Source organism: Ensifer sp. PDNC004 (genome assembly GCF_016919405.1).
GTDB lineage: Bacteria > Pseudomonadota > Alphaproteobacteria > Rhizobiales > Rhizobiaceae > Ensifer.
In genome coordinates this window covers 1,613,992-1,669,044 of sequence record NZ_CP070353.1, presented here as the reverse complement: position 1 = coordinate 1,669,044, position 55,053 = coordinate 1,613,992, and the positions used below count along the sequence as shown (strand labels likewise).

The 55,053-nt window shown below is 63.2% G+C and carries 55 protein-coding genes (2 of these 55 cut by a window edge); 26 read left to right on the top strand and 29 right to left on the bottom strand.

The window, feature by feature from the left end:
- Both JVX98_RS16360 and pssA read left to right on the top strand, forming a co-directional pair.
- Positions 1 to 606, top strand: partial view of a phosphatidylserine decarboxylase gene (locus JVX98_RS16360; RefSeq protein WP_192447378.1) — the 3' portion only. Its footprint begins 93 nt before the window's first position; only the last 606 of its 699 coding nucleotides appear in the window; its start codon lies off the left edge, out of view; it ends in the stop codon at positions 604 to 606.
- A gap of 9 nt (positions 607 to 615) precedes the next feature.
- Complete coding sequence (gene pssA / locus JVX98_RS16355; RefSeq protein WP_205239201.1) at positions 616 to 1,491, top strand: CDP-diacylglycerol--serine O-phosphatidyltransferase; 876 nt, start codon at positions 616 to 618, stop codon at positions 1,489 to 1,491.
- Positions 1,492 to 1,572: 81 nt separating this feature from the next.
- Here the strand turns inward: pssA and JVX98_RS16350 are convergent, their stop codons facing one another.
- From JVX98_RS16350 to alr, 5 genes are all read right to left on the bottom strand, one after another.
- Positions 1,573 to 2,313, bottom strand: a complete 741-nt coding sequence (locus tag JVX98_RS16350) for an SDR family NAD(P)-dependent oxidoreductase (RefSeq protein WP_192447377.1) — start codon at positions 2,311 to 2,313, stop codon at positions 1,573 to 1,575.
- Positions 2,314 to 2,325: 12 nt separating this feature from the next.
- Positions 2,326 to 3,813 (bottom strand): amidophosphoribosyltransferase, encoded by a 1,488-nt coding sequence (gene purF / locus JVX98_RS16345; protein WP_205239200.1) that lies wholly within the window; start codon positions 3,811 to 3,813, stop codon positions 2,326 to 2,328.
- 145 nt (positions 3,814 to 3,958) lie between these two features.
- On the bottom strand, positions 3,959 to 4,582 hold the full coding sequence (locus JVX98_RS16340) for a CvpA family protein (protein WP_034803987.1): 624 nt from the start codon (positions 4,580 to 4,582) through the stop codon (positions 3,959 to 3,961).
- Between the two features lie 118 nt (positions 4,583 to 4,700).
- Positions 4,701 to 6,104, bottom strand: a complete 1,404-nt coding sequence (gene radA / locus JVX98_RS16335) for a DNA repair protein RadA (protein WP_043611486.1) — start codon at positions 6,102 to 6,104, stop codon at positions 4,701 to 4,703.
- A 149-nt stretch (positions 6,105 to 6,253) separates the two neighbouring features.
- The gene (gene alr, locus JVX98_RS16330; RefSeq protein WP_205239199.1) at positions 6,254 to 7,393 is read right to left on the bottom strand and encodes an alanine racemase; all 1,140 of its coding nucleotides are present in this window, start codon (positions 7,391 to 7,393) and stop codon (positions 6,254 to 6,256) included.
- Positions 7,394 to 7,543: 150 nt separating this feature from the next.
- On the opposite strand from alr, the gene JVX98_RS16325 reads away from it, so the two are divergent.
- The 3 genes from JVX98_RS16325 (at position 7,544) to JVX98_RS16315 (ending at position 9,507) form a co-directional block, all read left to right on the top strand.
- Positions 7,544 to 8,401 (top strand): AraC family transcriptional regulator, encoded by an 858-nt coding sequence (locus JVX98_RS16325; protein ID WP_205239198.1) that lies wholly within the window; start codon positions 7,544 to 7,546, stop codon positions 8,399 to 8,401.
- A gap of 156 nt (positions 8,402 to 8,557) precedes the next feature.
- Positions 8,558 to 9,211, top strand: a complete 654-nt coding sequence (locus JVX98_RS16320; RefSeq protein WP_205239461.1) for an AzlC family ABC transporter permease — start codon at positions 8,558 to 8,560, stop codon at positions 9,209 to 9,211.
- Positions 9,208 to 9,507, top strand: a complete 300-nt coding sequence (locus JVX98_RS16315; protein ID WP_043611353.1) for an AzlD family protein — start codon at positions 9,208 to 9,210, stop codon at positions 9,505 to 9,507. Before JVX98_RS16320 ends, JVX98_RS16315 begins: the two co-directional genes overlap by 4 nt.
- A 223-nt stretch (positions 9,508 to 9,730) precedes the next feature.
- Here JVX98_RS16315 and JVX98_RS16310 read toward each other — a convergent pair whose 3' ends face one another.
- On the bottom strand, positions 9,731 to 11,233 hold the full coding sequence (locus JVX98_RS16310) for a replicative DNA helicase (protein ID WP_043611355.1): 1,503 nt from the start codon (positions 11,231 to 11,233) through the stop codon (positions 9,731 to 9,733).
- A gap of 332 nt (positions 11,234 to 11,565) precedes the next feature.
- On the opposite strand from JVX98_RS16310, the gene JVX98_RS16305 reads away from it, so the two are divergent.
- Genes JVX98_RS16305 through JVX98_RS16295 form a run of 3 tightly spaced genes read left to right on the top strand, consistent with a single transcriptional unit; the run spans position 11,566 to position 14,849 of the window.
- Positions 11,566 to 12,009 (top strand): MarR family winged helix-turn-helix transcriptional regulator, encoded by a 444-nt coding sequence (locus tag JVX98_RS16305; protein ID WP_205239197.1) that lies wholly within the window; start codon positions 11,566 to 11,568, stop codon positions 12,007 to 12,009.
- Between the two features lie 5 nt (positions 12,010 to 12,014).
- The gene (locus tag JVX98_RS16300) at positions 12,015 to 13,733 is read left to right on the top strand and encodes an MFS transporter (protein WP_205239196.1); all 1,719 of its coding nucleotides are present in this window, start codon (positions 12,015 to 12,017) and stop codon (positions 13,731 to 13,733) included.
- An 18-nt stretch (positions 13,734 to 13,751) separates the two neighbouring features.
- Positions 13,752 to 14,849 (top strand): HlyD family secretion protein, encoded by a 1,098-nt coding sequence (locus JVX98_RS16295; protein WP_205239195.1) that lies wholly within the window; start codon positions 13,752 to 13,754, stop codon positions 14,847 to 14,849.
- A gap of 107 nt (positions 14,850 to 14,956) precedes the next feature.
- Here the strand turns inward: JVX98_RS16295 and rplI are convergent, their stop codons facing one another.
- The 6 genes from rplI to JVX98_RS16265 form a co-directional block, all read right to left on the bottom strand.
- Positions 14,957 to 15,532, bottom strand: coding sequence for a 50S ribosomal protein L9 (gene rplI / locus JVX98_RS16290; RefSeq protein ID WP_034803982.1), 576 nt, complete (start codon positions 15,530 to 15,532; stop codon positions 14,957 to 14,959).
- Between the two features lie 32 nt (positions 15,533 to 15,564).
- Entirely contained in the window at positions 15,565 to 16,518 is a 954-nt protein-coding gene (locus JVX98_RS16285) for a membrane protein (protein ID WP_043611358.1), read from the bottom strand.
- 193 nt (positions 16,519 to 16,711) lie between these two features.
- Complete coding sequence (gene rpsR, locus JVX98_RS16280; RefSeq protein WP_025426448.1) at positions 16,712 to 16,960, bottom strand: 30S ribosomal protein S18; 249 nt, start codon at positions 16,958 to 16,960, stop codon at positions 16,712 to 16,714.
- A gap of 26 nt (positions 16,961 to 16,986) precedes the next feature.
- A complete protein-coding gene (gene rpsF, locus JVX98_RS16275; RefSeq protein ID WP_034803973.1) occupies positions 16,987 to 17,433 on the bottom strand; it encodes a 30S ribosomal protein S6 in 447 nt (148 codons plus the stop codon).
- A gap of 275 nt (positions 17,434 to 17,708) precedes the next feature.
- On the bottom strand, positions 17,709 to 18,221 hold the full coding sequence (locus JVX98_RS16270; RefSeq protein ID WP_205239194.1) for a ClbS/DfsB family four-helix bundle protein: 513 nt from the start codon (positions 18,219 to 18,221) through the stop codon (positions 17,709 to 17,711).
- 19 nt (positions 18,222 to 18,240) lie between these two features.
- On the bottom strand, positions 18,241 to 19,284 hold the full coding sequence (locus JVX98_RS16265) for an aldo/keto reductase (protein ID WP_205239193.1): 1,044 nt from the start codon (positions 19,282 to 19,284) through the stop codon (positions 18,241 to 18,243).
- A gap of 343 nt (positions 19,285 to 19,627) precedes the next feature.
- On the opposite strand from JVX98_RS16265, the gene fabD reads away from it, so the two are divergent.
- From fabD to gmk, 7 genes are all read left to right on the top strand, one after another.
- Complete coding sequence (gene fabD / locus JVX98_RS16260) at positions 19,628 to 20,572, top strand: ACP S-malonyltransferase (protein WP_205239192.1); 945 nt, start codon at positions 19,628 to 19,630, stop codon at positions 20,570 to 20,572.
- 48 nt (positions 20,573 to 20,620) lie between these two features.
- Positions 20,621 to 21,358, top strand: a complete 738-nt coding sequence (gene fabG, locus JVX98_RS16255) for a 3-oxoacyl-[acyl-carrier-protein] reductase (RefSeq protein WP_043611367.1) — start codon at positions 20,621 to 20,623, stop codon at positions 21,356 to 21,358.
- Positions 21,359 to 21,691: 333 nt separating this feature from the next.
- Entirely contained in the window at positions 21,692 to 21,928 is a 237-nt protein-coding gene (locus JVX98_RS16250) for an acyl carrier protein (protein ID WP_003531676.1), read from the top strand.
- A gap of 222 nt (positions 21,929 to 22,150) precedes the next feature.
- Entirely contained in the window at positions 22,151 to 23,416 is a 1,266-nt protein-coding gene (gene fabF / locus JVX98_RS16245; protein WP_205239191.1) for a beta-ketoacyl-ACP synthase II, read from the top strand.
- Between the two features lie 463 nt (positions 23,417 to 23,879).
- Positions 23,880 to 25,079: an endolytic transglycosylase MltG gene (mltG, locus tag JVX98_RS16240; protein WP_192447366.1), complete on the top strand. Its 1,200-nt coding sequence runs from the start codon at positions 23,880 to 23,882 to the stop codon at positions 25,077 to 25,079.
- Between the two features lie 133 nt (positions 25,080 to 25,212).
- The gene (locus JVX98_RS16235; RefSeq protein WP_205239190.1) at positions 25,213 to 26,100 is read left to right on the top strand and encodes a YicC/YloC family endoribonuclease; all 888 of its coding nucleotides are present in this window, start codon (positions 25,213 to 25,215) and stop codon (positions 26,098 to 26,100) included.
- Between the two features lie 3 nt (positions 26,101 to 26,103).
- The gene (gmk, locus tag JVX98_RS16230) at positions 26,104 to 26,763 is read left to right on the top strand and encodes a guanylate kinase (RefSeq protein ID WP_034803935.1); all 660 of its coding nucleotides are present in this window, start codon (positions 26,104 to 26,106) and stop codon (positions 26,761 to 26,763) included.
- Between the two features lie 85 nt (positions 26,764 to 26,848).
- Here the strand turns inward: gmk and rsmA are convergent, their stop codons facing one another.
- The 6 genes from rsmA to lptF all read right to left on the bottom strand — a co-directional run bounded on the left by rsmA (position 26,849) and on the right by lptF (position 34,437).
- Positions 26,849 to 27,676, bottom strand: coding sequence for a 16S rRNA (adenine(1518)-N(6)/adenine(1519)-N(6))-dimethyltransferase RsmA (gene rsmA, locus JVX98_RS16225; protein WP_192447365.1), 828 nt, complete (start codon positions 27,674 to 27,676; stop codon positions 26,849 to 26,851).
- Entirely contained in the window at positions 27,676 to 28,704 is a 1,029-nt protein-coding gene (gene pdxA / locus JVX98_RS16220) for a 4-hydroxythreonine-4-phosphate dehydrogenase PdxA (RefSeq protein WP_205239189.1), read from the bottom strand. The genes rsmA and pdxA overlap by 1 nt, the downstream gene beginning before the upstream one ends.
- A 13-nt stretch (positions 28,705 to 28,717) precedes the next feature.
- On the bottom strand, positions 28,718 to 29,659 hold the full coding sequence (locus JVX98_RS16215) for a peptidylprolyl isomerase (protein ID WP_043611377.1): 942 nt from the start codon (positions 29,657 to 29,659) through the stop codon (positions 28,718 to 28,720).
- 184 nt (positions 29,660 to 29,843) lie between these two features.
- Positions 29,844 to 32,192 (bottom strand): LPS-assembly protein LptD, encoded by a 2,349-nt coding sequence (locus tag JVX98_RS16210; protein ID WP_192447363.1) that lies wholly within the window; start codon positions 32,190 to 32,192, stop codon positions 29,844 to 29,846.
- A complete protein-coding gene (lptG, locus tag JVX98_RS16205; protein ID WP_192447362.1) occupies positions 32,192 to 33,271 on the bottom strand; it encodes an LPS export ABC transporter permease LptG in 1,080 nt (359 codons plus the stop codon). Before lptG ends, JVX98_RS16210 begins: the two co-directional genes overlap by 1 nt.
- Positions 33,268 to 34,437 (bottom strand): LPS export ABC transporter permease LptF, encoded by a 1,170-nt coding sequence (gene lptF / locus JVX98_RS16200; protein WP_205239188.1) that lies wholly within the window; start codon positions 34,435 to 34,437, stop codon positions 33,268 to 33,270. Before lptF ends, lptG begins: the two co-directional genes overlap by 4 nt.
- A gap of 421 nt (positions 34,438 to 34,858) precedes the next feature.
- Here lptF and JVX98_RS16195 point away from each other — a divergent pair, with 421 nt between their 5' ends.
- The gene (locus tag JVX98_RS16195) at positions 34,859 to 36,352 is read left to right on the top strand and encodes a leucyl aminopeptidase (protein ID WP_205239187.1); all 1,494 of its coding nucleotides are present in this window, start codon (positions 34,859 to 34,861) and stop codon (positions 36,350 to 36,352) included.
- Between the two features lie 41 nt (positions 36,353 to 36,393).
- Positions 36,394 to 36,843 carry a DNA polymerase III subunit chi gene (locus tag JVX98_RS16190; protein WP_205239186.1) on the top strand — a complete coding sequence of 150 codons (450 nt, stop codon included), beginning with the start codon at positions 36,394 to 36,396 and terminating at the stop codon, positions 36,841 to 36,843.
- A 69-nt stretch (positions 36,844 to 36,912) separates the two neighbouring features.
- Here JVX98_RS16190 and JVX98_RS16185 read toward each other — a convergent pair whose 3' ends face one another.
- Positions 36,913 to 37,839, bottom strand: coding sequence for a Gfo/Idh/MocA family protein (locus JVX98_RS16185; RefSeq protein WP_205239185.1), 927 nt, complete (start codon positions 37,837 to 37,839; stop codon positions 36,913 to 36,915).
- A 227-nt stretch (positions 37,840 to 38,066) separates the two neighbouring features.
- Here JVX98_RS16185 and JVX98_RS16180 point away from each other — a divergent pair, with 227 nt between their 5' ends.
- Positions 38,067 to 38,909: a GNAT family N-acetyltransferase gene (locus JVX98_RS16180; RefSeq protein WP_205239184.1), complete on the top strand. Its 843-nt coding sequence runs from the start codon at positions 38,067 to 38,069 to the stop codon at positions 38,907 to 38,909.
- Between the two features lie 30 nt (positions 38,910 to 38,939).
- Here the strand turns inward: JVX98_RS16180 and JVX98_RS16175 are convergent, their stop codons facing one another.
- Complete coding sequence (locus JVX98_RS16175; RefSeq protein ID WP_205239183.1) at positions 38,940 to 40,829, bottom strand: ABC-F family ATP-binding cassette domain-containing protein; 1,890 nt, start codon at positions 40,827 to 40,829, stop codon at positions 38,940 to 38,942.
- Between the two features lie 311 nt (positions 40,830 to 41,140).
- Here JVX98_RS16175 and JVX98_RS16170 point away from each other — a divergent pair, with 311 nt between their 5' ends.
- From JVX98_RS16170 to JVX98_RS16160, 3 genes are all read left to right on the top strand, one after another.
- Positions 41,141 to 41,428, top strand: coding sequence for a hypothetical protein (locus JVX98_RS16170; RefSeq protein ID WP_034803904.1), 288 nt, complete (start codon positions 41,141 to 41,143; stop codon positions 41,426 to 41,428).
- Between the two features lie 143 nt (positions 41,429 to 41,571).
- Positions 41,572 to 41,847 (top strand): hypothetical protein, encoded by a 276-nt coding sequence (locus tag JVX98_RS16165; protein ID WP_205239549.1) that lies wholly within the window; start codon positions 41,572 to 41,574, stop codon positions 41,845 to 41,847.
- An 89-nt stretch (positions 41,848 to 41,936) separates the two neighbouring features.
- Complete coding sequence (locus tag JVX98_RS16160) at positions 41,937 to 42,389, top strand: MarR family winged helix-turn-helix transcriptional regulator (RefSeq protein WP_205239182.1); 453 nt, start codon at positions 41,937 to 41,939, stop codon at positions 42,387 to 42,389.
- Between the two features lie 10 nt (positions 42,390 to 42,399).
- On the opposite strand, the gene JVX98_RS16155 is transcribed toward JVX98_RS16160, so the two are convergent.
- Entirely contained in the window at positions 42,400 to 43,473 is a 1,074-nt protein-coding gene (locus tag JVX98_RS16155; RefSeq protein WP_205239181.1) for a diguanylate cyclase domain-containing protein, read from the bottom strand.
- Between the two features lie 278 nt (positions 43,474 to 43,751).
- On the opposite strand from JVX98_RS16155, the gene JVX98_RS16150 reads away from it, so the two are divergent.
- A complete protein-coding gene (locus tag JVX98_RS16150) occupies positions 43,752 to 46,352 on the top strand; it encodes an AMP-binding protein (protein ID WP_205239180.1) in 2,601 nt (866 codons plus the stop codon).
- Here the strand turns inward: JVX98_RS16150 and JVX98_RS16145 are convergent.
- Entirely contained in the window at positions 46,338 to 46,847 is a 510-nt protein-coding gene (locus tag JVX98_RS16145; RefSeq protein WP_205239179.1) for a DinB family protein, read from the bottom strand. The two genes, JVX98_RS16150 and JVX98_RS16145, sit on opposite strands and share 15 nt — an antisense overlap.
- Positions 46,848 to 46,996: 149 nt before the next feature.
- On the opposite strand from JVX98_RS16145, the gene JVX98_RS16140 reads away from it, so the two are divergent.
- Both JVX98_RS16140 and ndk read left to right on the top strand, forming a co-directional pair.
- On the top strand, positions 46,997 to 47,686 hold the full coding sequence (locus JVX98_RS16140; protein ID WP_205239178.1) for a glutathione S-transferase family protein: 690 nt from the start codon (positions 46,997 to 46,999) through the stop codon (positions 47,684 to 47,686).
- A gap of 102 nt (positions 47,687 to 47,788) precedes the next feature.
- Positions 47,789 to 48,211 (top strand): nucleoside-diphosphate kinase, encoded by a 423-nt coding sequence (gene ndk / locus JVX98_RS16135; protein WP_034803877.1) that lies wholly within the window; start codon positions 47,789 to 47,791, stop codon positions 48,209 to 48,211.
- 91 nt (positions 48,212 to 48,302) lie between these two features.
- Here ndk and JVX98_RS16130 read toward each other — a convergent pair whose 3' ends face one another.
- Complete coding sequence (locus JVX98_RS16130; protein WP_205239177.1) at positions 48,303 to 48,812, bottom strand: hypothetical protein; 510 nt, start codon at positions 48,810 to 48,812, stop codon at positions 48,303 to 48,305.
- A complete protein-coding gene (locus tag JVX98_RS16125) occupies positions 48,809 to 49,369 on the bottom strand; it encodes a CGNR zinc finger domain-containing protein (protein ID WP_205239176.1) in 561 nt (186 codons plus the stop codon). Before JVX98_RS16125 ends, JVX98_RS16130 begins: the two co-directional genes overlap by 4 nt.
- Before the next feature lie 67 nt (positions 49,370 to 49,436).
- Here JVX98_RS16125 and JVX98_RS16120 point away from each other — a divergent pair, with 67 nt between their 5' ends.
- Positions 49,437 to 50,333, top strand: a complete 897-nt coding sequence (locus JVX98_RS16120) for a branched-chain amino acid ABC transporter permease (RefSeq protein ID WP_043611402.1) — start codon at positions 49,437 to 49,439, stop codon at positions 50,331 to 50,333.
- A 19-nt stretch (positions 50,334 to 50,352) separates the two neighbouring features.
- Here JVX98_RS16120 and JVX98_RS16115 read toward each other — a convergent pair whose 3' ends face one another.
- From JVX98_RS16115 to JVX98_RS16095, 5 genes are all read right to left on the bottom strand, one after another.
- Positions 50,353 to 50,817, bottom strand: coding sequence for a molybdenum cofactor biosynthesis protein MoaE (locus JVX98_RS16115; protein WP_192447348.1), 465 nt, complete (start codon positions 50,815 to 50,817; stop codon positions 50,353 to 50,355).
- A 4-nt stretch (positions 50,818 to 50,821) separates the two neighbouring features.
- Positions 50,822 to 51,082, bottom strand: coding sequence for a molybdopterin converting factor subunit 1 (moaD, locus tag JVX98_RS16110; RefSeq protein WP_034803865.1), 261 nt, complete (start codon positions 51,080 to 51,082; stop codon positions 50,822 to 50,824).
- A complete protein-coding gene (gene pgsA / locus JVX98_RS16105) occupies positions 51,079 to 51,666 on the bottom strand; it encodes a CDP-diacylglycerol--glycerol-3-phosphate 3-phosphatidyltransferase (protein ID WP_034803862.1) in 588 nt (195 codons plus the stop codon). The genes moaD and pgsA overlap by 4 nt, the downstream gene beginning before the upstream one ends.
- Positions 51,667 to 51,795: 129 nt before the next feature.
- Positions 51,796 to 53,820, bottom strand: coding sequence for an excinuclease ABC subunit UvrC (uvrC, locus tag JVX98_RS16100; protein WP_205239175.1), 2,025 nt, complete (start codon positions 53,818 to 53,820; stop codon positions 51,796 to 51,798).
- Positions 53,817 to 54,581, bottom strand: coding sequence for an SDR family oxidoreductase (locus JVX98_RS16095; RefSeq protein WP_205239174.1), 765 nt, complete (start codon positions 54,579 to 54,581; stop codon positions 53,817 to 53,819). Before JVX98_RS16095 ends, uvrC begins: the two co-directional genes overlap by 4 nt.
- Before the next feature lie 367 nt (positions 54,582 to 54,948).
- Here JVX98_RS16095 and JVX98_RS16090 point away from each other — a divergent pair, with 367 nt between their 5' ends.
- On the top strand, positions 54,949 to 55,053 hold the beginning of the coding sequence (locus JVX98_RS16090) for an outer membrane protein (protein ID WP_043611409.1). 534 nt of this gene lie beyond the right edge of the window; the window shows 105 of its 639 coding nt (coding positions 1-105); it begins with the start codon at positions 54,949 to 54,951; its stop codon lies off the right edge, out of view.

Below are 55,053 nucleotides of genomic sequence, written 5' to 3'. Positions count from 1 at the left end.
CTTGGCTTCCTGTGGGAGCCGTTGATGTGGATCGGCTTCGTGCTGACCGCGTGGTGCGCTTACTTCTTCCGCGATCCCGAGCGCATGACGCCGCTTGACGACGATCTGGTGATCAGCCCGGCTGACGGCCGCGTCTCGTCGATCGCGACGGTCCTGCCGCCGGAAGAATTGAACCTCGGCTCGGAACCGATGCTGCGCATCTCCGTTTTCATGAATGTGTTCAACTGCCACGTGAACCGCGCGCCGATGGCCGGTACCATCACCCGCGTCGCCTATCGCGCCGGCAAGTTCGTCAATGCCGAGCTCGACAAGGCCAGCCAGGAGAACGAGCGCAATGGTCTGGTGATCGACACCAAGCACGGCGCCATCGGCGTCGTTCAGATCGCCGGCCTCGTTGCCCGCCGCATCCTGTGCTGGAAGTATGAGAACGGCTCGCTGGAGGCCGGTGAACGTTTCGGCCTGATCCGCTTCGGCTCGCGCCTCGACGTGTTCCTGCCGGCCGGTGCCGAGCCGCGCGTCAGCGTCGGGCAGACCGCCGTTGCCGGTGAAACGGTGCTTGCCGAGTTTGGCTCGGCCAAGGGCCCGGTCATCAGCCGCCGCGCATAAGGAGTGTCCATGGAAGGCTCTGAACAGCAAAAACCGATCGAAGCGCCGCAGATGTCCGAGGACGCCAACGGCTCGAGCGATACCGCGCGCGGCCCTCGGCTGCGCGAGATCCCGCTGCGGCTGATGATCCCCAATCTCATCACCGTGCTCGCGATTTGCGCCGGTCTTTCGGGCATCCGGCTCGCCTTTGAAAACCGCATCGAGCTTGCCGTTGCCATGGTGCTGCTCGCCGCCTTTCTCGACGGCATCGACGGTCGCGTCGCGCGCGCACTGAAGGCGACGTCGAACTTCGGCGGCCAGATGGATTCGCTTGCCGACATCATCAACTTCGGTGTCGCGCCGGCCCTCGTGCTCTACGTCTTCATCCTCGACCAGGCGCGCTCGATCGGCTGGATCGCGGCTCTGGTCTATGCGATCGCGATGGGTCTGAGGCTCGCGCGCTTCAACGTCATGGCGGAGCGCCAGGTCAAGGCGTCCTGGCAGTCGGAATACTTCGTCGGCGTGCCGGCACCCGCAGGCGCCATGCTCGTGCTGTTGCCGGTTTACCTGGGTCTCCTGGGTCTTGCTCCGGAGCGCACCTTCGCGCTGATTGCGTCGGCCTATACGGTGCTGATCGCCTTCCTTCTCGTCAGCCGCCTGCCGGTCTGGTCCGGAAAGTCGGAAAACAGCCGCGTTCGCCGCGATCTCGTCCTGCCGGCCATCCTCGGCGTCGTCTTCTACGTCGCGACGCTGATGACCTATACTTGGGAAACGATGGCGGTAACGGCGCTCGGCTACCTGATCACGCTGCCCTTCGGCGCGCGCTCCTGGCAGCGCAAGTATGGCGGCGACTGGCCGGTCCATCCTTCGACCGGCGGCGACGGCTTGCCGGGCGACAAGGACTGACCGAGACCAAAACGACACGCAAAAAGAAAAGGCCACCGTGACGACACGGTGGCCTTTCTCATTTGAGCGGTGTGCCGAAGCTTATTCGGGCATCCGGTAATCGACGATCTTGTCTTCGCGCACGATGTAGAGCTTGCCGGTCTCGGTCTGGTTGGGGCCAACCAGCGGCAGCAGCTTGGCTGCGACTTCCGAAGGATGCGGCACGGTCTCCGGATCCTCGCCGGGCATCGCCTGGGCGCGCATCGCGGTGCGGGTGGCTCCGGGGTCGACCGAGAGGATGCGCAGCGGCAGGCGCTGCGTCTCGCCGGCCCAGGTGCGGGCCAGAGCCTCGACGGCGGCTTTCGACGCGGAGTAGGGGCCCCAAAAGGGCTTGCACTTGTGTGCAGCGCTCGACGACAGGATCAGCGCACGACCGGCGTCCGACTTGATCAGCAGCGGCTCGAGCGAACGGATCAGCCGCCAGGTGGCGTTGACGTTGATCATCATCACCTTGTCGAACACCTTCGCCTCGACATGGCCGATCGGCGAGATCGTGCCGAGCACGCCGGCATTAGCAACCAGGATGTCGAGTTTGCCCCAGCGCTCGTTGATCGCGCCGCCAAGCTTGTCGATCGCCGGCATGTCGGCGAGGTCGAAGGGCACCAGCGTCGCAGAACCGCCCGCCGCCTTGATCGCGTCGTCGAGTTCTTCGAGGCCGCCGACGGTGCGCGCGCAGGCGACGACATGGGCACCGGCCTTGGCCAGTTCGAGAGCGGTGAAATAGCCGATACCGCGCGATGCGCCGGTGACCACGGCCACCCGGCCTTTGAGATCGATCGTCATTTTGTTGTCTGATTATCCGTTGCTGGCGAGAACCGAGAGTTTGCGGACATTGCTGGCGCCTTCCTGGTCGAGGAGGCGGGTCGGATAGTCCCCGGTGAAATAGTGGTCGGTGAACTGCGGTGCCTTCGGATCGCGCTTCTCGCCGCCGACCGCCTCATAGAGGCCGTCGATCGACAGGAACTCGAGCGAGTCCGCGCCGATGTAGCGGCACATGGAGGCGAGGTCGGCATGCTGGTTGGCGAGCAGCTTGTCGCGATCCGGCGTATCGATGCCGTAGAAATCCGGATGGAAGATCATCGGGCTGGCGACGCGCACATGTACTTCGCGTGCGCCCGCGTCGCGCATCATCTGTACGATCTTCACCGACGTCGTCCCGCGCACGATCGAATCGTCGACGAGGATGATGCGCTTGCCCTCGATCATCGCGCGGTTGGCCGAATGCTTCAGCTTGACGCCGAAGGCGCGGATCTGCTGCGTCGGCTCGATGAAGGTGCGGCCGACATAGTGGTTGCGGATGATGCCGTATTCGAAGGGAATGCCGCTCTGCTGGGCATAGCCGAGCGCAGCCGGCGTGCCGCCGTCCGGCACCGGAACCACGACGTCCGCCTCGACCGGCGCTTCCTTGGCGAGGTTGATGCCCATGTTCTTGCGCGACACATAGATGCTGCGGCCGCCGACGACCGAATCCGGTCGGGCGAAATAGACATATTCGAACAGGCACAGCCGCTCGGGCTGCGTAACCTCGGGCTTGCGCGCATCGATGGTGATCGAGCCGTCGGGCTGGATTTCGCAGATGATGACTTCGCCGTTCTCGACGTCGCGCACATAGGTCGCACCGATGATGTCGAGTGCGCAGGTCTCGGAGCAGAAGATCGGCTTGCCGTCGAGTTCGCCCATGACGAGCGGGCGGATGCCGATCGGGTCACGCGCGGCAATCAGCTTCGTGCGGGTCATCGCCAGCATCGAATAACCGCCTTCCATTTGGCGGATGGCGTCGATGAAGCGGTCGGAGGACGAGGTCTGCTTCGAGCGGGCAATCAGGTGCAGAACGACTTCGGTATCCGAGGTCGACTGACAGATGGCGCCGTCGGCGATCAGTTGCCGGCGAAGCGTGAGGCCGTTGGTGAAATTGCCGTTATGGGCGACGGCGATGCCGCCGACTTCGAGTTCGGCAAAGAGCGGCTGCACGTTGCGCAGCGCCACTTCGCCCGTCGTCGAATAGCGGGTGTGGCCGATCGACATGAAGCCCGGCAGTTTCGCCAGCGTCGCGGGATCCGTGTAGTGGTCGCCGACGAGGCCCATGCGCTTCTCGGTGCAGAACTGCTTGCCGTCAAAGGTGACGATGCCGGCCGCCTCCTGGCCGCGATGCTGGAGCGCATGCAGGCCCAGCGCCGTCAGCGCCGCCGCATCCGAGTGCCCCAGTATGCCGAAGACGCCGCACTCTTCGTGCAGTTCGTCGCCTTCGAGTTCATCGTGGATTTCGATGGATCTATCGGTCATCACAGTCGCCTTTGCTCCGTACCGGTGCGCATATCGTGATCAGGCCCGCCGTCTTCAAGCAATCTTAGCTGAAAACGGCTGCAAGCGTTATTCCCCAAAAGGACAAAGCCCGCGGGGCGGGCTTTGTCGGCAAATCGTTCCTGTCTCAGCCGTTGGTGGCCGGGGCGTCGTCGGCGGGCGCCTGGTCCGGCGTCGTCGCAGGTGCCTGGCCGGGCGTCGTTGCCGGCGCTTCGCCTTCGCCTTCGCCGGTCGTGTCTTTGCCGCGCAGGCGATCGAGAATGGTGGCGTCGGCTTCTTCGGGCAGCAGAGCGATCAGCTTGTTGCCCAGATTGTCGAGCAGCGGTTTCGACTTGGCCTGGGTGACCCAGGTCGGCTGCTGCTGCGGAGCGACGAGCCAGTTGAAGAACAGCATGGCGACGACGACCAGCAGGATGCCGCGGGCGGCACCGAAGAGGAAGCCGAGCGTGCGGTCAAGCGCGCCGATGCGGCTGTCGATGATGAAATCGGCGATCCGCATGGTGATGAAGGAGATGATGATCAGCGCGATCAGGAAGATCACCGCTGCCGATCCGATCATCGCAACCGTGTCGCTGTTGGTGTACTGCTTCGCATAGGGCAGGAGATGCGGGTAGAGGAAGTAGGCGGCAGCTGCCGCACCCACCCAGCTCGCGACCGAGAGCACCTCGCGCGAGAAGCCTCGAACCATGGCCAGGATTGCGGAAAACAGGGCGACGCCGAGAACGATACCGTCGAGAATTGTAATGGGCATTTTGTCCTTACTCCGGACCCGGTTCGTCCGGGTCTCCTCTATCCGCCATCGGCCCTGAGTTCAGGGCATTTTCAGCCTGTTTGCGGCCCTTAAAGGGCGGCCTGCGACATCCGCATCTTCAGTCTTCGTCCTCCGCCGGTCTCAGTGCGTTTCGCGACCCCGCGATGCGCGCCACCAGATCGGGCAGGCTTTCCATCTCGCTCCAGCGGCCATTGCCGTTTTTCGGCAGTTCGGTCGAAGCGGATGGCAGGACCGCCTGCGAGAACCCGAGCTTCTCGGCTTCCTTAAGGCGTTGTGCGGTATGCGCAACCGGCCGGATGGCACCCGACAAGCTGACTTCGCCGAAATAGACGCAATCCGCCGGAAGGGCAAGCCCGGCAAGCGATGAAACCAGTGCGGAAGCCACAGCCAGGTCCGCAGCCGGCTCGGAAATGCGGTAACCGCCGGCAATGTTGAGATAGACGTCGTGCTGGCCGAGCCGCACGCCGCAATGGGCTTCGAGCACGGCGAGGATCATCGAGAGCCGCGCGGAATCCCAGCCGACGATCGCGCGTCTCGGCGTGCCGAGCGAGGTCGGCGCGACCAGCGCCTGCACTTCGACGAGGACGGGGCGGGTGCCTTCCATGCCGGCAAAGACGGCGGCGCCCGGCGATTTCTCGTTGCGTTCGCCGAGGAAGAGCTCCGACGGATTGGCAACCTCGCGCAGGCCCTTGTCCGACATTTCGAACACGCCGATCTCGTCGGTCGGGCCGAAGCGGTTCTTGACGGTGCGCAGGATTCGGTAGTGATGGCCGCGGTCGCCTTCGAAATAGAGCACGGCGTCGACCATGTGCTCGACGACGCGCGGGCCGGCGATCTGGCCTTCCTTGGTGACGTGGCCGACGAGCACGACGGCGGTTCCCGTCTGCTTGGCAAAGCGGATCATTGCCTGAACGCCGGTGCGAACCTGGGTGACGGTGCCGGGCGCCGAATCGACGATGTCGCTCCAGAGCGTCTGGATTGAATCGATGATCACCAGATCCGGGCGCTTGCCTTCAGAGAGCGTCGCCAGAATGTCCTCGACATTGGTCTCGGCGGCGAGCAGGACGTCGCTGTCGGCAGCGCCAAGGCGCTGGGCGCGAAGGCGCACCTGCGCCACGGCCTCTTCGCCCGAGACATAGATGACGCGGTGGTTGCGGCGCGAGAGCGCGGCGGCCGCCTGCATCAGCACAGTCGACTTGCCGATGCCGGGATCGCCGCCGACGAGCAGCGCCGAGCCGCGCACGAAGCCGCCGCCGGTCACCCGGTCGAGTTCCGAAATCCCGGTCTGGATCCGTGGCGCGTCTTCGATCTCGCCCGAGAGCGTAGTGAGCGCCACCGGGCGTCCCTTCTTCGGCGCCCGCGACGGACCGCCACCGATGCCTGCCGTCGGATTGTCCTCGATGATCGTGTTCCACTCGCCGCAGCCTTCGCACTTGCCCACCCAGCGGGTGTGGACCGTGCCGCAGTTCTGGCAGATGAATTGGGTACGCGCTTTCGCCATCGGCATCGACTTTCGGAATGTGAGACCGCCGACGTCGCGATCGGACGTCGGCGGAAAAGAATCACTTGTATCGTCACATAATGCCGCGAAACGCGGAACAAAAGGTGAATTTCAGCGGGAATGACTGAAAATTGATATGAAGGACGGCGTTACGCGCCGCCGACATAGTGCCTGGCATAGCGATGTCCGAGGCTGGTCAGCATCTCGTAGCCGATCGTGCCGCCGGCGCGCGCGACATCGTCGATGGCGATGTGCCGGCCGAAGAGCTCGATGTAATCGCCCGGCCGCACCGTGCCTTCCGGCAGGTCGGTGACGTCGAAAAGACTGAGATCCATGGTGACGCGGCCGACATGCGGCACTTTCCGGCCATGCAGGAAGCCGAAGGCGCCTGATGGCGTTGCCTGCCTGAGCGTGACGCCGCCGCCGGAGACCGAGCGGTGGTAGCCATCGGCATAGCCGACTGCGACGGTCGCGATACGGCTGTCGCGGTCGAAGCGGGCGGATGCGCCATAGCTCGCGGTGCCGCCGGCGGCCACATCGCGAACCTGGATGATCCGTGCCTCGGCGGTCACCACCGGTTTCATCGGGTTGGGAACGTCGTTCACCGCCTCGCCGCCGTAGACGGCGATGCCCGGCCGGGTCAGGTCGAAATGATAGTCGGAACCGAGGAAGACGCCGCCGGAATTGGCAAGGCTCGCATCGACGCCTTCATAGGCGGCGGTCGCCTCGTGGAAGCGCCGGAGCTGAAGGCCGTTCAGCCGGTGCTCGGGATCGTCGGCGCAGACGAGGTGGCTCATAATCAGCACCGGCGAAAAGCTCGCCGGCCGCGCCGGGTCTGTCGCAAGCGCAACGGCCTGCTCGACCGTAAGGCCGAGCCGGTTCATGCCGGTATCGACATGCAGCACGCAAGGGTGGTCGCCCCGTTCGGAGAGTGCGGCCATGAACACGGCCAGCTGCTCGTCCGAATTGATGACCGGCACCAGGTCATTGTCGAAGAAAAGCGCCTCGTTGCCGGGCCACATGCCGGCGAGAATGTAGATCCGGCCGTCCGGAACCAGAGGGCGGAGATCGGCACCTTCCTCGGCATTGGCGACGAAGAAGTCGCGCGCGCCGGCGGCATAGAGGGCAGGGGCCGCCTGCGCGATGCCGATGCCATAGGCATCCGCCTTGAGGACGGCCGCGGCACGCGCCTTGCCGGAGCGCTTGTTCATGGCCCACCAGTTGTCGACAAGCGCGCCAAGATCGATCGTGAGCCGGTTGGAAGCGGAATGGAAGTCTGGAGGAAGCATGCCGTGCACTCTGCGTGGATGATCCAGGATCAATACAGCCAAGCGCAGAGCGTCGCAAACATTCCCCTGTCGCAGCGCCCTCGCGGATGGACCAGGCAAACGAGCACTTTTGTGCAAGACGCAGCCGCGCATGCGCACTATGGTTTTGCCATGCAGACAATTTCGCAGGAAGAAGCCATCGATGTCATGCCGATAGAGGGCGCCGAGCGCACGCGCTTCTGGCGGGATCCCCGTTTCATGGGCATGGAATGCCTGACGGCGACTTTCATCACCCACGAATTCGCGCCGCATGCACATGAGACTTTCAGCATCGGCGCCATCGAGGCCGGTTCGCAGATCAGCAAGATCAAAGGCGAGCGCTCGGAAGCGGGCCCGGGCTTTTTCTATCTCATCAACCCCGACGAGATCCATGACGGCCATCCCGGTGGCAGCGGTTACCGCTATCGCATGGTCTACCCGAGCGCCGAGCTTCTGGTGAACATCATCGAGGACGTGACCGGCCGCGCCTTCAAGGGCACGCCGTCCTTCTCCAGGCGCGTGCTGCAGGCGCCGGATCTGGCGATTGCCTTTCATCACGCGCACCGCATGCTCGAGCTGAACGGCGGCACCCTCGAGGCGGAAGAGAGCATGTTCAGCGTTCTCGCGACGATGTTCGAGCGCCACGGCAGCACGATCATCACGCCGATCGAAACGCGGGAGCAATCGGCGGTGCACCGGGCGCGCGACTTCCTGGCCGAAAACTATGCCGAGGACGTCGGGCTCGAGGAACTGGCGAAGGTTGCGGGCCTCAGCCGCGCCCACCTCATCCGCGCTTTCCGCAAGGAGTTCCACATCACGCCGCATGCGTTCCTGACCGACAAGCGCGTGCGGGCGGCAAAGACGCTGCTGCGGCACGGCTGGTCGGCGGTGGACGCGGCTTACCAATGCGGCTTTGCCGACCAGGCGCATTTCAGCCGTCATTTCAAGGCGCGCACCGGCGTCACCCCCGGGGCCTTCCGCGCCGGCTGATCACTTTCGTTCAAGACGATCCGCAGCCCGAGACCTAGAACACGCGGGTGATTGCGATGGCGCGACTGCGTGGAAAGGCGGCGCATCGCGCGAATGGAGACGTGGACGTTGCAGGAAAGAAGTGCGTTTCAGGAATTTCGGGCCGCGGCAGTCGCCATGACGCCGCTGATCGTCGCGGTCATGCCGGTTGGCCTCGTGTTCGGCGCGGTGGCTGCGAGCAAGGGGCTCACGCCGGCCGAGGTGGCGCTGATGAGCGCGCTGGTCTTTGCCGGCGGATCGCAGTTCGTCGCTATGGATATCTGGACGCATCCGGCGTCCTGGGCAGCGCTTGGCTTTTCGGCCCTGCTCGTCAACATTCGCCATGTGCTGATGAGCGCTTCGATCGGCGGCAAGCTCGACCGTTTCTCCGGGCCGGCGCGCTATGCGTCGATGCTGCTTCTGGCCGACGAGATCTGGGCCATGGCCGAGATGCGCGCGAGCAACGGCAAGCTGACGCCTGCCTGGTATGCGGGACTTGCGGTGCCGTTCTACTGCGTCTGGGTGCTGACGAGCCTGGCAGGCGCCTTGCTCGGGGCCTTCCTGGGCGATCCGAAGGTCACGGGCCTCGATTTTGCGTTCCCCGCCGTCTTCATCGTGCTGGTCATGGGCTTCTGGAAGGGGCGCGAGACCGGGGCCGTTCTGGCTGCAAGCGCGCTCGCGGCGGTCATTACGCACCAATTGCTGCCGGGCGTCTGGTACATCGCTGCCGGGGCTGCGGCCGGCGTCGTGGTGGCGCTTCTCTCCGGCGCTCGCAAGGAGGCCCATGCATGACCGTCGACCTCAACACGCTGCTCGCAATTCTTGCCATGGCGGTTGCGACGATCGCGACCCGCATCGGCGGCCTCGTGCTGATCCGCTATGTGACGATCGGGGAAAACCAGAAGCGCGCGCTGGAGGCGATCCCGCCGGCCGTCCTGATGGCGGTCATCGCGCCGACGGCCTTCGTGACCGGTCCGGCGGAAACGATCGCCGCCGCCGCGACGGCGGTCGCCGCCATGCGACTGCCGCTCCTGGTGTCGGTCGCCGTCGGTGTCGTCTCGGTGGCGCTGCTGCGCCTCGTGTTCTGAGAGTTTGTGCCGGAGTGCGAGGCGCGCTTCGGAGAGAAAGGCACATGCCTTTTGAAATTGAGAGCGGGCTGGGAAACCGCAAACATTTTTCACAGCCCGCTCCGGCCGCCCCCAACGGAACTCTGAGCAATCCCTGGAAACGTGTGAAACGGTTTTCCGTCCGGAATTGCGTTCGTTCAAAGTGATGGAGCGCTTCACCGTTGCAAAGAAACAATGAAGCAGTCTAGTGTTCCTCGTACTGGGTGAAGGATGGGTCGGCGAGATCGGTGAAGCGCGTGAATTCCGACTGGAAGGCGAGCTTCACGGTACCGGTCGGTCCGTGACGCTGCTTGGCGATGATCACGTCGGCCGTGCCCTTCACCTGCTCCATCTTCATCTTCCACTCTTCGTACTTCGGATCGAACTCGTCGCGCGGCTCCAGGTTCTTCACGTAGTATTCCTCACGGAACACGAAGAGCACGACGTCGGCGTCCTGCTCGATCGAGCCCGATTCACGAAGGTCGGAGAGCTGCGGCCGCTTGTCTTCCCGGCTTTCGACGCCACGGGAGAGCTGCGAGAGCGCGATGATCGGAACATTCAGCTCCTTGCCGAGCGCCTTGAGGCCGGTGGTGATCTGGGTGATTTCCTGCACGCGGTTGTCGCTGGATTTGCCCGAGCCGGTCATGAGCTGGATGTAGTCCACCACCAGGCAGTCGAGGCCGCGCTGACGCTTCAGGCGCCGGGCACGGGCGGAAAGCTGGGCGATCGAGATGCCACCGGTCTGGTCGATATAGAGCGGCACCTTCTGCATCATCTGCGAGCAGGCGACGAGCTTTTCGAAATCGGCCTCGGAGATGTCACCGCGGCGGATCTTCGACGAGGAGACTTCGGTCTGCTCGGAGATGATACGGGTGGCGAGCTGTTCGGACGACATTTCGAGCGAGTAGAAGCCGACGACGCCGCCGTTCTTCGCCTTGAACGAGCCGTCCGCCTGGACTTCCGGCTCGTAGGCCGCAGCAATGTTGTAGGCGATGTTGGTGGCAAGCGAGGTCTTGCCCATGCCCGGACGTCCGGCAAGCACGATCAAGTCGGAACGCTGCAGGCCGCCCATCCGGCCATCAAGCGACAGGATGCCGGTTGAAATGCCCGAAAGGCTGCCGTCGCGCTCGAAGGCCTGGCCGGCCATGTCGATGGCGAGCGCCACGGCATCGTTGAACGACTGGAAGCCGCCGTCGTAGCGGCCGGTCTCTGCCAGTTCGAACAGACGGCGCTCGGCATCTTCGATCTGGCCCTGCGGCGGCATGTCGAGCGGCGCGTCATAGGCAATGTTGACCATGTCCTCGCCGATGGTGATCAGCGAACGGCGCAGCGCCAGGTCATAGATCGCCCGGCCATAGTCTTCGGCGTTGATGATCGAGACGGCGGCGCCGGCAAGGCGCGCAAGATAGGTCGCGACGGTGACGTCGCCCACCTTCTCGTCGGCCTTGAGGAAGGTCTTGATGGTGACCGGGTTCGCCATCTTGCCCATGCGGATGATGTCGCCGGCGACTTCGTAGATCTTGCGGTGCAGCGGCTCGTGCAGATGCACGGGCTTCAGGAAGTCCGAGACGCGGTAGTAGGCGTCGTTGTTGACGAGGATCGCGCCAAGCAGCGCCTGCTCGGCCTCGAGGTTGTTCGGGGCCTCGCGGTAGTGCTGGTCCGCCTGATCCTTGCCGATAGGGGATAGCTTTCGCGACGCTTCGTTCATTCGATTATCTCTGCCTCTGTCTGGTGTGGCACCGGTTTGCGTCTAAGCGCGGGCCGGGTCAAGTGCACGAGGGACACAGTCGCAGAGCGACGTCACCGCATCCGGCGCTGTTCCCGTTGTTCGACTGATCCACAGGCGGGGGTTCGCAAATGTGCGGATTATGCCGTCGTCACAAATTTGGTCGTTGACGCCGCGAATCACCCGAACCTCCCCGACAAGCCGAAGTGTAGCGCCGTCCTCCTCTGCCTCAAATCCGCATCTTGAAAATCCACCGCATTTGGATTAGATAGAGGCAATATAATTAGCATGCTAGTAATATGGAAAAGATACCAATGTATCAGCCGACCGTGAACCGCGAACTGTTCGATGCCTTGTCGCTGGTCAATCGCAAGCTGCGCGCCGTGTTCGATGCGCGCGTGAAGGAGAGGGGGCTGACGTTGTCGCGCGCCCGCGCGCTCTTTGCCCTGACGAAGAAGGACGGCCTCAACCAGCGGGAGCTCGCCGACGAGCTCGACATCGAGACCCCGACCCTAGTGCGCCTGCTCGACGGCATGGAGAAGCAGGGCTTCATCGAGCGGCGGGTTGAGGTCTCCGACCGCCGCGCCAAGCAGATCCATATGACCGAACTCGGCCGAACGGTTGCCGACGAGATCCTCAGGCTTGCCGACGAGATCCGCGCCGAAGTGCTGCAAGGCATCGACGCAGCCGAGCTTGTGGTGACGAAGCGGGTGATCCGGGCGATCGCCGACAATGTCCAGTCGCTGGCGCGGGAGTGAGGGCAATGGGTGCAGGCGCGACGGCCGCCGCAAACGACAACCGCCTCGCCATCGAGCTTGAGGCTGCGGAGACCATCGACGAGGATCAACGCGGGGAAACCGCGATTGCGCCGGAACCAGAACCGGCGCCAGCGCCCGTACCGGCCCCGGTCGAGAAAGGCCTGTTGCTTTCGGCGGTCTATGTCGTGGGCTCTGTGCTTTTGTTCCTGACTCAGGGGCTTGGCATGAACCTGGCGCTCGCCAACCTCACGCAGGTCCAGGGCTCGCTTTCGGCGACCTCCATCGAGGCCGGTTGGCTCTCGGCGGCCTACATGGCGCCGAATGTCAGCCTGTCGATCGCGCTGGTGAAGATCCGCGCCCAGTACGGGCTGCGCCGTTTTGCCGAAATCAGCATCGCCGGTTTCGTCGTCGTCTCGCTGATGAACGTCTTCGTTTCCGATCTGCATTCGGCGATCGTCGTGCGGTTCATCAGCGGCATTGCCGCCGCACCGATGTCGACGCTCGGCTTCCTCTACATGCTCGAAGCCTTTCCGCCGGCGCGCAAGCTGACCGTCGGTCTGGCGTTGGCGCTCACCTGCACGACGATTTCCGCGCCGGTCACCCGCCTGATCTCGCCGACCTTGATCGAATACGGCCAGTGGCACGCGCTCTACACGCTGGAAATGGCGCTGGCGTTGATCGCTCTGCCAATCATCTACCTCTTGCCGCTGACGCCGGTGCCGCATGCCAAGGTCATCCAGCGCATGGATATCCTGAGCTACCTGCTCGTCGCCGTCGCCTTCGGCTGCCTCGCCGTGGTCCTGACCATGGGGCGCCTCTACTGGTGGTTCGAGGCGCCATGGCTCGGTGTCCTGCTGGTCGTCTCGATCACGACGCTGACGACTGCGGTGCTGATCGAGCTCCATCGCCCGGTACCCTTGATCGACGTGCGCTGGATCGCCTCCAAGGAGATCGTGCACTTTGCCGCCGTTCTCCTGATTTTCCGCCTGGTGGCATCCGAACAATCGACGGTCGCGGCGAACTTCTACCAGCAGCTCGGCCTCCAGTTCGAGCAGGTCGCGACCCTCTATTGGATCATCCTAGCCGCGGCGATCGGCGGCGGTCTGCTTTGCGCCGCGCTGATGAACCCTCAGCATGCGGAGCGCGTGCATATCCTGGCGCTCAGCCTTCTGGCGACCGGCGCCTACATGGATAGCCAGGCGACCGGCCTCACGCGGCCGGAGCAGATGTATCTGAGCCAGGCGATGATTGCGTCGGGCACGGCGCTCTTCCTGCCGCCGGCCATGGCACGCGGCTTCAAGGCGGCGCTCGCCAAGGGGCCGAGCTATATCCTGAGCTTCATCGTGATCTTCCTCTTTACCCAAAGCATCGGCAGCCTGATCGGATCTGCCGCCTTCGGCACCTTCGTCACGATCCGCGAAAAGTTTCACTCCAACATTCTCGCCGAACGGATCGTGCTCTCGAACCCGCTGGTTGCCCAGCGCGTCAACCAGCTTTCCGCGGCCTACGCCAAGGTGATGGGCGACAAGACCCTGCTCGGCGGCGAAGGCACCGTGCTGTTGTCACAGCAGGTGACCCGCGAAGCTTACATCCTCGCCTACAACGACGCCTTCCTGCTGGCTTCGGCGGTCGCGCTCTTCGCGCTCGCCGGGCTGCTGCTGCACATCTTCTACAACTGGCTCAGGCAGAGATTGTCCGCGCCTGCGCCGATGCCTGCCACCTGATTGACAGAGTTGACGACCATGTTGAAATCCCTGCGCTCGCCCACGAGCATCATCGTTCTTCTCGCCGGCATCGCCGGTATTGCCCTTGTGCTCTACGCCTGGCGGCTGCCGCCGTTCCACAGTTCGGTCGAATCGACCGAGAACGCCTATGTGCGTGGCTTTGTCACGATCATGAGCCCACAGCTTGCGGGCTATGTCGCCGACGTTCCGGTGCGCGACTACGAGACGGTCAAGGCCGGGCAACTGCTGGTCAAGATCGACGACCGCATCTATGCGCAGAAGGTGGCGCAGGCGGAAGCCACGCTTGCCGGTCAGAAGGCAGCCCTTGCCAATTCCTTCCAGCAGGAGCTTTCGGCCAAGGCCGGTATCGCCGCAAGCCAGGCGCAGATCGACAGCGCCAAGGCCGCCTTCAACCGGGCGCGTGCGACCTGGGACCGCATTCGCCCGCTTGCGGAAAAGGGTGTTTCGACCCGCAGCGACGCCGATCAGGCGCGTGCGGGCTTCGAGCAGGCCGACGCTGCCGTGAGCCAGGCGGAAGCAGGGCTCGAAGTCTCGAAGCAGGCACTGGCGACGACGCTCGGCGCGCGTTCCGGACTGCAGGCCGCGGTGAGCGGAGCGGAAGCGGCCGTCGAACTCGCGCGTATCGATCTCGACAACACGCGCATCGTCGCGCCGCGTGACGGCCGGCTCGGCGAGATCGGCGCGCGCATCGGTCAATATGTGACGGCCGGCTCGCAACTCCTGGCGCTGGTTCCGAACGACGTCTGGGTGGTCGCCAATTTCAAGGAAACGCAGCTCGATGGCATGAAGGCGGGCCAACCCGTCACCATCGCGGTCGACGCCCTGCAGAGGAACGAGCTGATGGGGCATATCGAGCGGTTCTCGCCCGCCGCTGGTTCGGAGTTCAGCATCATCCGTCCGGACAACGCCACCGGCAACTTCACCAAGGTGGCTCAGCGCGTCGGCGTGCGCATCGCCGTCGATCCCGGTCAGCCGCTGGCGGAAATGCTCTCACCCGGTCTCTCGGTCGTCGTGCGCGTCGACAAGGATGCGCCGGTTCATGTTGCACCGGACCAGGCCAACAAGGGCGGCACGCCCGTTGCCGCTCACGGATAAGGCGGCCGGATTTCCCGGACGTCATTGACAGCGCGGACCGTGCAGCGGCCAAGAAAAAAGCCCGGATCGATGATCCGGGCTTTCGCATGTCGAATGGCCTTTAAGGCTTATTCTTCTTCGCCTTCGAATTCGGCTTCCGGGTTGAAGAAGTCTTCCGGCTTCAGGGCGTCTTCGTCAACGCCGTAGATGGCGTCGGCCGAGGTCAGGCTTTCGCCCTTGGCCTGGCGACCGGCTTCTTCGGCCGAACGGGCAACGTTGACTTCGACCGAGATCTCGACTTCCGAGTGCAGGTGCAGCGTGACCTTGTGCAGGCCGATCGACTTGATCGGCTGGTTGAGGTCGACCTGGTTGCGGCCGACGTTGAAGCCTTCGGCAGCGAGCACTTCGATGATGTCGCGGGCAGCAACCGAACCGTAGAGCTGGCCGGTTTCGCCAGCCGAGCGGACGATGATGAACGACTTGCCGTCGAGCTTCTCGGCAACAGCCTGGGCTTCCGACTTGCGCTCGAGGTTGCGGGCTTCGAGCGTCGAACGCTCAGCTTCGAAACGGGCCTTGTTGGCAGCGTTGGCGCGCAGCGCCTTGCCGAGCGGCAGGAGGTAGTTACGGGCAAAGCCGTCGCGAACCTTTACGGTTTCGCCCATCTGGCCGAGCTTGGCGATACGTTCGAGAAGAATGACTTCCATGTTGGTTTCCTTTCAGAGTTCCAGTTCGTTGGTCAGTTTTTTCCAACCGGCGTGACCGCGATGGTGCGTCGCGTATCGATCAGGCCGGACAGGAGGAAGAAGAATGCCGGGATCGTGAACACGAGCACCGACAGGTATGCGATCCACAGCACGGGAAGCCGCCAGGACTTGCCGCGCGTGCGGAAATGGAAGGAGGCGAAACCGGCAAGCAGGAAGCCCGCGCCGAAGGTTCCGCAGATCAGCGCGCCGATCGTTGCGGGTGCGCCGCCGAGGAAGGTGAGGACCAGGCCGCCGAGAAAAATGAAGATCGCGTTGCGGTGCATGCGCAGCGTCGAAGGAATGTCCTCGCGCGGGCGCAACGACCGGCCGGACATCTGCACGATGCGGGTGGCAAGGTAGTAGGCGGTAAACAGCATCAGCACCCAGATCGCGCCCTGGACGAGCGGCAAGGCGAGGGTGAAAAGCGACTTGATCTGAGCGATGGCAGCCGCATCCGGGTTGTAGGCGCTGTCCTGCGCCTTCACCGCCTGAATGACGATATCGACCATGCGATCGGAGATATCGGCTCCATAGCCGACGATCACGCCGACGATGATCATGCCGACGGTCACCAGACCGGCGAGATGGCTGAGGATATCGGAGAGCGGATACCAGGCAAGCGCCTCGTCCGGGCCGCCGAGTTCGGACGCCGGGCGGGCGAGATTGGCGAGATGGCTCAGCCAACCGGCCGGGATCAGCGTGACGACGAGGATCAGCAGCGAGAAATAGGGCGAAACGAGAACGGCACCGGTGGCGCCGGCCGTGACGATTGCGGTGATCGCTGCGGCATTGCCCCAGCCGAGGCCGGCAATCAGGATCGGAAGGGCCGAAGCGGCATAAAGGACGATCGCAAGAGACGACTGCGTATTCGCGCCCATCGACAAGAGGGCGGCGGTAAAGCCGGCGAGAACGCCGGTCAGCAGCGATGTCCTGTTCACATTCGTCACGTTCGCTGTCCTGCTTCGTGCAGTTAGGGGATGGCCAAAGCCTTTTCCCCAGCATGGGATTTTGGCGCATCGCGCCGGTTCCGATCCGCGCCCATCGCGGAAGGGAGTGAAAGAGGCGCTCACTTTAGGGGAGCGCCTCTCCCAACACGTCGGGTTCCGTCGAGTCAGAAGACTGACGGAAGGTCAGCCGTTCTTAGGAAACGACGTAGGGCAGCAGGCCGAGGAAGCGTGCACGCTTGATCGCCTGGGCGAGTTCGCGCTGCTTCTTCTGGGAAACGGCCGTGATACGGGAAGGAACGATCTTGCCGCGCTCGGAAATGTAGCGCTGCAGAAGACGGATGTCCTTGTAGTCGATCCGCGGAGCGTTTGCGCCCGAGAAGGGGCAAGTCTTGCGGCGACGGTGGAACGGGCGACGAACCGGAGCGGAAGAAACTTCAGCCATTGTCTTAATCTCCTAAAGCTTCTTGATTACGCGCGGTCTTCGCGCGGACGGCGCGGGCGGTCTTCGCGGTCGCCACGGTCCGGACGCGGACCACGGTCGCCGAAGCCACGCTCCGGACGGTCGCCATCGCGGCGCGGACGGTCGTCGCGGTCGCGCTTCTGCATCATGGCCGACGCGCCTTCCTCGTGCTTCTCGACGGCGATCGTCATGTAGCGCAGGATGTCTTCGTTGATGCGCATCTGGCGCTCGATTTCGTGAACAGCCGCTGCCGGAGCATCGATGTCCATGAGAACGTAGTGAGCCTTGCGGTTCTTCTTGATGCGGTAGGTGAGGGACTTCAGGCCCCAGTTTTCGACGCGACCGACCTTACCGCCGTTTGCTTCGAGCACGCCCTTGTACTGCTCGACGAGACCGTCGACCTGCTGAGGCGTGATGTCCTGGCGGGCCAGGAATACGTGTTCATAAAGAGCCATTGTGGCTTGCCTTTCTTGCGTTAATCAGCCCGGACCTCGGCGGCTAAGCCTCAACGACTGTTCTTAGTGGCTGACAGGCAGCCGGCAAGAAAGTGTTGTATCGAGACGGTCGAGAGCGGAGACACGGGAGGCCGGAAAGACGTGCAATCCTAACGGCTCCCCTCGAGGAAGCCGGCCCTCCGTTCAGCCACCAGCCAGAAGACCGGGCATTTCGAACAGCGCGCTTATACGCATTTTTCCGCGGAAGGCAAGGCTTGCCGCATCTTTTCCGCTTTCTACGCCAGCCCGTTCACCTTTTTCCATTTGCGCAGGCGGCCGTGGGCGTTGGCATAGGGAGAGGACGTGTTGAACTGGATCATGCGTCCGAGCGTGAATTTTCCGTACCATGGCCGCTCGTAAAGCGTCCGCTCGTCGCGATCCCTGATCCGTGCTTCGATCGCCTCCTTGCTTTGCTTCAGCCTGGCGACAAGCTCGCCCGGCGAAAGAGCCTGGAAGTCCACATAGAATTTCTGCGCCAGCTTTCCGAGTTCGTTCCATTTGTAGCCGGTCTCGGGGAAGTCGACGGGCTCGCCGCGCTGATCGCGATCGATCCATTTGATCACTAGCTCGCCCCAGCCGATGAGGTAGGCGACGAGATCGCCGACGCTCATCACGGTGCCCTTGGCGTGGCCCTCGAGCGAAGGTTCGCGGTAGCGCTGGTCAGGAACCCGTTCCAACTCGCGCATCAGCCTGGCGAACTGGGCGTCGATCGCCTCAAGCAGTTCGGCTTTCGTCTGGGGCACCGGCATCGGCGATCTGCTCTCACACTCAGATCGGCATCGGATAGATCCGGTGCAGCCGCCGGATCCCGTTCACAGCGTCCTGCGACAGCGTGAGATCGATGGCGCCGAGGTTGGTCTTCAACTGCTCCATCGATGTCGCGCCGATGATGACGGACGCCATGAAGGGCCGCGCCAGGCAGAAGGCGATCGCCATCTGTGCCGGATCGAGGCCGTGCTCGCGCGCCAGTTTGACATAGCCTTCGACGGCCGGCTCCTGGTGGGGCGTGAAGCGGCCGCCGAGATCGCCGTTGATCGAAAGGCGCGAGCCCTTCGGCTTCGCGCCGTCGAGATACTTGCCGCTCAAAAGCCCGGCGGCGAGCGGCGAATAGGCGAGCAGGCCTACATCCTCATGGTGGGACAGTTCCGCAAGGTCGAGGTCGTAGGTGCGGTAAAGCAGGTTGTACTCGTTCTGGATCGAAACGACGCGCGGCAGGCCATGACGCTCAGCCATGTCGATGAACTTCATCGTGCCCCAGGCCGTCTCGTTGGAGAGGCCGATGGCGCGCACCTTGCCGGCCCTAACGAGGTCGCCGAGTTTGTCGAGAATCGCCCGAAGGTCGCTCGCGACGTCGTCCTTGTCCTGCTTGGACGGGTCGTAGGACCAGGCATTGCGGAAATGGTAGTGGCCGCGGTTCGGCCAATGAAGCTGATAGAGATCGACGTAGTCGGTCTTCAGCCGCTTGAGGCTGGCGTCGATCGCCTGGTCGATGCCTTCGGGCGTCGTCGGATTGCCGTTGCGGATATAGGGACGGCCGGGACCGGCAACCTTGGTCGCGACAACGACGTCATCCCGCCGGCCGCGCTTGGCCAGCCATTCGCCGATGAAGCGTTCCGTGTCGCCGTAGGTCTCCGGCGACAGCGGGGTGGTCGGGTAGAGTTCGGCGGTGTCGATGAAGTTGACGCCCTTGTCGAAGGCGTAATCCAGTTGCTCATGCGCCTCGGCGATGGAGTTCTGTGAGCCCCAGGTCATAGTGCCCAGGCAGATTTCCGAAACCTTGATGCCGGTGCGGCCAAGCGTGTTGTAGCGCATCTAGATAAGTATCCTTGTGAAGGGCGAGCGCCGACCTGGGGAGGGAAGGGGCGCCGGCACCGGGAATGGAGCGGTCGTCTCAGCCCCGGTGGTTGGGGAAAGGGCAGGGCGACATCGGGCGGCAAACTTACGCCTTGATTGTTGAAGATCAAGGGCAAAAGGGCCTGTCGGCGGCGTCCCTGCCGGCCTCCAAGCTTGACTCGTCGGTAAGGAATGTGAATGGAGAGGAAACCGGAGATGTATGGTTTCTGCCTGCATCCCGCTCTAACTCATAAGAACCGATCACTAGGATTTCGTGTCGCGCCGACCCGAAATCCTAGTGATCTAGGGAAGGGACGATCCCATGAGCATTGCATTCACGTTTCCAGGCCAGGGCAGCCAGGCTGTCGGCATGGGCAAGGATCTGGCCGACGCTTTTCCGGAAGCGGCAGCCGTCTTTGCCGAAGTCGATGAAGCACTCGGCCAGAAGCTGTCCGAGATCATGTGGAACGGCCCCGAGGAAACGCTGACGCTGACGGCGAACGCGCAGCCGGCGCTGATGGCCGTATCGATGGCCGTCATTCGCGTGCTCGAAGCCAGGGGCCTCGACCTCAAGTCCAAGGTTTCCTTCGTCGCCGGCCATTCGCTCGGCGAATACTCGGCGCTCTGCGCCGCCGGTACGTTCTCCATTGCCGACACGGCGCGCCTGCTGCGCATCCGCGGCAACGCCATGCAGGCGGCGGTTCCCGTCGGCAAGGGCGCGATGGCGGCGATCATCGGCCTCGAACATGCGGATGTCGAAGCCGTCTGCCGCGAAGCGTCGGCCCTCGGTTCCTGCCAGATCGCCAACGACAATGGCGGTGGCCAGCTGGTGATCTCCGGCGAGAAGGCTGCCGTCGAGAAGGCCGCGGCGCTCGCTTCCGAAAAGGGCGCCAAGCGCGCGCTGATGCTGCCAGTTTCGGCACCCTTCCACTCCGCGCTGATGGCGCCGGCTGCCGACGCGATGCGCGAGGCGTTGGCCAAGGTCGAAAAGCGCAATCCGGTGGTTCCCGTCGTCGCCAACGTGCTTGCCGCCCCCGTCAGCGATGCCGAAGAGATCGCCCGGCTGCTGGTCGAGCAGGTCACCGGCCAGGTCCGCTGGCGCGAGACGGTCGAGTGGTTCGCCGCCAACAACGTCACGACGCTTTATGAACTCGGTTCCGGCAAAGTCCTGACCGGGCTTGCCCGCCGTATCGACAAGACCGTCAACGGTATCGCCGTCAATACGCCCGCCGATATCGACGCAGCACTCGCCGCCTTGCTCGCCTGAGCGAACGCCTAGGCGCTCCAGTTATTCCAGTTATAAGGAATCAAAGAGATGTTTGATCTTTCCGGCCGCAAGGCTCTCGTTACCGGCGCATCCGGTGGTATCGGCGAAGAAATCGCCCGCATGCTGCACGCTCAAGGCGCCATCGTCGGCCTGCACGGCACCCGCGTCGAAAAGCTCGAAGCGCTTGCCAACGAACTTGGCGATCGCGTGCAGCTCTTCCCGGCAAATCTTTCCGACCGCGCCGAAGTCAAGGCGCTCGGCGAAAAGGCCGAGGCCGAACTCGGTGGCGTCGATATTCTCGTCAACAATGCCGGAATCACCAAGGACGGCCTCTTCGTGCGCATGAGCGACGAGGACTGGGATGCCGTTCTCGAAGTGAACCTCACGGCCGTATTCCGCCTGACGCGCGAACTCACCCATCCGATGATGCGCCGCCGTTTCGGCCGCATCGTCAACATCACCTCCATCGTCGGCGTCACCGGCAACCCCGGCCAGGCGAACTACTGCGCCTCCAAGGCCGGCATGATCGGCTTCTCCAAGTCGCTTGCCCAGGAAATCGCGACGCGCAACGTCACGGTCAACTGCGTGGCTCCGGGCTTCATCGAAAGCGCGATGACCGGCAAGCTCAATGACAAGCAGAAGGACGCGATCATGGGCGCGATCCCGATGAAGCGCATGGGCACCGGCGCCGAAATCGCTTCGGCGGTCGCTTACCTCGCTTCCAACGAAGCCGGTTATGTCACCGGCCAGACGATTCACGTCAACGGCGGCATGGCGATGATCTGATCCGGTTTCCGGGATGGGCCGCCCGCCGAGATTGTGCGGCGGGCGATCTTCAACGTCCCGGGATGCCGCCTGCCAAATGCCTGAAATTCAATGTTGAGCAAGCGAATGACAGGCATTTTCGGACTTTGCGACAGCGTTAAACCGTGTTAATCGGGCCATGACTGTTAGCAGTCGACCGGTCCCGCCAGGCGTCCGGCAGCCTTGGCTGCCTTGGGTTTGCCGCAGTTCCGGTTGGATGGATTGCCGGGTGGGCCGTCTTGGTCTATCAGGCTTACAGAAGAGTACCGGTGCCGGAATAGGCGCCTACAGAAACGAAGGTCGAGGAACTCCGACATGAGCGATATCGCAGAACGCGTAAAGAAAATTGTTATTGATCATCTTGGCGTCGACGCCGAAAAGGTCAGCGAAGGCGCAAGCTTCATCGACGACCTCGGCGCAGACTCGCTCGACACCGTCGAACTGGTCATGGCTTTCGAAGAAGAATTCGGCGTTGAAATCCCGGACGACGCTGCTGACTCGATCCTGACTGTCGGCGACGCCGTCAAGTTCATCGAAAAGGCCCAGGCCTAATCTATTGAAGCGGCTTCGGCCGTGGACGGGCCGCCTAAAGCGGCCCGTTTCAGCCCAGGGAAGTGGGCTATCCCGCGCTGAGCGGGGATTTCGATCAGCAAGCGTTTCCCGCATTTCCCTCTGATCGTGAATAAGAACCTTAAAATGGATGCCCGGATCGGGTTCGTTACACGTGGTCCGATCCGGCTCTGAAACTGAAAAGATCAGGGTGGGTCGCGGACTATGAGACGTGTCGTTATCACCGGTACCGGCATGGTATCTCCCTTGGGTTGCGGAACTGAGGCGACGTGGGCGCGCCTGCTTGCCGGACAGAATGCCGCGCGCAAGGTGACCGAATTCGAGGTCGAGGACCTTCCTGCCAAGATCGCTTGCCGCATTCCCTTCGGCGACGGTACGGACGCGACGTTCAACGCCGACGACTGGATGGAACCGAAGGAGCAGCGCAAGGTCGATGCCTTCATCGTCTATGCGATGGCGGCTGCCGACATGGCGCTCGCCGATGCCGGCTGGAAGCCGCAGACGGACGAGGACCAGATCGCGACCGGCGTCCTGATAGGCTCCGGCATCGGCGGCCTCGAGGGCATCGTCGAAGGCGGCTACACGCTGCGCGACAAGGGCCCCCGCCGCATCTCGCCGTTCTTCATTCCCGGCCGCCTGATCAACCTTGCCTCGGGCCAGGTTTCGATCCGCCACAAGCTGCGCGGTCCCAACCACTCTGTCGTCACCGCCTGTTCGACTGGCGCCCATGCGATCGGCGACGCGAGCCGCCTGATCGCGCTCGGCGATGCTGACGTCATGGTGGCTGGCGGCGCGGAATCGCCGATCTGCCGGATCTCCCTCGCCGGCTTTGCCGCCTGCAAGGCGCTGTCGACCCAGCACAACGACGATCCGCAGAAGGCCTCGCGCCCCTACGATATCGACCGCGACGGTTTCGTCATGGGCGAGGGCGCTGGCGTCGTCATCCTCGAAGAACTCGAGCATGCCAAGGCGCGCGGCGCCAAGATCTATGCGGAAGTCGTCGGTTACGGCCTTTCGGGCGATGCCTTCCACATCACTGCTCCGTCGGAAGACGGCGACGGTGCCTATCGCTGCATGCAGATGGCGCTGAAGCGCGCCGGTCTGACGGCTGCCGATATCGATTACATCAACGCCCACGGCACCTCCACCATGGCCGACACGATCGAGCTTGGTGCCGTCGAGCGTCTGGTTGGCGAACACGCGTTGAAGATCTCGATGTCCTCGACCAAGTCGGCCATCGGCCACCTGCTCGGCGCTGCCGGCGCGGTGGAAGCGATCTTCTCGGCGCTGGCGATCCGCGACAACATCGCGCCACCGACGCTGAACCTCGACAACCCATCGGTCGAGACGACGATCGACCTCGTGCCGCATGTCGCGCGCAAGCGCGAAATCAACGTGGCGCTCTCGAATTCCTTCGGTTTCGGCGGCACCAACGCTTCGTTGGTCCTGCGTCGCTACACCGGCGACTGATCGCGCGCCCGGAGCTTCGCCTGAGTCAATCATCGCGCCGACCGCAGAAGGCGGCGCGATGATCCAGCTTTTGCCGTATTGCTCGCTACAAGCATGTGTTGGGAGGAGGCGCCGTCATGGAAGATGGCGCTCGCCGACCGCGATGTTCGCGCAAGGCATATCTGTCAGAATGCCATTCAGCCATTGCCTGGAACGACGGTTTGCCCGGTTTTTACCGCGGGCCGAGGTTCCGGATTAAAGTGTCGGTCGTCCGCCGCGTTCTCTTGAACGGACGGTGATTCGACACATTTCTGTGGTTCTTCGGTGAGATTGCACCGGCCGCGGATTTTTGAGTAACTGCGGACGCCGGCCTTCTGGGCGGCACCGTTTTATAAATTTGACCTATGCCTGCCACGGTCCAGTCCGAAATTCGCACCGGAAGCAGGAAGAGAATGAGGCCGCGAATTTCGGGTTCGGGATAATCGTGAGCGACTCAAACGATAACGGCGCGGCGCAATTCGGCCGCAGTGAAAACGCGAGCAACGGACCGATCATTCCGAAATCGGCAAACGAAGCGCTGCGTCCGGAAAAGGTGCCGCAGCCGCCGAAACGATCGCGCAAAGCCCGCAGCCAGGTCGTGATCTTCCTGAACTTCGTCATGACCGTCATCGTGTTTGCAGCGCTCGCCGCCGCCGGCACGGTCTATTATGCGATGCACCAGTACGAAAAGCCGGGTCCGCTGCAGGCGAACCAGAACTTCATCGTCCGCGGCGGCGCTGGCATGAGCGAGATCGCAAGCGGCCTTGAGCGCGGCAACATCATCACCGATGCGCGTGTCTTCCGTTTCGTCTCCGAGGCCTATCTCGACAACGAGACGCTGAAGGCCGGAGAATACGAGATCAAGGCGGGCTCGTCGATGCAGGAGGTCATGCAGCTCCTGAAGTCGGGCAAGTCGATCCTCTATTCCGTTTCCCTGCCCGAAGGCCTGACCGTCAAGCAGATGTTCCACAGGCTCGCCGATGATCCGGTGCTCGTCGGCGATCTGCCGTCGGAACTGCCGGCCGAAGGTTCGCTGATGCCTGACACCTACAAGTTCACGCGCGGCACCAAGCGCGGCGAGATCGTCCAGCAGATGGCCGCTGCCCAGAAGGTCCTCGTTGGCCAGATCTGGGAGAAGCGCGATCCCGATCTGCCGGTTTCGACGGTGGAAGAACTGGTGACGCTTGCCTCGATCGTGGAGAAGGAAACCGGCCGCGCCGACGAGCGCCCGCGCGTCGCTTCGGTCTTCATCAACCGGCTCGACAAGGGCATGCGGCTGCAGTCCGACCCAACGATCATCTATGGCATTTTCGGCGGCGACGGAAAGCCGGCGGACCGGCCGATCCTGAAGTCGGACATCGACAAGCAGACGCCGTACAACACCTATATCATCAAGGGCCTGCCGCCGACGCCGATCGCAAATCCCGGCCGTGCAGCCCTGGAAGCGGTCGCCAATCCATCGCGTACGCCGGAGCTTTACTTCGTTGCCGACGGCACGGGCGGCCACGTCTTTGCCGAGACGCTCGACGAACACAATGCCAATGTCCGCCGCTGGCGCAAGGTTGAGGCGGAGCGGGCAGCCGAAGCGGCGAAGGCTGCGTCTGACGCCGGCACTGCTGAACCGGCAGCTACGCAGCCGCAATAGGCCGGCGCTTGCGGGCGGCAGAGCCGCCTAGCGATGCTTGCACTGTGGACGGACGAATCACGGCGCGGATATCCCTTGCGGGATGCCGCGCCGTCGCCTTATTGCTTCTGCTGAAACCGCAACGGAGGTGATGATGCCGCTCCAATCGATGACCGGCTTTGCCCGGAGAGAAGGCAGCAGCGGCCGCCGTCGTTGGGCCTGGGAGCTGCGCTCCGTCAACGGCAAGGGCCTGGATCTCCGGCTGCGCCTGCCGCAGGGGCTCGAGCGCTTCGAGCCCGAGGTGCGCAAGCTTGCAGCAGAGTATTTTTCCCGCGGCAACCTTCAGATCGGCCTCACCGTCAGCGGCGGCGAGGCGGCCGTCGAGGCCGTGGTCAACCAGGCAGCCTTGACGGCGGTGCTAGACCTGCGCGGTCAGCTCGGGGACCTCGTTGATCCCGCGCCGCTCCGGTTCGACACGCTTCTCTCGATCCGCGGCATCGTCGACTTCCGCGAGCCGGAGGAGAGCGAAGAAGAGCGCGCGGCGCTCGACGCAGATATCCTGGCCGGGCTGGCGGGCGCGCTCGCCGATCTGCGCAAGATGCGCGCGGACGAGGGCGCGGCGCTCTGTCAGATCCTGCTGGCGCAGGTCGAGACGATCGAGCGGCTGACGGCGACGGTCGAGGCCGACCCGTCACGTAGCGCCGCGGCGATTGCCGACCGGCTGGCGCAGCAGGTGGCCCTGGTCATGGACAACGGGTCATCGCTAGAGCGGGACCGTCTCTATGCCGAAGTCGCTTTGCTCGCCACCAAGGCGGATCTCCGCGAGGAGATCGACCGGCTTGGCTCCCATATCGTTGCCGCCCGCGAGCTTCTGTCGAAAGGCGGCCCCGTCGGGCGCAAGCTCGATTTCCTGGCACAGGAATTTAACCGAGAATCGAATACGATCTGTTCCAAGTCGAACGCAGCCGCAGTGTCTGCCGCCGGCATCGAGTTGAAGGTCGTCATCGACCAGTTCCGCGAACAGGTCCAGAATCTGGAGTAAGGTATGAACCCGGCGACCCCTTCGCCCATCAAGATCGCCCGTCGTGGGCTGATGCTCGTCATTTCCTCGCCGTCGGGCGCTGGCAAGTCGACCATTGCGCGCAATCTCCTGGAAGCCGATCCGGAGATGAGCATTTCGGTCAGCGTGACGACGCGTCAGCGGCGCCCGAGCGAGATTGACGGACGGCACTATCACTTCAAGTCCATACGCGAATTCGAGGCGCTGAGGTCCACTGACTCGCTGCTCGAATGGGCGGAGGTGCACGGCAATTTCTACGGCACGCCGCGCGACGCTGTGGAGGCGGCCATGGCCGCCGGCCGCGACATGCTCTTCGATATCGACTGGCAGGGTGCGCAGCAGCTTCAGGAGAAGATGGCGGGAGACGTCGTCTCGATCTTCATCCTGCCGCCGTCCATGGCCGAGTTGCAGTCTCGCCTGCATCGCCGGGCCGAAGACAGCGAAGAGGTGATCGCCACGCGCCTTGCGAACTCGCGCGCCGAGATCGAGCACTGGCGGGAGTATGACTACATCGTGCTCAACGACGATCTCGACCGCGCCTTTGCGTCCGTGCGGGCGATCGTTGAGGCCGAACGCCTGCGCCGTGACCGGCGCCCTGGGCTGTTCGATTTCGTCAACGGGCTGCTGACCGAAAACCCGTTCTAAGGCTCAAAAAAGAAAATGGCTCCGTGAGGAGCCATTTTTGATTCATGTCCGTTTGTAGCGCGCGCCTTGCGATCCACATGCCCGCTCAGAGGCAGTTTGCCAGCCGGCAGAACTCTTCCACCGAAAGTGTTTCGGCGCGTCGCTGCGGGTCGATGTCGGCCTTGGCAAGTAAAGCTTCACCGCCGAGCGGCTTCAGGCTCTGGCGCAGCATCTTGCGGCGTTGGCCGAAGGCTGCATGCGTCACCTTCTCAAGGGCTGCGACCGAGCAGGGGATCGGGTTTTCGACCGGCTCCAGATGGACCACGGAGGACGTCACCTTCGGTGGTGGCGTAAAGGCCTGCGGCGGCACGTCGAACGCCATCCGTGCGTTCGTACGCCAACCGCAGAGGACACCGAGGCGGCCATAGTGGTCGTCATCCGCGTCGGCGACGATCCTCAGGCCCACTTCACGCTGGAACATCAGCGTCAGCGACTGCCAGAAGGGTGGCCAGCGCTCGGGCAGCAGCCAGTTGACGAGCAACTGCGTGCCGACATTGTAGGGCAGGTTGGCGATGATCTTGACCGGCCCTTCGTCAGCAAGCGTCTCGAAGGGCGTCTTCAGTGCGTCACCTTCGATCACCTGCAGCCGATCGGGATAATGCGCGCCGATCTCCGCAAGCGCTGGCAGGCAGCGCGAGTCACGCTCGATCGCAATGACCTTCTTGGCGCCGAGCGCGAGGATGGCGCGAGTGAGGCCGCCCGGTCCGGGGCCGACCTCGATGACCGTCACGCCTTCGAGCGAACCGGCGGTCCGCGCGATCTTCTGCGTCAGGTTGAGGTCGAGCAGGAAGTTCTGGCCGAGCGCCTTCTTGGCATCGAGGCCGTGACGCTGGATGACGTCGCGTAGCGGAGGAAGACCGTCAAGGGCGGCCATCAGCGAATATCTCCTGGCATATTGACCGCAAGCGATGCGGCAAGGTCGAGGGCTGCCCGAAGGCTGTCGTCGCGGGCGATGCCCTTGCCGGCAAGGCTGAAGGCCGTGCCGTGGTCGGGCGAGGTGCGGATGAAGGGAAGACCGAGCGTGACGTTGACGCTGTCGTCGAAGCCGAGCGCCTTGGCCGGGATCAGCGCCTGGTCGTGATACATGCAGATCGCCACGTCGTAGGTGGCGCGTGCGCGATCGTGGAACATCGTATCAGCCGGCAGCGGTCCAACGGCATCAATGCCTTCAGCGCGCAGCCGGTCGACGACCGGTCGGATCACGGCGTCGTCCTCGAGCCCAAGCGCACCGTTTTCGCCGGCATGCGGGTTCAGGCCGGCGATTGCGAGCCGCGGTTGTTGAAGTCCGAAGCGATTGCGAAGGTCGGCCGCAGTAATCGCGCAGGTGCGGTAGATGAGGTCTGGCGTCAGTTGCTCCGGCACGTCCTTCAAGGGGATGTGGATGGTGACGGGCACGGCGCGCAGCTTCGGTCCGGCCAGCATCATCACCGGCAGAACCGGCTCGCCCGTCGCCTTTTCGGCAAGATCGGCGAGATATTCGGTATGGCCTGGAAAGCGGAAGCCAGCGTCATAAAGAACCGCCTTGGCGATCGGGTTCGTGACCACGGCCGACGCCTGACCGGCGTTCACCAGTCGCACGGCCGTGTCGATCGCACCGATGACGGCGCTGGCATTGGCCGTGTCCGGATGGCCGGCGTTGACCGGGGCAGGGCAGGTGAGCGGCAGAACCGGCAACGCCGTATCAAAGAGGGAGCGCGCGCCGGCGCAATCGGTCTCGCGGACGGGTACTGTATAGCCGAGCATCGATGCGCGTGCGGCAAGCACCGCGGGGTCGCCGATGAAGAGGAAGGGGGCCGTCGCGTGGTCGCGGCGGCCGAGCCAGGCCGAAAGACTGATGTCCGGCCCGATACCGGCCGGGTCGCCCATGGTCAGGGCGAGGGGCCCGCCGGTTGTTTCGCGCATGGTTCCGTCGTGATTACTTGTTGACGATTTGCGCCTTCTTGCGCAGCTCCTCGAGGTACTTCTCGCTGTTCGGGTCCTCGCCGCCTTCCTTCTTCTTGCCGATATCCTCGGCGCGGAAGACGATTTCGGCGGCGGTGTCGTCGTTGACCTCACGCTTCTTGCAGATCGCCAGGTACTCGACGCCCTTTTCGGTCACGCGGGTGCCGGTGGTGCCGTTCTCGCCGGCCTTCTCGATCAGCGGCTTCCATTCGTCGGGCAGCTGCTGGGCCAGCATGCGGCCGAGGCTGCGGATCGACACGTCGCGATAGTTGGCGGCAAACACCTTGGAGGTTTCGCAACCCGGGAACTGGGCGCGCGAGGCGTTGGCTTCGGCCTGCCGCTTCGCGGTGATCGCGCCACGCTTCTTCTCGGGAATGACGAAGATCACCTGCTGCAGGAAGTACTCGGTGGTGACAGGCTTCTGTCCGCCGCCTGCCATCATGCGCTTGACGAGGTCGGCGCCCTGGAGACGGTTGGAGCTGCCGTAGCGGAAGTTGACCGCGCGCGGCCAGCTCATCTGCACGGCGATGAACTGCTTGAAATGTTCCGCGCCGACGCCGGCCTGATCGAGGATCTTGCCGAGTTGCTCGGTCGAAAGCTTGTTGCCCGAGGCGAAGCGCGCATAGGCGGCATCGACTTCCTGGGTGCTGACGGACTGGCCGATGCGCGCGATCTCTGCCCGCTTGAGAACTTCGTCGACGAGCTGCTTCTTGGCTTCGTCGTTGCCGCCCTTCTGGCGCTGCAGGCGAAGGAAGGCCACGCGCTTGGCGATGTCGCCGGAGGTAATCACCGTGTTGTTGACCGTTACCTTGACCGTACTCGCTGCTGCCTGAGCTCCGGAGCATACGGCAACGCTCAAGGTGCCGGCCAAAGCCAGTACCGACAGTGTCCTCAAGATCGACATTTTCCCGCCCATTATCTTTTCCTATATCCCGGACTATCACCGTCGACAGGCTTTGTCCGCCTGTCGGCCTTGCGCCGTTGCCTTATCTTGTCGGAGGGAATGCATAATACATGCGGCCAAACGATGACAAGACCGTTTGACCGTGCCGATATCGACGAATGGGCGAACTTTTGGCCCGCCCACTCGCTTGACGATATCAATAATAGTCCAGCTCTTCGAACTTGGTGTCGCCGACGTTCACGTCGCCGAGCGTACGGAAGCTGATTCTCGCGCCGATCGACCAGTCGTTCGCCACATTGGCGTCGGTATCGCGTTCCTGTTTGTAGACGATCGAGAACAGCGTGTCCTGATCGTCGTAGGTGATGCCGAAACCGTTGCGCGAGATGACATCCTTGTTGATGTCATAGGTGATCGCGCCGAACACCGACCAGTAATCATGGAACCGGTAGGCGGCAGCCGTCTGGATTTCGTCCTGGTTGGACAGAGATCCGTAGAGCGGCTGCGCTTCGATGCGCGTATAGGTCATCGCCGCCTGCCACGTCGTGCCGAGATAGCCGACGGTGGTATCGGCGCGGCGCAGCGACAGGTCCTTTTCGTCGAGGCGGCCGGAAATGCTCGCCATCAGACCGGAGGGTGCATCGATACCGAACATGGCAACATAGTCGGAGCTTCTGCTCTCCAGGCCGGAATTCGCGCCGGCCTTGACCAGGTCGTCTGTCGCAAACGAGTTGAGGCCGCCGAGATGGAATGACTGGCCGACGATGCCGCGCAGACCGTAGCCGCTGTCGAAGGTTCCCGTGTAGCGGAATCCGACATTGGCGCGGGTGCCGCCCTCGATCCGGTCGAAGCCGGAGAACTTGTCGCGATCGAAGAGGTTTGTCGCATCGAACACGAAGCTCTGCGCGTCTTCGTTCGGCAGGCCGCCTGCGTATTGCTCGTTTGGACGCGCGTAGAGCTGCGCAATCGGTTCGAGCACGTGGCTGCTGTCTTCGCCGACGAACAGGATCGGGTAGCGGGCTTCGAGACCCGCGGTCAGCATGCGCCGCGTCACCGCGTCGCTCGTGTTGTAGTCGCCCGTGTAGGCCGGACCCGGGTTGTCCATGTTGAGCCCGATGGCGTCGCCACGCGCCGCCAGCAGCGGCGTGATGACCAGACCGCCTGGAGCAATGAAGGTGCGCTTCCACTCCAGTTCGCCGGTCAGGCGGTGCGACGTGCCCTCGAGGCCACGGAAACGGGTCACGCCCGGCTGCGTGAACGCGTCGAGCCGGTTGCGCTTCACGTTCGTGAAGTTCAGCGTACCGGAAAGCTCACCGCCCAGGACGGATTCAGGCGCCTTGTAGGAATAGTCGAGAACCTGTGCCGCAGGCTGCTGGTTCTCCTCGATGCTGTTGGCGTCGGCATCCTGGATGTCGAAGTAGAAAGCGCGCAGATCGAAGTAGTTCCGCTTGCCGAGCCCGCTCAGATACGCCTGGTTGACGTAGGTCGTTCCGTCGAACGTCGACAGCTCGTAGGTCTTGGCGAAGTTGGCGTCGGACTGAACGAGCACGTTCCAGCCGAAGGTCCAGCGCGGATTGATCTCGAACTCGCCCTTCGACGCGATCATGCCTCGGTTCGTATGCATCGCGTCGACAGTGCCGGGCGTGAACTTGCCCTTGTCGAGCTGGCTGATGCCGGCGAAGTTCAGCGTATGGAAGCCGTTGTGGAACCGCTGGCGGAATTCTCCCTCCAGCAGGAAGCCCTGTCGCGTCAGGCCGGTAAGCGTTGCCGTTGCGTCCATATAGGGCGAGATCGCCCAGTAATAGGGTACGCCGACGCCAACGCCGAGCTTCTGGGCCGAGCGGAATGTCGGGAACAGGAAGCCGCTCTTGCGCTTGACCGTATGGTCGGGCAGCTCCATGACCGGAATGTAGGCGATCGGCTTGCCGAACAGCTCGAAGCGGGCGTTCTCAAGGCGGATGGTCCGCGTGCGGCCGTTCTGGATGACGCGCTGGGCCTTGATGTGCCACAGCGAGCGATGTTCCGGCTTGGTCGAGCAGGGCGTGCAGGCCGTGTAGACCGCCTCGTTCAGAATGAATTCTTCGCCGTTCCGGCGCTCGCCGCTCGTGGCAGCAAGCCGCGTCAGATCGGTGGTTTCAATGCGCATTTGATCGAGGAAGCCGTCCCCGAAATCGTCGGTGATATCCATCTTGTCGGCGTAGACGACATTGCCGCCCGGCTCGACGAACTGGATTTCGCCGGATGCATAGATGCGGCCCTTCTTCTGGTCGTACTCGACCTGGCGGGCCACCATCTTGTAGCCGCCGTAATCGATCTGCACGTTGCCGCGCACGATCACTTTTTCGGCGTCCTTGTTGTAGACGAGCTCATTGGCGGACAGAAGCAGCTTGGCGTCTTCCGGCATGTTCGGGCGCAACGAATCGAGGCGCTCCGAAGCCTGCTGCGCCATCGCTGGCGCACTCATTCCCATGGCAAGTGTCTGCAGCGCCACGCCTGCGAGCAGGGCGGCGTTGATCAGCCTTATACGTTTGCGGTTCACTACCGCCACTAGCCATCCTCCTGATTTAAAAGAATCGTCGAGCCCAGCGCCATCGCTACAACAACTGGCAACCAGGCTGCAACGAAAGGAGGCACAATGCCGCTGCTCCCGAATGCTTTGACAAGCACGGTGACGACATAAAGCACGAAGCCTGAAAGGATGCCACCGAGAATTACGGAGCGCGATTGGTTAAACCGGCTAAATTTCAGCGACACGCAAGCGGCGATCAGCGTCATGGCGACGAGCAGCAGCGGCAACGACAACATTGAGTGGAATTGGGTTTCCATGCCGTTGGTCGAAAAACCGAAGGAGCGGGCCACTTCGATCTTGCGCGGCAGGTCGAAAAACTGAATGGAATCAGCCTTTGCAAGACGTTCCTGAACAAACTCCGGCTTCAGATTGGTGGCCAGCTGTGCTGTTTTCAAACGTTGCGGGAGCTGTCCGTTGCGCGTTTCCGTGACGTCGTTAAGAAGCCAGTAACCATCTTCGAGTTTCGCCGACCCCGCATCCTGTCTCAGAATGATCGTGCCCTGTGGATCAAAGTGGATTACGGTGACGTTGAGAAGCGTCGTCCCGTTGTCCTGAACAGAGCGTGCGCCGATGATCGTGTCCGTGCCGTTATAGATCTGCCTGAGCCACGGTATCGAGCCGGCGTCGGCGTTCCGCGTGGAGCCCCATTCGGCCAAAAGCGCCTCGCCGCGCTTCGTTCCCCAGGCCGCAAGCGGATTGAGCGCCACGACCGCCAGCACGCCGAAGAGGAAGGAGCCGAGGATGAAGGGCCGCAGGAACTGCCAGACGGAAATGCCGGCTGCGCGGGTCACGACCAGCTCGTAGCGGCGGTTGAGCGAGATCAGTGCCGCCATGGCCGAAAACAGCGCGACGAAGGGTATCGTCTGCTGCAGGATCAGCGGGATCCGGAGCGCGGTCATCAAAAGGGCGCCGGAGATGCTGTAGCGCGGCAGGTTCGCCAGCCGGCTCGCCTGTTCGCTGAAGTCGATGATGAAGACCAGCGAGAAGATCCCGACGAGGAACCAGAACGTCGTGATCACATAGCGCATGAAGAAGTAGCGGCCGAGCGTGCCCATCATGACGGCTGCCCTTTCTCGGCATCGGTCCGCATCAGGCGCAGGCGAACCAGGAGTTCCTGCAGCTTTTCCTGCCCGGTCATCGGAATGTCCAGTCGCCTGTTGCTGACGAGCTGGTGGATGCAGAGCGCGCCGGCAATCAGCGGTACGGCATACATCAACGGCACAAACCAGACAGAATCCTCGGCGCTGTTGCCGGCATAGAACGTCATCCAGCGGATGAGCAGGGCCGTGCCGAGGGCGCTGACCATCGGATGAAGCCGCGCTTCGCGATGGGAGCGCGCATCACTGCTGAAGACCAGCGCGATCAGGCCGAAGAGCAGGGGGAAGGTCCATTCGGTGAAGCGACGGTTGAGCTCGGCGGTAAAGGCGAGCGGATTGTTCTTGTAGACGTGATCTTCCGGGTCCGGATTGATCAGGCCGGGAAGGTCGCGGTCCTTCGCCCGGATGGTCGCTTCGCGCGTCGTCTTCGTCATGTCGGCGAGATCGAAGGCGTAGGAGTCGAACTTGATGATCGATACGCTGCCGTCGGGGAGCTTGCGCTGCACTTCCCCGTCTTTCATCACCAGCGCTGAACTCTTGTCGTCGATGGCGCCTTCGCGCGCATAGTAGACGAGCTCGAAGCTCGGATTGCGCGAATCGGCGACGAAGATGCCCTGCAGCACGCCGCCGCCCCGCCGCGCGCCGACCTGGACATAGAGATTGTCTGCGACCTTGCGGAAGGTGTTCTCCTGCACAACCGACGACAGCAGGTCGGCGTTGGCGGTTGCCAGCATCTTGCGCAAGGCAACGCGCGCATAGGGCTCGACGAAATTGTCGACCACGAAGGAAAGCACGCTGAGGCCCAAGGCCAGGTAGATCACCGGCCGGATGATCGCCATGCGCGAGCTGCCGGCGGCATTGAGCACCGTCAGCTCCGAATCGGTGTTCATCGTCGACAGCGTCTGCGTGACGCCGATCACCAGCGCAAAGGGCAGGATGATCGTGATGACGGAGGGCAGGATGAGGGTCGCCACCTTGGCGAAGGCGAACACGGACTGGCCGTTGTCGGTGACGAGGTTGACGTTGGTCAGCGCCTGAGTCGTCCAGACGATGCCGAGCAACGGCAGGAGCGTTGCGAGGAACATGATCACGGCACGCCGGAATATGTAGCGTTCGATCAGCTTCATGCCCGTGTCCGGTCCAAAATCCTGCTCATGTTTCTGTTCCGGCGGCGGTTGTCGAACTGGGTCTCGCCCGTGTCCGTAAACCGAAGCCCGGTCCTTTGCCAGCCACCCTTGCTGCTCGAATTGTGTAGCAACAGGGATAATTTAAGGCGAAGAACCTCGGTTAACCGCATGTAAACATCTGCGGGCATCTTGCCAAGCGGTTGAAAAGCGAGAAGGGTGCCGGCCACAGCTTTGACGGTGGCGAACGATGCGAATATTTGCCACTGTAACCGCCCGGTAACAGCCCGGCTTGCCATGAGCCCTGCCGTGTCGCCCGGATGCGTTTTGCGGCCTCGATCCCCTTGGGCTGACGCTCGATCCCTCGGAAAGATCCATTCGATCCAAAGGGTTGCGTCCAGACAGGAAATACCCGGAGTTTTCAATGTCGATGAAGTTTGAGTTCACCTTTGCCAAGTCCCACAAGCCGAGCGGCGGCGTCGCCGTTCTGCTGAAGACCGCGGGCGCGTCGGCGGCTGCCGGCGCCGATGTCGCCGACCCCGAGAACGTGGTGGCGAAGGCGGCGAAGATCAAGAAGTTTACCGGCAAGGCGTTCTCCACCCTCGACATCGTCGCGCCGCATGGCTCGCCCGCCGATCGAATCGTCGTGCTCGGTCTTGGAGACGCGGATGCGCTGACGGACCATGACTGGCTGAAGGCCGGCGGTAGCGTTGCAGCGAAGCTCGGTTCGGTCGACAAGGTGACGGTCTTCATCGACGCGGACGACGTCAACGTGACCGGCAAGGCGGCCGCCGACTTCGCGCTCGGCATGGAAATGAATGCCTACGCCTTCGACAGCTACAAGACCAAGAAGGCCGACGACGACGCGAAGTCGTCCGGCAAGCCGACCAAGGTGACGATCGTCACCGGCACGGTCATCGCGGCGAAAAAGGCGTTCACGGCGGCGCAGGCCGTTGCCGAAGGCGTGTTTATCGCCCGCGACCTGGTAAATGAGCCGGCAAACGTGCTCGGCCCGGTCGAGTTTGCCGCCAAGGCGAAGGAGTTGGAAAAGCTCGGCGTCGAGGTGGAGATCCTCACCGAAAAGGAAATGAAGAAGCTCGGCATGGGCGCGCTGCTCGGCGTCGCACAAGGGTCGAGCCGCCCGCCGCGCCTCGTCATCATGCAGTGGAAGGGCGGCAAGTCGAAGGATCGTCCGCTCGCCTTCGTCGGCAAGGGCGTCGTCTTCGACAGCGGCGGCATCTCGATCAAGCCGGCAGCCGGCATGGAGGAGATGAAGGGCGACATGGGGGGGGCCGCAGCCGTCACCGGCCTCATGCACGTGCTCGCCGCCCGTGAAGCCAAGGTCAACGCCATCGGCATCATCGGCCTTGTGGAAAACATGCCCGACGGCAGCGCCCAACGCCCTGGCGATATCGTGACCTCCATGTCCGGCCAGACGATCGAGGTGATCAATACCGACGCCGAGGGCCGTCTCGTGCTTTGCGATGCGCTCTGGTACTGCAACGATCGCTTCAAGCCGCAGGCGATCATCGACCTTGCAACGCTGACCGGCGCCATCATGGTGGCGCTCGCGACACATCATGCCGGCCTGTTCTCCAACGATGACCGCCTAGCGGGGCAGCTTCTAGCCGCCGGTATCGCGACGCACGAGCCCCTGTGGCGCATGCCGCTCGGCCGGGAATACGACAAGATGATCGACAGCAAGTTCGCCGACATGAAGAACACCGGCGGCCGCCATGGCGGCGCGGTGACCGCGGCGCAGTTCCTCAAGCGTTTCGTCAAGGATACCCCCTGGGCGCACCTCGACATCGCCGGAACCGCCATGGGCGCGCCGACCGACGAGGTCAACCAGTCCTGGGGCTCGGGCTTCGGCGTGCGGCTGCTTGATGAACTGGTGCGGGCGAGCTACGAGGCCTGATCGCCAATGCCGGACGTGACACAAGGCGGGAAGAAGTCGGCATGACCGAGATCCTCTTCTATCACCTGACGGAATCGAAGCTGGAAGACGCGCTGCCGCCATTGCTCGACAAGAGTGTCGAGCGTGGCTGGCGGGTGGTCGTGCAGACGATCGATGCCGAGCGGCGCGACGCGCTCGACACGCATCTCTGGGTCTATCGCGACGAGAGCTTCCTGCCGCATGGCACCGACGCCGGGGACTTTGCGGCGGACCAGCCGGTGTTGCTCGTCGCCGACGACGGCAACGCCAATGCGGCGACGGTGCGCTTCGTCATCGATGGCGCAAGCCCGCCTGATGTTTCAGCCTATGAGCGCATCGTCTTCATGTTTGACGGCTACGACCAGGAGCAGCTCGAAGGCGCCCGCGGTCATTGGAAGCGGCTGAAGGGCGAGGGGCACACCTTGACCTATTGGCAGCAGAACCGCGACGGCCGCTGGGAAAAGAAGGCCTGAGTTTACAAACGTCACCAAAAAGCCCGCGGCCGAGACCGCGGGCTTTTTGTTTCCGGCCTGTCCGGAAGATCAGTCGTGGAAGGCCTCGACGAACTTGCGCTTGCCGAGCATGAAGGCATCGGCGACGTGGCGAAGCGGCGCCAGGTCGACGTCGGATTTCCCGGCTTTGACGATCTCGGCGAAGCGCCGGTAGAGCATCGGATATTCCTGCTCCGGTTCCTCATGCACGAGCTTGCCGTCGATGGAGAGCTTGGCGCCGCCCTCCGACAGCACCATCTCGCCACCCGCCGTGCGAGCCACAATGTCCCAGCTCTGCTTGCCGGTCTGGCGCCAGTCGAATTCCGCTGTGACCGGCAGCTTTTGGCCGTCGGTGAAGGTGATGCTGGCGGCGATCGGCGCATCGCGATTCTCGGGGAATTCGAGCACAGCCGAGGTTACGAACAGCGGGCGCGGCAGGATGTGGGTGACGATCGACAATGCGTTGATGCCCGGATCGAAAATCCCGAGGCCCCCGGCCGCCCAGATCCATTCCTGGTTCGGATGCCAGTGGCGCACGTCTTCCTTCCAGATGACCTGGACATCCTTGATCGTCGTGCTTGCCAGGAAGGACTTTGCCGCTTCCACGGCCGGCGCGTAGCGAGAGTGCCAGCTTGCAAACAGCGACAACCCCTTCGATGCGGCCAGCGCCTCGAGGTCCGCCACTTCGCTGAGTGTGGCGCCCGGCGGCTTTTCCAGGAAAACGTGCTTGCCGGCGTCGAGTGCGACGCGCGCCGCCTCGTAGCGATATTGCGGCGGCATGCAGAGCGACACGGCTTCGATCGCAGGCACAGCTTGGAGCATCGCCTCGATCGACTTGAAATTGTCGATGCCATCGACCGTCCCATGCCGGCTCGCGGCGGCAATCAGCTGATAGTCGCCGTTCTTGGCGATCGCGGGCAGGTGCTGGTCGCGAACGATCTTGCCGATGCCGACAAGCGCAATTTTGATGGGGGCCATGGTGTTCCGCTCGATTTGTATGACTTATTGTCGGTTCTTGTAGCAGATTGCGCACCGGGAGCAAGCGGCCGCCCACCGGCCAGACCAAGACATCTATGTCGACGAAATCGACAGATTGTCATTCCCTCTCAACGCCGCCGCACTAACTTTACCGGCGGACGTGCGGTGCCCTCCCGTCAGCCGAACGGACGATGGGGCGGTCTCACCGCTTGAAAGGGGAGTGAACGATGCAGCAGCAGATCCGTCGGGCAAGCCGAGCCGACCTCGACGTCATGATCGAGTGGGCCGCGGAGGAGGGGTGGAACCCCGGTCTCGGCGACGCAGGGCCTTTTTGGGCGGCCGACCCGGAGGGGTATTGGGTTGCGGAGGGGGTAGAGGGACCGGTCGCGGCGATCTCGCTGGTGCGATACAACGAAAATTACGGCTTTCTCGGCTTCTACATCACCCGGCCGGATCACCGTGGCAGGGGCATCGGCCGGCAGCTGTGGCAACAGGCGATCTCGGCTGCCGATCGGCGCATCGTCGGCCTGGACGGTGTGGTCGCGCAGCAGGAGAACTATAGCCGGTCCGGCTTCGCCTACGCCCACGCGAACATCCGCTACGGCGCCATCATCGACGTGGTCGAGCCGCCGGGCGCGGATCTCCTGGAGGTCGCGCCGGTGCACATGCCGCTCCTCGTCGACTATGATCGCCGCTTCGTTCCGGCGCGTCGCGAGGTTTTTCTGCGCGAGTGGCTGAAGTCGAGCGACGGCCGGCGCAGCGTCTTGTTGCTGCGCGACGGCGCGGTTGCGGCCTATGGGACCATCCGGGCCTGCCGCAATGGATTCAAGATCGGGCCGCTGTTTTCCGATACCGAGACCGGCGCCGATCTGGTCTTTCGCAAGCTTGCCGCCGGCGTCAACGGCAGCGATGTCTATCTCGACATCCCCGAACCGAACGCCTCGGCCAAGGCGCTTTGCGATCGCTACAATCTGAAGCCCGTGTTTGAAACCGCGCGCATGTATCGTGGACCGGATCCCGGTTTACCGCTGGCGCGGATCTACGGAATCACCACCTTCGAGCTGGGTTGACGGAGGCGAGGCGACCGCCGGGCCGGCTTATCAGCCGGCCATCGCATCTTCATATTCTGCGGAAAGCTCGAGCCATTGCTCTTCGGCGTGGGCGAGTTTTGCTGCCGCGTCGGAGCGTTCCTTGGCCTTCTGCGCAGCCTTGGCCGGCGACTTTTCGTAGAGCGCCGGATCGGCAAGTTCCACATCAAGTGCCTGAATCAGTTTCTCCAGCTTTCCGGTCAAGGATTCGATTTCATTGATCTTCTTGCGGAGCGGCGCCAGCGAGGCACGCTTGTCGGCATTGACCTTGCGCTGGTCCGCCTTCGAAAGACTGTCGTCGACGCCCGTCGGCCTCGGCTTCTCGTCCTTCGCCTTGGGGCCGCCGACGATCAGGCTGCGGTAATCCTCGAGGTCGCCGTCATAGCTCGTCACGGTACCGTCGCGCACCAGCCACAGCCGGTCTGCCGTCGCCTCGATCAGGTGCCGGTCGTGCGAGATCAGGATCACGGCACCGGAATAGTCGTTGAGCGCGGTGATCAGTGCGTTGCGGCTGTCGATGTCGAGGTGGTTGGTCGGCTCGTCGAGGATCAGCAGGTTCGGCGCGTCGAAGGCGGCAAGGCCCATCAGCAGCCGCGCCTTTTCGCCGCCGGAGAGATCCTTGGCGGGCGTTTCCATCTTTTCCGTTGCAAGCCCCATCTGCGCCACGCGCGAGCGCACCTTTGCTTCCGGTGCTTCCGGCATACGCCGGCGCACATGCTCGACAGCACTTTGCGTCGGGATCAGGTCATCGAGCTGATGCTGGGCAAAGAAGCCGACCTTGAGATTGGGTGCGATCTTCAGTTCGCCGGATTCCGGCGCAAGGCGGCCGGAGATGAACTTGGCGAAAGTGGACTTGCCGTTGCCGTTCGAGCCGAGCAGGGCGATGCGGTCGTCCGTATCGATCCGGAGGTTCAAACGCTTGAGGATCGGCTTGCCGGGCTCGTAGCCGACGGTGCCGCCGGTGACGGCAATGATCGGCGAAGCGGCTTCCTTCTCGGGGTCAGGGAAGGAGAAGCCCTGGACATGGTCTTCGATCACGGCCGCAATCGTGCCCATGCGCTCCAGCGCCTTGACGCGGCTTTGCGCCTGGCGTGCCTTGGTGGCCTTGGCCTTGAAGCGGTCGATGAAGCTCTGCAGGTGCTTCCGTGCCGCGTCGTTCTTGGCTTTCGCCTTCATCTGCAGTTCGTCGGCTTCCGCCTTCTGCCGCTCGAACTGGTCGTAGGGGCCGCGATAGAAGGTGAGCTTCTTCTGGTCGAGATGCACGATGGCGTTGACCGCGGTGTTCAAGAGGTCGCGGTCGTGGCTGATGATGATGACCGTGTGCGGATAGCGGCGGATGTAATCCTCCAGCCACAGCGTGCCTTCGAGGTCGAGATAGTTGGTCGGCTCGTCGAGCAGCAGCAAATCCGGCTCGGAAAAGAGCACGCCCGCAAGCGCCACCCGCATCCGCCAGCCACCGGAAAACGACGAGGCGGGACGCAGCTGTGCTTCGTGGTCGAAGCCGAGGCCGGCGAGAATGCTCGCAGCACGCGCTTCCGCCGAGTGGGCACCGATGTCGGCAAGCCGGGTCTGGATCTCGGCAATCCGGTGCGGATCGGTCGCAGTCTCGGCTTCGGCGACCAGCGCAGTGCGCTCCTTGTCGGCCTTGAGCACGATCTCGATCAGCGGTTCTTCTGTGCCGGGCGCTTCCTGCGCCACCTGGCCGATGCGCGCGTTCTTCGGTAGCGCGATCGTGCCCGCTTCCGACGCGAATTCGCCGGTTATGATGCGAAACAGCGTGGACTTGCCAGCGCCGTTTCGGCCCACGAGCCCCGCCTTCGTGCCCGCCGGAAGCGTCACGGATGCGTTTTCGATGAGGAGACGTCCCGCGATGCGGGCGGAAAGGCCGGAAATCTGGATCATTGCGGCCTTTTGCCCGGACTTGGCCTTGAAGGCAAGAGGCGTCGGCGTGCTGTTGCCATCGCTGTGGCGGTCCGGGAATTCAAGAGGCCATTGTTATCGATTTTTGAACAAGGCGTTCCGACTATCGATACTACACATCCTCATCGTGAGGGACCATCTCAATAACGGAAGGGCGGGGAACGCTCTTCTGACCGCCTCGATCGACCGAACGCCAGTGGCAGAGGCCCCGCGTTCCGAGGGACGATCGATCCGGCCAAGGACATTTTGATGAAACCTCGTTCAGCCGAACGAGCCTCCCAGGAGTGAAGACCATGAAAACCGCAATCCAGACCGCTCTTTCCGCCGCTCTCGTTGCAACCGCTATCCTCGGTGGCGCTTCCGCTGCCTTCGCCGGCGGCAGCTATTATGAAGGTGTCAGCCCGACGCCGCTCTACACCGAGCGCACGCCTGCCGTTACCGGCAAGTCGTCCTTCACCATCGGCAGCTCCGAAGCCGGCTATGTCGATCGCACCAACACCGGCTCGGTCGCGAACTTCAGCGTCGCGCCGAAGAGCGTGATCGGCGGCGAAGGCGAATACTACCAGGGCATTTCGCGCTAACCGCGATGAATGAGGGGGCGCGGGCTTTCGCCCGCACCCCATTTCAAGGGATTTGATGGATCACCGTGATGATCCTATGAGGCGATCCCAAGCGCCTAGAGGGGCTCAGCCCCAACCTTACATCTCCACCAAGGAACAGATCGATGAAGAAGTCCTTTGCCGCAGTTCTCGTTGCGGCCGCCATGCTCGGCGGCGCGTCTGCGGCCGTTGCCGGCGGCAGCTACTATGAGGGTGTGAGCTCCACGCCGCTCTTTACCGGTCGCGCCGAGGCTTCCGCCGGCGCCGGTGTGACCGCGACCGCAAGCCGCGGCGACTATTATGCCGGCATTGAAGACAAAACCGTCGACACGACGGCAACCGGCGCGATCGCCAATGGCGGCGCCAAGGCTTTCGGCCAGGCCGATCAAAACAAGCAGTAAGTCACGCCAGACGGTTGACCGAACAACCCGGTCCCGCCACGCGGGGCCGGGTTGTTTCGTTTTGGCGTTGCCAAATGAGGTACATTGCCATGACAGAAAAAGTCGAAGTCGCCGAGCGGCTCTTCGAGCTCTACCACTGCGTTCATCGCCTGGTGAACGCGTCCATGTCGGAGGAAGGCGTTTCGCTCGCGCGCAGCAAATTCCTGTTTTATCTGAACACGCTTGGCCCCTGTCGCTGCGCGGATATCGCCGCTGCGCTCGGCTTTGCGGCCAGAACCGTCACCGAAGCAATCGATGGCCTGGAGCGGGACGGCATGGTCCTGCGCGAACCGGATCCGGAAGACCGCCGCGCGAAGATCATCTCGATCACCGACCGCGGCCGGCTGGCGCTGGAGGCGGCACTGCAGCCGCGCCATCGCACGATCGATGAACTGTTCTCGGCGCTCGACGATTGTGAACGCACAGAACTCTTTCGCCTGCTCGGCTGTCTGCGCGAGAAGGCGTCGGAGATCGACGACAGCCGTCAGCCGGCCGCCGCCTGAGGCAAGATCGTCAGGCGGCGCTCTGGCCGTAGGGCCTGCCGCGGCCGAGGGCCGCTGAATAGCAGAGGATGCCGGCGCCATCGCGGGCGCCGGTAAGGGCTTGTTCCGCCTGGGACAGCAGATCGGCGCTGGTCGATGCCGGTTGCGCAAGTGTGATACCGGCCGCAAGCGAAAGCGTCTCGGCGGTGTGCGCCCGTCCGGGAAGGGTGACTGTCAGCTCCTGCACGGACTGTCGCAGACGCCGGGCAATGGCCTCGGCATTTTCGGCGCTGACATCGCGGCACAGGAAGGCAAACTCCTGCTGGCCAACGCGAGCGACGAAATCGTCCTTCTTGATCGACTTGCGAAACAGCGCCGAGAGCTTGGCAAGCGCCTTGGCGGCAGCCGCGCCGCCGTGGTGCTCCGCCACCTCGCGCAGCCCCTCCACCGAGACGAGAAGCAGGGCGACCGGCTGGTCCGTCCGCTCCGTTTCGAGGATCGAGTCGAGCTTGGTCGTCAGCGCCAAGCGGTTCGGCAGGCCTGTGGCCGGGTCGCGGGTCAGGGATCGCCGGCTTTCGGCAAGCTCGCCTTCGAGTTCGGCGAGATGTGTCATGCTGGTTTCCAGCGCCTGCTGGAGAGCACCTTCTTCATTGGTCAAACGGCCGGCCGCTTCCCGCAGTCGCGCGGCATCGTCGGCGAATTCGGACATGCCAGCAACGGGGTCCGCGGCCAGGCGCCCGGTGAAATGATCGAGTTCATCCTTGAAGCTCTGCTTCTGCAACAGGGAGAGCCTGAGCTTTTCGGCGATCTCGGCTAGCGCTTGCTGGCCGGCGGCTCTCGCCCGGTCTGCGGCAAGTGCTGCATGGGAGACGAGGTGATGCCTCAGGCCGACGGCATCCAGCGCATCCTGCTGCGGATTGTTTCCGAGCGCGGCGAGTTCCCGGGAAAGCTGCGGCAGGCGGCCGGACAGTGCCTCGTAGAAAAGCTCGTAGTTGCGGGGCAGGGCCGCGATGCCGTGCGCCGACATCGCATGCGCCACCTTCAGAATGATCGCCGCCTGCCTCGCCTGCGTTCGGCTGGCATGCGCTGGAACTTGCCTGTTCATTCTGTCTTGGCCCCCGCTGCCGTCTCGATCTCTCGCTCGATAAGTCGCCACTATGAGAAGGCCGCATTTAAGGGAGTCTGAAGATTTGGGACCGCGGGCGATTTCCGCCCGGTATGGTTGCTAAATTCCATCCGCCCGCGGTGGTTCGCAACCGCATGTCGCAGGGCAATGGATGGTCGCCAACCGTCGCCATCTTTATACTTGACGCCTTTAGTCACCAATTATATTCGGCGCTGCTAAATCGGGCGTCGAGCCCGGGCAAACAGCGACGGTCAAGCATGTCCCTCTCGTTCATTGCGGATCTGGCAAAATGGGGCGATCGGCCGGCGCTGGTCTTTTCCGCGCAACGGATCGTCACCTATCGCGAACTCCTCGAGCGGGTGACCCGCCAGGCGCTTGCCTTTCGCGGCCCGCGCGGGCTGGTGACGATCGAGGCCGAGCTTTGCGAACACGCGATTGTCGCCTATCTGGCAGCGCTCGCGGCCGGGCATGCGGGCGCCATGCAGGCCCCGAAGAAAGGCGCGGCCGGGTCCTGGGTCGATGCCTTCGAGCCAGACTTCGGCTTCCGTCGCATCGATGGCCGCTGGCGCACGGAGCATCTGCGACAAGGCGACAGGGCGCCCCATGACGAACTCGCCGTCATGCTCTCGACCTCGGGCAGCACCGGTTGCGGCAAGGCTGTGCGCCTCTCTCGGGAAAACGTTTCGGCCAACGCGGTGGCGATCGCGGACTATCTGGGCCTCACGGCGGAAGATCGCGGTTGCCTGATCCTGCCTCTTCATTATTCCTACGGCCTGTCGGTGCTGAATTCTCACCTCGTCGTTGGCGCCAGCCTCTATATTCCCGCCGGCTCCATCCTCGATGCCGGTTTTCTCGATGGCCTGGCGGAAAGCGGCAGCACGAACCTTTCGGGCGTACCCTATTCCTACGAGCTGCTGGAAAAGGTGGGCTTCCGCGATCGGCGGTTCCCGCACCTGCGTTTCATGGCCGTTGCCGGTGGCCGTATGAGCCCAGACGTCATCCGTCTCTATAACGAGCACCTCGGCACCCAGGGGTCGGCTTTCTTCGCCATGTACGGCCAGACCGAAGCCACCGCCCGCATCGCCTATGTGCCGCCGGCTAAGCTTGCCGGCAACGAGGACAGGATCGGCGTCGCCATTCCCGGTGGACGCCTTCTGATCGAAAACGAGAGCGGCGCGCCGATCGAAATCGACGGCGTGGCCGGCGAGCTCGTCTACCGTGGCCGGAACGTCATGATGGGCTATGCCACATCGCGAGACGATCTTGGCCGCGGTGCCGATCTTGCCGAACTGCGCACCGGCGATCTTGCGATGCGCCATGCTGACGGCTTGTTCCAGATCGTTGGCCGGATGAAGCGCATCTCCAAGATCGCCGGGCTCAGGATCGCGCACGACGTGCTGGAAGCGGGGCTCGAAGCGCGCGGCATCACCGCTGCCGTCGTCGGCGACGATGCCGGCCTTCACGCCTTTTACGCCGGCAGCCGCGATGCCGAAGAGATCAGACGGTACCTGGCGCAGGCAAGCGGGCTGACTTTGGCCCATCTGAAGGCGACGCCCCTTGCCGAGATGCCGCGGTTTGCCAGCGGCAAGATCGACTACAACGCGCTGAACATGGCGGCCCGCCAGGCGGCTGCCAGCAGCGACGACGACAGCGGCGGTATTGAAGGACTCTTCGCCCAGGCCTTCTATCCGAAGCGGGTGAAACGCTCCGACAGCTTTGTCTCGCTCGGTGGTGATTCCCTGCGATTCGTTCAGCTGTCGATCGGCCTGGAAAAGGCGCTCGGACAAGTTCCTGATGCCTGGGAGACCTGGCCGATCGCCACGCTATCGCTCCAGGAACGGCGCGAGACCACCACGCGACGGATCGGCACGGACCTCTTGGTCCGCGCGCTTGCCATTTTTCTGGTCGTCCTGCACCACGAGCTCCTGTGGCCGATCCCCGGCGGGTCGGCGGCCATGGTCGTCCTCGCCGGCTTCAGCCTCGCGCGGTTCCAGATGGGACCGCTGCTTGCAGGCGACGGCTGGGCGATCTTGCGGCCGCTCGCGCAGGTGCTGATCCCCTATTACCTGATCGTTGCAGCCTATGCGGTCGCCTGGGGTGAGGTGCCCTGGGCCTCAGTCTTCCTCGTCGGTAATTTCGGCCTGGCCCTGCCGGAGACGCACGGCATGGTGCCCTATCTCTACTGGTTCATTGAAGCCTATTGCCAGATGATGCTCGTCTTCGTCGGGCTCTTTGCCATACCGCAGTTCCGGCGGTTCGTGTCGGCACAACCATTTGCCGCCGGCATGACCCTGCTGCTGGCCGCGCTTGTCGCCCGGCTGGCGCTGCCGCTCGTCTGGCCGATCGGCAACCGCCAGATCTTCACGCTGCCATGGATTTTCTATCTCGCCGTAATCGGCTGGTGCACTGCCGTTGCCGAAACAGCCAGGCAGCGGCTGCTGCTGATGCTGACTGGGACCGGCGCCTTCCTGTTCTTCGGTCTCTACGAAGGGGTCTGGATCGGCACGAAGATCAAGTATCTCCTGCAGATCTGCGTCCTGGCAGCGCTGCTTTACCTTCCGCGTGTCAGTCTGCCGCGCTGGTCGGCCCAGCTCATCTTGCCCCTGTCGGCGGCGGGCTTCCACATCTACATCCTGCACCGCTTCGTGCCGGAGTTGCTGATCTTGCCACTGCAGCCGGCCTTGCCGCCGGCTGTTTTTTCGCTGCTGTCGATTGTTGGCGGCGTCGCGCTCGGCCTTGCCGTGTGGTTCGGCCAGCGCCAGCTCTTGAAGGCGCTCGCCGCGTGGCGGGAACGTGAGGCCCGGCCACTGCGGCTGTTCGGCATCGAGGCGTTGCGCTTGCCGCTACGCCCACTGTGACCCTTGCGTTCTTAGAAACTGGGCGAGGTCCAGTATCAGCGACGGGCGCCCGAGCGCGGTGAGCGTCGCGTGCGCCTGACCGCGATGGTGGGTCTGGTGGTTGAAGAAGTGCCCGAGCGTCGGTGCCAGCTTCTGCGTGACGGCCGTCGGATTGGTGAGCGTCTTGTAGCTCAGGATAGCGCCAAGGCGCGCGTCGCTGAGGCTATCGATCCAGGCAATGATGCGTTCGTCCTCGACTGAGCGCGCGGCGGTGAGGGCGGCGAGGTCGTCGTGCAGGGTGGTATCGAGCGAAGGCGGGGTATCACCTTCGCCCGTGAAGCGCTTCATCCAGATGCGGTCGGCAACGAGGATATGATTGAGGGTGGAAAGCAGCGAGCCGAAAAAGGCGCCGCGGTTTTCCCGCAGTTCGGCATCGGTCAACTCCGCAGCAGCGGTATAGACGAGGCGGTTCGCCCAGCGGTTATAGTCGGCGAACATGCGAAAGTGATCGAGCATCGGCTACCTTTCTGGTGGCTGCGGTTTGCGGGTGGCGACGCTAACCCGGAACCGCATTCCTGTGGCTGATATCATTCATGAAATTTACTGATTTGATGACGCGGCGGATATGTCGTTCAAGGGGATGACAATCGTCCCGGAGGGTTCGCATGACAAGGAAGCTCTATTCGCTGTGTGGGTCCGACAGGGCGCGTCCCTTCTCGCCGCATGTGTGGAAGATCGCGATGTCGCTGGCCCACAAGGGGCTCGAGTTCGACACCGTGCCGATCGGGTTCACCGAAATCCGGGCGGTCGAGGACGGGGCGACGAACCTGGTGCCGTTGCTGCGGGACGGTGAAACGCTGGTGAAGGACAGCTTCGAGATCGCCCTCTATCTCGAACGGACCTATGCGGACCGGCCGGCGCTCTTCGCCGGCGAGGGGGCGATGGCGATCTCGCGCTTCGTCGAGGGCTGGTCGCAGACAACGCTGCATCCGGCCATCACCCGCATCATCATAAGGGATATTCACGACCGGCTGGATTCCGTCGATCAGGCCTATTTCCGCGAAAGCCGGGAAAAGCGCTTCGGCACGTCGCTCGAAGCGGTGGCCGAAAGCGGCGGATCCTCGCTCGCAACTTTCTCGGAAAAGCTCGAGCCTTTGCGCCATCTGCTCAAGTTTCAGGACTTTCTGGGTGGTGCAACGCCGCTTTTCGCCGACTACATCGTCTTCGGGGCGTTTCAGTGGGCGCGCATCGTTTCGCCGCAACGCCTGCTTCAGCCGGGTGACACCGTGACCGCCTGGTTCGAACGCTGCCTCGATCTCCATGACGGGCTCGGGCGCAGTGTGACGGCTGCGTGAAACCCGCCTGGCCCAAGCCGAATCATCGGTGAACCCCCTTGTTTTGCGCGGAATTGGCGGCTAATGAACCGCCACTTCTCAAGAAACAAGGGATTTGAGCCAATGGCTATTGAACGTACCTTCTCGATGATCAAGCCGGACGCGACCAAGCGCAACCTGACCGGCGCCATCACCAAGATGCTCGAAGACGCCGGCCTGCGCGTCGTCGCATCCAAGCGCGTCTGGATGAGCCGTCGCGAAGCCGAAGGCTTCTACGCCGTTCACAAGGAACGTCCGTTCTTCGGCGAACTGGTTGAGTTCATGTCCTCCGGCCCGACGATCGTTCAGGTTCTCGAAGGCGAAAACGCAATTGCCAAGAACCGCGAAGTCATGGGCGCCACCAACCCGGCAAACGCTGACGAAGGCACGATCCGCAAGGTTCACGCTCTGTCGATCGGCGAAAACTCGGTTCACGGTTCGGACGCTCCGGAAACCGCTGCTGAAGAAATCGCTTACTGGTTCTCGGGCACCGAGATCGTCGGCTGATTCAAAATCTTCGGTTCAAGCCGTAGCGGCTTGAATTGACTCGAGATTTGAACCGGAGCGGAAACGCTCCGGTTTTTTGTTGCCCGGTCTCTCAGACGGGGCATTTTGCGGTCTCGAAGTGCGCCGGTGCCTTGCCGCCGCTGAAGACCGCCGGGTTCTTGTCGTAGGCCGGGCCCTCGACCAGCGGCTTGGCCGGCATGATGTCCTGGTCGACATCGGAGACCACGGTCGTTTCCAGTTTCTGCAGCGACTGGCCTTCGGGGCCTGTGACCTCGATCGAGACCGTATAGGGGCGGTCCTTCTTCACGCAGGTAATATCGGGGCTTTCCAGCACCACTTTTTCCAGCTTCGGAAACAGCTTGCGCTCCAGCGTCAGCGCGTCGCCGCCGGCCGGGTTTTCGAAGCGCGCAACGACGACGCTGCCCTCGGGCACCACCTCCGCCTTGGTCAGCGTGATCATGTAGGTCGCGTAGGCGAGGCGGTAGTTGAAGACGAACATCTTGCCCGTCAGCTTCAGCGGATCGGGGCCGCGCTCGCGCTGGCAGCCGCTGGCGGCGAGTGCGATGGCAAGCGTGGCCACGATCCCGAATGTCCTTGTCATGAGGCTGCCTCTTCCCTGTTGCGGTGATAGTGGCGCTTGGCCTTGTTGCGGTTGCCGCAGACGGCCATGTCGCACCATGTCCGGCTGCGGTTGCGGCTGCGGTCGAGAAACAGCCAGCCGCAATTCGGGCAGATCTTCAGCCGGTCGGGCTCCGGGTTGGCGGCAAGCGTGAGCGCCGATTGCGCCGTCGCGGTGTCAAGCGAAAGCCGGCCGCCCTGATGCTTCGGGCCGCGCAGGACGCCGGCGATCGCCTCCAGCAGATCCGCCAACAGGTCCGGCCGCCCTGCATCCGAAATCTCCGCGCGAAAATGCCGGTCGGTCGCTTCGCGCAGCAGCAAGAGCCGGCCACGGTTCTCCTCGGCGACAGGCGCAAGAGTACCGAAGCGCAGATTCTCCGCCCCAAAGCGGCTGGCCGCGTCCGCAAAGGAATCGAGCGCGGCGACGTCGGCGAAGCGGTCGATCCGGCGCTCGGGGTCGAAGCGCAAGACGATGGAATTGGCGACATCCAGTGCCAGGGCGCCGCCGGCAAATCGATGGGCTGTCCAGGTGAAGGTCATGCTAAAATCCTAACTGGCAAAATTGATTTTACCAGTTATATTGATCTTGTCACGCTCCGGATGCGCCATGCTCTACTTTCTGCAGCAGCTCGCCAATGCCGTTCCCATCGCTGCGCTCTACGCGGCGCTTGCCTTTGGCTATGCCATCGCCTTCGCCGTGACGCGCAGGGCCGATCTCACCTATGGCGCGCTCTTTGCCTTCTCGGGCCAGATCTTTGTGCTGTTTGCCGCTTTCGGGTGGGACCGACTGTGGCTTGTGCTTCCGGCCGCCCTTGGCCTCGGTGCGGCGGCAGCCCTGACTTTCAGCGTTGGGGCCGGGCTCGTCGCCGGGCGGTATGTCATGCGGCCGTTGGCCTTCTCGTCGGCCAACACTGTCGTCGTCGCCTCGCTTGGCTGCCTGCTGGTGCTGATGGAGACGGCACGGCTTGCCTCGGAAACCCGCAGCCTGTGGCTGCCGCCGTTCCTCAACGCCAACATCGTCTTCTGGGATGATCCGCGGTTTCCGGTGACGCTGACCGTCATCCAACTCGGCAACACCGCGCTGATGGCGGCGCTGGTGGCGGCCGGCCACTGGTTCCTGACGCATTCGCGGGCAGGGCGGTTCTGGCGGGCCGTCTCCGAGGACCGGGGGGCTGCAGCCCTTTGCGGCGTCGACGCTGCCACCGTCTACATCGTCGCCTATGGCGCGGCGTCCCTGATTGCCGCCGTCTGCGGCATTCTCGCCGCCTCCTACTACGGCAACATGGATTTCGGCACCGGTCTCACCTTCGGCGTCAAGGTGCTGTTCATCGCCGCGATCGGCGGCCAGGCTTCACCGCTCTATGCCGCGCTTGGCGCGGCCGCGGTCGGCCTGCTCGAAACACTGTGGAGCGCCTATGGCCCGATCCTCTGGCGAGACTTTGCGATCTTCGGATTTCTGGTGATCGTGCTGGCGGTCACGCGCAAGGAAAAGGCCATTCCCTGACCTCGAGGGACGGCCGTTTTTACTTCGACCAGCGGTCCCTGGCCGTATCGTCGGCGTCCTTGGCGCTGACCCATCCGCCGGTCGTGCCGTCGCCCAGGTGTTCCTTTTTCCAGAAGGGCGCCGAGGTCTTCAGGAAATCCATGATGAAGTTGGCGCCGTCGAAGGCAGCCTGCCGGTGCCGCGAGGCAGTGACGACAAGCACGATGTTTTCGCCGGGAAGGATCTTGCCGTAGCGGTGGATGGCGGTGGCGGCCTGAAGCGAGAAGCGCTCGACCGCCTCGTGGCAGATACGTTCGATCTCCGCCTCGGCCATACCGGGGTAGTGTTCCAGTTCAAGGGCGGCAAGCGCGCCCGCTTCGTCGCGGCAAAGCCCGGAAAAGGTGACGACGGCGCCGATATCGGCACGCCCGATCGAAAGCTTCGCAACCTCGGCATTGAGGTCGAAGTCCTCGCGCTGGACGCGCACGGTCACCGGCGCACGCATGGCCTCAGCCACCCGTCATCGGCGGAAACAGGGCAATCTCCCGGGCGCCGGCGATCGGCTCCTTGTGGTCGACATGTTCCTGGTTGATGGCCGCGCGGATGACGTTTTCATGTTCGAGCGCCGCCTCGTATTCCTCGCCGAGCGTCTTCAGGTGCTGAAGCAGATCGGCAATGGTGACGACGCCGGCGGGAAGGTCGAGGGTTTCCTCGCCCTTGCCGATGCGCTCGCGCACCCATGAGAAATAGACGAGGTTGACGGTGCTCATTCGTTGACCACGTGCTTGAGGCCGGCGCGGAAGTAATCGTAGCCCGAATAGAGCGTGATCGCGGCGGCAATCCACAGGAGCACGATACCGGCTTCCGTCGTATAGGGCAAAATCTTGTCGCCGGCCGGGCCGGCAAGCAGGAAGGCGATGGCGACCATCTGGATCGTCGTCTTCCACTTGGCGATGCGGGTGACGGGAACGCTGACCTTCAGCGCCGCAAGATACTCGCGCAGGCCCGACACCAGGATTTCACGGCACAGAATGATGATCGCAGCCCAGATCGACCAGCCGGCGATCGTGCCGTCGGCGGCGACGAGCAGCAGGATGGAGGCGACCAGCAGTTTGTCGGCGATCGGATCGAGCATCTTGCCGATGTTCGATGTCTGCTTCCAGATGCGCGCGAGATAGCCGTCGAAGAAATCGGTGATCGAGGCAACGGCGAAAAGCGCCACGGCCGTCCAGCGCGCGAAGTCCGAACTGTGCAGCCGTCCTTCGACGAAGAAGCAAAGCACGATCAGCGGCACGATCAGGATGCGGAAGTAGGTGAGCAGGTTCGGGATGCTGTAGGCGACGGGCGTGGGCATGGATTCGTGTTCTCTGGTTCGTCAGGTACAGAAATGACTTTGCTGGCCGGAGGTCAACAGGTCATCGTCGTCAACTGTCATATTTGCCCTATCGCATGTGAACGCCGGGTGAACTGTGACATCAGGTTTTCATTTCCCCGCATCGTCGTGGAAATGTTCGTAGACCAGCCGCGCCACCGTTTCGGAAATCCCGGCGACGGCCATCAGGTCGTTGATGCCGGCGCGCGAGACGGCCTTGGCGGTGCCGAAATGCGTGAGCAGCGCGCGCTTGCGCGTCGGCCCGATGCCGGCGATCTCGTCGAGCGGGTTCTTGACCATCTCCTTCTTGCGGCGGGCCCGATGCGAGCCGATCGCGAAACGGTGCGCCTCGTCACGCAGCCGCTGGATGAAATAGAGCACCGGGTCGCGCGGCGGCAGCGTGAAGCTATCGCGGCCGAGCGCGAAGAAGCGTTCACGGCCGGCGTCACGGTCGACACCCTTGGCGACACCGATCGCCGTCACGCTGTCCTCGACGTCGAGCTCCTTGAGGATGGCGCGCACCGCCGTCATCTGGCCCTGCCCGCCATCGATGAGGATGACGTCGGGCCAGGCGGGGAAGGCGGCATCGTCACCGACTTCCACACTCCGGTCCGGCTTGCCTTCCTCTTTCAGCAGCCGTGAGAACCGTCGTGTCATCACTTCGCGCATCATGCCGAAGTCGTCGCCCGGAGTGATGTCGGTCGATTTGATGTTGAACTTGCGGTACTGGCCTTTGACGAAGCCTTCCGGCCCCGCGACCACCATGCCGCCGACGGCATTCGTGCCCATGATGTGGGAGTTGTCGTAGATCTCGATGCGGCGCGGCGTGCGCTCCAGCTTGAAGGTTTCTGAGAAGCCTTCAAGCAGGCGCGATTGCGAGGCCGTTTCCGCCAGCTTGCGGCCGTGGGCTTCACGCGCATTTGCGAGCGCGTGATCGACGAGATCCTTCTTCTCGCCGCGTTGCGGAACCTGGATCGCGACCTTGTAGCCGGATTTTTCGCTGAGTGCCTGGCCGAGCAATTCCTGCTCTTCCACCGCTTCGCAAAGCAGGATCTGCCGGGGACAGGGCTTGTCGTCATAGAATTGGGCGAGGAACTGCGAGAGCACCTCGGCCGTCGGCAGCGAAGGATCGGCCTTCGGGAAATAGGCGCGGTTGCCCCAGTTCTGTCCGGTGCGGAAGAAGAAGACCTGGATGCAGGAGATGCCGCCCTCGTGGTGGATCGCAAACACGTCCGCTTCCTCGACGCCGGAGGGGTTGATGCCCTGGTGGCTCTGGACGTGGCTGAGCGCGGCCAGACGATCGCGGTAAAGCGCCGCCCTTTCGAAGTCGAGGTTCTCGGCTGCCTCGCCCATCGCGGCAGCAATCGTCGCCTTCACCGCCTGGCTCTTGCCCGAGAGGAAGTCTTTCGCCTCCTGCACCAGTTCCGCGTAGCCCTGATCGCTGATCTCGCCCGTGCAGGGCGCCGAACAGCGCTTGATCTGGTAGAGCAGGCAGGGGCGCGTTCGCGTCTCGAAGACACTGTCGGTGCAGGTCCGAAGCAAAAAGGCGCGCTGCAGCGAATTGATCGTGCGTCCGACGGCGCCGGCGGACGCGAAGGGCCCGAAAAAGTCGCCCTTGCGGCTGCGTGCGCCGCGATGCTTGTAGAGCGCCGGCGCCCGGCTGTCGCCGGTTACCAGGATATAGGGAAACGACTTGTCGTCGCGCAAAAGTACGTTGAAGCGTGGGCGTAAGCGCTTGATCAGGTTTGCTTCGAGGAGCAGCGCCTCGATCTCGGTGCGCGTCGTCACGAACTCCATGTTCGCGGTCTCGCGCACCATGCGGGCGATGCGGTTGGAATGGCCGCGCCCCTGGGCATAGTTGCTGACGCGCTTCTTCAGGCTGCGCGCCTTGCCGACATAGAGAACGTCGCCCGCCTCGTTGAACATGCGGTAGACGCCTGGGCCGTTCGGCAGCAGCTTGACGAAGGCCTGGATCAGTTCCGCGCCCTTCAGCCCCTCGGTCTCCGAGTGATTCTCGTGCCACTCGACGACAGGCGCAACGCCGCTTGCGTCAGACACTTCGATCAGGTCGTCGTCGTCTTCCGTTTCGTTGCCGTCATAAAGGATGCCGCCGTCGGCCGGCACGCGTCCATTCATTCCACTATCTCCCTGATGTCGGGCGTTTCCCAGGCGAGGTGCTGGCCCCCGTCCAGTGCGATCATCTGCCCGGTAATCGACGGCGTGTCGAACAGGAAGCGGATCGTCCGTCCGAATTCGTCGAGCGTCGGCCCGCGCTTCAAGATCAGCGCATCGACCTGCGCCTCAAAATCTTTCGGGTCCTGCCGTTCGTTCGGCAGCGTCGGCCCGGGGCCGATGCCGTTGACGCGGATGCGCGGGGCTAGCGCCTGCGCCATCGTGCGGGTTGCCGTCCAAAGCGCCGACTTGGACAACATATAGGAATAAAAGCGCGGATTGGGAGCCCAGACGCGCTGGTCGATGACATTGATGATGAGCCCGTTGACATCGGCCGGCAGTAGCGCGGCGAAATCGCGCGCCAGCAGGGACGGGGCTTTCACATGCAGCGCGAAATGCTGGTCCCAGACCTCTTCGTCGAAGGCATCTAGGCTGTCCTTCTTGAACAGCGACGCATTGTTGACGAGCAGGTCGATCGGCCCGAGTGCAGCTGCCGCGCGCTCGATCAGTGTCGACGTCGCGCCCGTATCCGTAAGATCGGCTCGAATCGCGACGGCATTCGTTCCTGCCTCTACGAGGGTTTCGGCCAGGGCCTGCGCTTCGTCAAATGAGGCATCGGCATGAATGGCGACCGCAAAGCCGTGGGCGGCCAGGTCCTCCACTATAGCTTTGCCGATCCTCTTGGCGCCCCCGGTTACGAGTGCCGCCTTCAGTGCTTTCTTCAACGTTTCATCCCGCTTTTTCGAATCTTCGCGTCAGCGGACGAAGATATAGGGAAGAAACGCGGGGCTGAAACACTCCCTGACGATTCCTTGCCCAAAAATTAATGGAATTGGCGTAAATTGTATTATTTTGCGTACTTATAGTATAGCTTTCGTTAATCTTGAATTATGGTTAACAAATCTCCTGTGGCGCCAAAGCAACATCAAATTTCGGGCGCGTTTGTGCCACCAAAATTTCACAATTTGGCTCTTGTGAATCCGCAATTGCTGGCCAATTTCAGCTCAACCGGGCGGGTTAATTAAAAGTTGTCCGATGTTCCACTGCGGGACCCCAAGCCCGAGGGGCATCGGTACGAAAAGGAGAATGTTTATGCGTACGCTCACCACCACCCTCATGGCTTCGGCTATGACCCTCATCGCCTTCCAGGCCGCCCAGGCTGCAGACGCGATCGACGAAGTTCCGGCAGCTCCGCAG

Coding starts and splice junctions, on each gene's coding strand:
- pssA (WP_205239201.1), top strand. CDS start 616: ATGGAAGGCTCTGAACAGCAAAAACCGATCGAAGCGCCGCAGATGTCC.
- JVX98_RS16350 (WP_192447377.1), bottom strand. CDS start 2,313: ATGACGATCGATCTCAAAGGCCGGGTGGCCGTGGTCACCGGCGCATCG.
- purF (WP_205239200.1), bottom strand. CDS start 3,813: ATGACCGATAGATCCATCGAAATCCACGATGAACTCGAAGGCGACGAA.
- JVX98_RS16340 (WP_034803987.1), bottom strand. CDS start 4,582: ATGCCCATTACAATTCTCGACGGTATCGTTCTCGGCGTCGCCCTGTTT.
- radA (WP_043611486.1), bottom strand. CDS start 6,104: ATGGCGAAAGCGCGTACCCAATTCATCTGCCAGAACTGCGGCACGGTC.
- alr (WP_205239199.1), bottom strand. CDS start 7,393: ATGCTTCCTCCAGACTTCCATTCCGCTTCCAACCGGCTCACGATCGAT.
- JVX98_RS16325 (WP_205239198.1), top strand. CDS start 7,544: ATGCAGACAATTTCGCAGGAAGAAGCCATCGATGTCATGCCGATAGAG.
- JVX98_RS16320 (WP_205239461.1), top strand. CDS start 8,558: ATGACGCCGCTGATCGTCGCGGTCATGCCGGTTGGCCTCGTGTTCGGC.
- JVX98_RS16315 (WP_043611353.1), top strand. CDS start 9,208: ATGACCGTCGACCTCAACACGCTGCTCGCAATTCTTGCCATGGCGGTT.
- JVX98_RS16310 (WP_043611355.1), bottom strand. CDS start 11,233: ATGAACGAAGCGTCGCGAAAGCTATCCCCTATCGGCAAGGATCAGGCG.
- JVX98_RS16305 (WP_205239197.1), top strand. CDS start 11,566: ATGTATCAGCCGACCGTGAACCGCGAACTGTTCGATGCCTTGTCGCTG.
- JVX98_RS16300 (WP_205239196.1), top strand. CDS start 12,015: ATGGGTGCAGGCGCGACGGCCGCCGCAAACGACAACCGCCTCGCCATC.
- JVX98_RS16295 (WP_205239195.1), top strand. CDS start 13,752: ATGTTGAAATCCCTGCGCTCGCCCACGAGCATCATCGTTCTTCTCGCC.
- rplI (WP_034803982.1), bottom strand. CDS start 15,532: ATGGAAGTCATTCTTCTCGAACGTATCGCCAAGCTCGGCCAGATGGGC.
- rpsR (WP_025426448.1), bottom strand. CDS start 16,960: ATGGCTGAAGTTTCTTCCGCTCCGGTTCGTCGCCCGTTCCACCGTCGC.
- rpsF (WP_034803973.1), bottom strand. CDS start 17,433: ATGGCTCTTTATGAACACGTATTCCTGGCCCGCCAGGACATCACGCCT.
- JVX98_RS16270 (WP_205239194.1), bottom strand. CDS start 18,221: ATGCCGGTGCCCCAGACGAAAGCCGAACTGCTTGAGGCGATCGACGCC.
- JVX98_RS16265 (WP_205239193.1), bottom strand. CDS start 19,284: ATGCGCTACAACACGCTTGGCCGCACCGGCATCAAGGTTTCGGAAATC.
- fabD (WP_205239192.1), top strand. CDS start 19,628: ATGAGCATTGCATTCACGTTTCCAGGCCAGGGCAGCCAGGCTGTCGGC.
- fabG (WP_043611367.1), top strand. CDS start 20,621: ATGTTTGATCTTTCCGGCCGCAAGGCTCTCGTTACCGGCGCATCCGGT.
- JVX98_RS16250 (WP_003531676.1), top strand. CDS start 21,692: ATGAGCGATATCGCAGAACGCGTAAAGAAAATTGTTATTGATCATCTT.
- fabF (WP_205239191.1), top strand. CDS start 22,151: ATGAGACGTGTCGTTATCACCGGTACCGGCATGGTATCTCCCTTGGGT.
- JVX98_RS16235 (WP_205239190.1), top strand. CDS start 25,213: ATGCCGCTCCAATCGATGACCGGCTTTGCCCGGAGAGAAGGCAGCAGC.
- gmk (WP_034803935.1), top strand. CDS start 26,104: ATGAACCCGGCGACCCCTTCGCCCATCAAGATCGCCCGTCGTGGGCTG.
- rsmA (WP_192447365.1), bottom strand. CDS start 27,676: ATGGCCGCCCTTGACGGTCTTCCTCCGCTACGCGACGTCATCCAGCGT.
- pdxA (WP_205239189.1), bottom strand. CDS start 28,704: ATGCGCGAAACAACCGGCGGGCCCCTCGCCCTGACCATGGGCGACCCG.
- JVX98_RS16215 (WP_043611377.1), bottom strand. CDS start 29,659: ATGGGCGGGAAAATGTCGATCTTGAGGACACTGTCGGTACTGGCTTTG.
- lptG (WP_192447362.1), bottom strand. CDS start 33,271: ATGATGGGCACGCTCGGCCGCTACTTCTTCATGCGCTATGTGATCACG.
- lptF (WP_205239188.1), bottom strand. CDS start 34,437: ATGAAGCTGATCGAACGCTACATATTCCGGCGTGCCGTGATCATGTTC.
- JVX98_RS16195 (WP_205239187.1), top strand. CDS start 34,859: ATGTCGATGAAGTTTGAGTTCACCTTTGCCAAGTCCCACAAGCCGAGC.
- JVX98_RS16190 (WP_205239186.1), top strand. CDS start 36,394: ATGACCGAGATCCTCTTCTATCACCTGACGGAATCGAAGCTGGAAGAC.
- JVX98_RS16185 (WP_205239185.1), bottom strand. CDS start 37,839: ATGGCCCCCATCAAAATTGCGCTTGTCGGCATCGGCAAGATCGTTCGC.
- JVX98_RS16180 (WP_205239184.1), top strand. CDS start 38,067: ATGCAGCAGCAGATCCGTCGGGCAAGCCGAGCCGACCTCGACGTCATG.
- JVX98_RS16175 (WP_205239183.1), bottom strand. CDS start 40,829: ATGATCCAGATTTCCGGCCTTTCCGCCCGCATCGCGGGACGTCTCCTC.
- JVX98_RS16170 (WP_034803904.1), top strand. CDS start 41,141: ATGAAAACCGCAATCCAGACCGCTCTTTCCGCCGCTCTCGTTGCAACC.
- JVX98_RS16165 (WP_205239549.1), top strand. CDS start 41,572: ATGAAGAAGTCCTTTGCCGCAGTTCTCGTTGCGGCCGCCATGCTCGGC.
- JVX98_RS16160 (WP_205239182.1), top strand. CDS start 41,937: ATGACAGAAAAAGTCGAAGTCGCCGAGCGGCTCTTCGAGCTCTACCAC.
- JVX98_RS16155 (WP_205239181.1), bottom strand. CDS start 43,473: ATGAACAGGCAAGTTCCAGCGCATGCCAGCCGAACGCAGGCGAGGCAG.
- JVX98_RS16150 (WP_205239180.1), top strand. CDS start 43,752: ATGTCCCTCTCGTTCATTGCGGATCTGGCAAAATGGGGCGATCGGCCG.
- JVX98_RS16145 (WP_205239179.1), bottom strand. CDS start 46,847: ATGCTCGATCACTTTCGCATGTTCGCCGACTATAACCGCTGGGCGAAC.
- JVX98_RS16140 (WP_205239178.1), top strand. CDS start 46,997: ATGACAAGGAAGCTCTATTCGCTGTGTGGGTCCGACAGGGCGCGTCCC.
- ndk (WP_034803877.1), top strand. CDS start 47,789: ATGGCTATTGAACGTACCTTCTCGATGATCAAGCCGGACGCGACCAAG.
- JVX98_RS16130 (WP_205239177.1), bottom strand. CDS start 48,812: ATGACAAGGACATTCGGGATCGTGGCCACGCTTGCCATCGCACTCGCC.
- JVX98_RS16125 (WP_205239176.1), bottom strand. CDS start 49,369: ATGACCTTCACCTGGACAGCCCATCGATTTGCCGGCGGCGCCCTGGCA.
- JVX98_RS16120 (WP_043611402.1), top strand. CDS start 49,437: ATGCTCTACTTTCTGCAGCAGCTCGCCAATGCCGTTCCCATCGCTGCG.
- JVX98_RS16115 (WP_192447348.1), bottom strand. CDS start 50,817: ATGCGTGCGCCGGTGACCGTGCGCGTCCAGCGCGAGGACTTCGACCTC.
- moaD (WP_034803865.1), bottom strand. CDS start 51,082: ATGAGCACCGTCAACCTCGTCTATTTCTCATGGGTGCGCGAGCGCATC.
- pgsA (WP_034803862.1), bottom strand. CDS start 51,666: ATGCCCACGCCCGTCGCCTACAGCATCCCGAACCTGCTCACCTACTTC.
- uvrC (WP_205239175.1), bottom strand. CDS start 53,820: ATGAATGGACGCGTGCCGGCCGACGGCGGCATCCTTTATGACGGCAAC.